We start from the raw sequence: 57,671 nt of genomic DNA, 5'->3' as shown, positions 1-57,671 counted from the left end.
GAAAAAGTGCAGCAGCAGAAACAGAATTCCCAATTATTGCTAACGGCAAATCCTCTCAGGCCCATGCTCACTTCGATATCTTAGAGATGGATCGTTATACAGAGTTCCACTCGACAGCCACAGAAGTCATCGAAACTGCCCAAGCAATTTCTCAATCCGCCACCAAATTAGACACCTTAGCCATGAAATTCGAGCGCAGTACCGACCAACTGCGCCGCATTACCGACCAACTGCGCAGTCGCGTCATGCAGTTGCGAGTCGTGAATTTCAGCCGCGCCGTCGATCACTTGCCCAGAGCGCTCCGGGATATGTGCCTCACATACGATAAAGAGGTCAACCTGCTGCTAGTGGGAAGAGATACCAAAATTGACGAAAGTTTGCTCGACGCTTTGCGCGACCCCTTAATACACTTAGTGAGAAACGCTTTCGACCACGGCATCGAAATGCCCGAAGTTCGGCAAGCAACCGGCAAGCCCGCCAGCGGTCACATTGAAATAGAAGCCCGCCACCAAGGCGGCCAAACTATTATTACTGTCGCCGATGACGGCAGAGGCATTGACCCGGAAATCATTCGCCGTAAAATTGTCACAAAGGGTTTGGCTACGGAGGAACAAGCTCAAGAATTTTCCATTGCCGAACTCTACGATTTTCTGTTTTGGCCGGGTTTCAGCACTACAGAAGGGGTCAGCGACCTTTCGGGGCGGGGAGTCGGGCTCGACGTGGTGCGAACAAATTTGCGGACTGTGCGGGGGACTGTGAAGGTAGACTCTCGCCTGGGAAAAGGTACGAGTTTTATCATCAAACTGCCGCTGCTGCTGTCGATTACTGATGCGTTGATGGTGAAGACCGATCACAATAAAATAGCAGTGCCGCTGGATGCAGTCGAGGAAATTTTGCACATTAAAGCCTCGGAAGTTCACATCGCCGGCAATCAGCCGATGCTGTGGTGGCGGGAGGAATTTATTCGTTTGGTGAGGATGCAAGATTTGCTCGAATACAGCGTCGTCGCCCCGGATGCCCCCTCTCCTGACCCTTTGACCCTAGAGGAAATTCCCGTCCTGGTTTTGGCTTCTACCGAAGGAATGCTGGCGGTGGCCGTGGAACGGCTGATCGGCCAGCAGGAAATTGTGGTTAAACCTTTGCCGCCGCCTCTATCCAAGCCTCGCGGGGTTTTGGGGACTACGATTTTGGGGGACGGGCGCGTGGTGACTATTCTGGATGTGGACGATTTGGTGGGTCAACCTTCGGCAAATAGTTCGATCGCCGCTGTGTCCGGTAAAGTGCAGGAGATGCCGCCGAGTTCGAGTCAGTCACCGCTGATTTTGATAGTGGACGATTCCTATACTATTCGGCAGTTGCTGTCTCTGACGCTGACTCGTGCTCGCTACCAGGTGGTACAGGCTAAAGACGGAGTGGATGCCCTGGAAAAGTTGCAAAATGGTCTTGATTGCAGTTTGGCGATCGTGGATATTGAAATGCCCCGGATGGATGGATTTGAATTGTTGCGATCGATCAGATCGACCGAGCAGTTTGCTAATATTCCCGTAGCCATGCTGACATCCCGCAGCGGCGAAAAACATCGGCAAATGGCAATGGAATTAGGCGCCAATCAATACTTCACCAAACCTTACAGCGAGGCCCAACTTTTACAAGCCATCCCCAAATTAATCAAACACTAAATAATCCCATCTAAAATCTAAAATCTAAAATCTAAAATCTAATAATTCCCAATCTCAAACAAATTTAGGCAAAAAGTGGTTGGACACGCGAATTATAGCGGTAAGGTGCGCCGAGCCGCGCACCGTAATAAAATCAAATAATCTTCAATCTAAAATCTAAAATCGCATGACTCACGCCAATTACAATCGTCGCTTCCGGAGCCAGAAACAAGGCACTGTTAGAATTACTCCTAAAAAATTTGTTTCCTTTGAACTAGGAAATGTTTACTATGCTATTCCTATTGAACGAGTGGAGCGAATTGTTAAAAAATTTAATCCCTACGGTCTTTTACCGGGCGGTAATAGTTTAGTGCGACATCAAGAAGAACTGATTACGCTGATTAATTTATCTAAAATATTTCCCAGTGACGGATCTAGACTCGACTCGAACTACCTAATTGTTTGCACTTTAAATAAGAATGAGCGGTTGGGGATTCCCATTCCTGATATGCCAAAAATTTTGCAAATTTCCGAAGAAAGCTTCTGCGAGATTCCCGAATTGTACCGTCAACAGCAACTGCCTCCGGTAATAGAAAAGTTAATTCGCGCACCTGACGGTTCCGAAGTCTTTTATCTGAATTTGGATCTATTTAGCGAAATGTAGGGTGTTCACTTTTGCAGGTACTATACAATATAAATCGTATTTTCGCCAAAAGTTATTTATTTATGAAAAAACTCACAATAATGTCGATCGCCCTACTAATTTTTGCAGCAACTCTCGAACTGCCGAAGGTGGGGCTGCAACTAAGTGCGATCGGGCAAATAGAAACACCTCAACCCATCCCAACACCCCAACCAATCCCAACACCCCAACCAATCCCAACACCCCAACCACAAACACCCCAACCAATCCAAACACCCCAACAAATCCAAACACCCCCAATCCAAACACCCCAACCAAAAGCAGACGACCCCAAAAAGCTCGGCTACGTCTCCCCAGAATTTGCCGAAAATTTCTCCCAGCAACAAATCGACCTAATCAACGCCAACGTCGAAACGCTGCTGCTAACTCAAAGCTGCTCCCGCTGCGACCTCCGAGCCGTAAAATTAGTTAACATTAACTTAAAAAATCCCATCCTTACAGGATCAGATTTATCAGATGCCAACCTCAGCGGTAGTCGCTTCGAGATCTCAGATTTTGTCAACACCAATCTAGCTCGCACAAACTTAAGCGGAGCCGAATTAGTAGGAGCGAGAATCAGCAATGCTAACCTCAGAAAAGCTAACTTGACAAAGACAAATCTAGACGGTGCAGACCTGCGATTTTCCGACTTGAGGGATGCCAATCTTTCCGATGCCAACCTCCGCAATGCTAATATAGATGGCGCTAGTATCGATCGAGCAAGTATGGCCGGCACCACAATGCCAGACGGCCGAAAAAATAATTAATAATAGAGGTAGTCTTATGTCGCCGATTAAACAACGCCTTCTCGAAGCGATCGAACGGACTCCTGAGCCACTTTTAGAGCAAACGCTGGCATTTCTGGAATTTTTGACCAGTCGGACACAATCCGCGATCGCCCCAGACTTCGACTCAGATTTTGACTCAGATACCGACTCCAACGAGCAAATCCTCGCCGATCTGAAAGCCTCCCTCCACCAAGCCAAAGCGGGACAAACCTTTCCCATATCGGAACTCTGGGACGGTATCAATGTCTGATATGTCAGTCCAAGTCACATTCACGGTACTCTTCAAACGTCGCCTCAAAGGACTCGCTAAAAAGTATCGCCAAATTCAAACCGATATTCAGCCAGTCCTTGATGAGCTTATCCAAGGAAACTTCATAGGAAACCAGATTACAGGGACTCAATACACCGTTTACAAAGTCCGGGCTAAAAACAGTGATGCCCAAGTTGGTAAGAGCGGCTGTTATCGCTTGATTGATCAAGTTGAATCACCGACTCAAGTTGTTTTACACCTGATTTACTCGAAATCAGAACAAGCAAATGTCTCCGCCGAGGAAATCCAAACTGCGATCGCAGAATACCAAGCGAACCCAGACGAATAAGCCATTTTTCAAATCTAAACGCTTGCCCTTCTTGCTCTTTGAGGCGCTCGCTGTCATCGTCAAAATCCGTGTCGTGCCTTCCTTCAATTCTATTCAAACAGCCAAAAACCTCTGAATCACCTCATCACTCAACTCGCTAGTGCTTCCAGAAGCCACAATCCCCCCTTTTTGCATAGCATAATACCAATCAGCCTGCCGCACAAAATGCAAATGCTGCTCCACCAACAAAACCGAAATACCCCTAGTCGCAACCACACGGCGCACCGCAGCTTCAATATCTAAAATAATCGACGGTTGAATCCCTTCCGTCGGTTCATCCAAAACCAGCAACTGCGGCTCACCCATCAAAGCCCTAGCAATAGCTAACTGCTGCTGCTGTCCCCCGCTCAAATCACCTCCCAGGCGATCTAGCATAGTTTTCAAAACCGGAAATAAATCAAAAATTTCATCAGGAACTTCAGGATTTTTGGTTTTGGTTGGTTTCGCTTCCAAACCTAACAATAAATTTTCCTTCACCGTCAAACGGGGAATAATTTCGCGTCCTTGAGGTACGTAACCAATTCCCAATCTAGCCCGCTGGTGAGTCAACTTAGAAGCAATAGATTCTCCGCCAAAAGCAATAGTGCCACTGCGCGGTTGCAGCAACCCCATAATCGTTTTTAGCATAGTAGTTTTGCCCACACCATTGCGGCCAATCAAGCAAACCATTTGCCCCGCATTTACGCTTAAATCGACATCGCGCAAAATGTGACTTTCGCCGTAATAAACATTCAAATTAGAGACTTGTAGCATAGTTTTTAATGGGTAATTAAACCGGGAAATTGGTAGCAACTAACAAATAACTTCTTCCTTCTTCCTGATATTTTACATCCGTTACATCCGTTACACAATCCGTTGCCGAACTTCCTTATCCCTAATATTTTACATCCGTTACATCCGTTACACAATCCGTTGCCGAACTTCCTTATTCCTAATATCTTACATCCGTTACATCCGTTACACAATCCGTTGCCGAACTTCCTTCTTCCTGATATCCGTTACATCCGTTACACAATCCGTTGCCGAACTTCCTTCCTCTTACTCTTCCGGTTTGCCCAAATATACCTCAATTACCCGATCGTCATTTTGCACCTCATCCATAGTCCCCTCGCACAAAACCGCACCCTGATGCAACACCGTCACCTGCCGCGCAATTTGCCGCACAAACTCCATATCGTGTTCAATTACCAACACCGAATGACTTTCGGCCAGCGAAATCAGCAAATCTCCAGTTAACACCGTTTCCTCATCCGTCAAACCCGCCACAGGTTCATCTACCAACAACAAATCAGGAGATTGAGCCACCAACATTCCAATTTCCAACCATTGCTTTTCCCCGTGAGAAAGCAAACCAGCCGAAACATCAGCTTTAGCAACTAAACCAATTGTTTCTAACAAACCGGCAACCGTGCGTTTTTCAGCAGCAGAAGCAGGCTGGAACAAAGTCGAAAAAACATTTTTATGGCGGCTGCAAGACAATTCCAAATTTTCGCGCGGCGTTAAATTTAAGTAAACTCGCGGCGTCTGAAACTTGCGACCAATTCCCAAGCGGGAAATCCTATCTTCCGACAACTTGCGTAAATTTTGTCCCTTAAATAACACCCTGCCCTCTGTCGGCTGCACCTTCCCGGTAATTGAATCGAGAAAAGTGGTTTTTCCCGCACCGTTGGGGCCAATGATAACTCGCAGTTCGCCGGCATCCATGCTGAAATTTAAACCGTTGATGGCTTTAAAACCGTCAAAACTAACAGTCAAGTTTTCTATTTCTAATACTTTGCCATTCATAATTAGTAATTAACTCACTAATGGACAACAACCGATACCTCTTGTAGGTGCGGAGCGCAAATCTTCTCATTATCAAGCCGATTTTTTACCCTGCCGTGGCACCATATTTTCTACTTTTTGCTGGCAGTTTACTCTAAAGTAAAACTGCTAGAACTGCTCGACATTGCAGTTGGGCTTGCAGCCATAATTCGCTCCGCTAACTTCGATAGTGGCAGACTTTGCAAATACACTTTTCCAGGCCCGGTTAGCTTGACTAAAAACAAGCCTTCGCCGCCAAATAGAGCATTTTTAAACCCGCCAACAAACTGAATGTCGTAGTCTACTGTGGGAGCAAAAGCTACTAAACAGCCGGTGTCTACTCGCAACACTTCGCCAGCTCCCAAATTTTTCTCAACTATTGTTCCTCCCGCATGAACAAAAGCTAGCCCGTCACCCTGCAATTTTTGCAGAATAAAACCTTCTCCGCCAAAGAAACCGACACCGAGCCGCTTGGTGAAAGCTACCTCAATTTCAATGCCGTTGGCCGCACAGAGAAATGAGTCTTTTTGACACAAAAATTTACCGCCAAGTTGACCTAAATCGAGGGGAATTACTTTACCTGGATAGGGGGCGGCAAAAGCGACGCGGGCTTTGCGATTTCCGGCGTTGACAAAGGTGGTAATGAAAAAACCCGCTCCTGTCAGCATCCGTTTGAAACCTTGAAATAAGCCGCCGCCTGTAGATGTTTGCATTTGGATGTCGCCTTCCATGTATGTCATGGTTCCAGCTTCAGCCCTGACGCCTTCTTTGGGGTCGAGTTCAATTTCGATGAGTTGCAAATCGTCGCCGTAAATTTTGTAGTCAATAATATCTGCCATATGTTTCCCCTCAAGTTAAAGAACGAAGCTGTTTGCTAAGGATATATAAGTAAGTGGACATATATATTGCGTCTCCTCAGAGAGAAACCCAGCTTTTCCCAAGTCTATTGCGATTGCTTCGTTCCTCGCTGCCTGGTGACATTTATTTATGTCCGCCTACTTATATATACACGATATTTTTGCACTCAATGTTCAAGTTCTTCTTTTTCGCGCTGCACTTGAGGGTCTTGTTCCAGGCTGGGGTAAGTAGATGCGTACTTCGGTCTTCTGAACAAGCTGCGGATTTGCTCAAAACCTTGATGTTGCAGCCATCCGACTAAGCCGTCGGGCAGCACTGTGACTACTATGAGGAATAGCGCACCTTGGAAAAACAGCCAAACTTCGGGGAATTGTTCGCTCAAGAAACTTTTGCCAAAGTTGACTAGCAGTGTTCCCAATATTGCTCCCGATAATGTGGCGCGACCTCCCACTGCGACCCAGATTACCATTTCAATTGAAAAGGCAATATCCATTGCTTTTGGCGAAATGATTCCGGTTTGTACGGTAAATAATGCGCCTGCAATCCCGGCTAAACCGGCAGAAATTGCAAAGACTAAAACTTTATATCCTGTGGGATTGTAACCTGAGAAACGCAGCCGCACTTCGTCGTCGCGAATTGCTACTAGCAGGCGACCGAAACGCCCGCTGGTCAGCCAGCGGCAGAGGGCGTAAGTTGCTGCTAGAAATAGTATGGTGAGAATGTAGAAAATATATTGAGTATCTCGGTCATTTACTGTGGCTCCGAACAGGGTTTTAAAGTCGGTGAGTCCGTTGGTTCCGTTAATGAGTTTTTGTTGACCGTTAAAGAAGTTGAAAAATACAATAGTTGCTGCTTGGGTGAGAATTGAAAAGTAAACGCCTCGAATTCGATTGCGGAATACTAAATAACCCAAAAGTGCGCCCAATATAGCGGGGATGAGAACTACTGCTAATGCTGAGAAAGGAAATGAATAAAATGGTTGCCAAAACCAGGGGAGTTCGGTAACGCCGTAGAGGTTCATAAATTCTGGCAATTGACTGCTGGCGGTTGGGGGAATTTGCAGTTTTAGGTGCATGGCGAAAGCGTAGCCGCCGATCGCAAAAAACACCCCATGCCCTAAACTAAGCAAACCGGTGTATCCCCAAATCAAGTCTATGCCCAGGGCGGCAATTGCTAGGGCTAAAAATCGCCCCAATTGATTGAGGCGAACGTCGGGGAGTATTCCTGGGATCAGGAATATGAATGTGAGGGCGATCGCGCTGACAATTGCCGCTTCTTTTAGCCAGGCTTTTTGATATTTTTTCTGCATTTTTCGCTACCCTCGCAGTTGTAATTTTTAATTTTCTACCGTCCGCCCTTTTTGCGGGAAAATCCCTCCCGGCTTCACTTGCAGAAAAGCCATAATTAAGGCGAATACCATTACTTTTGCCATGCTGGTTGTGGCGAAAAATGTGAAGAAGTCGGCTAAAGGCTTGACAGGAGCGAACATTATTGCTAACGTCCCCGAACCGATCAGGTAATTTGCAGTGCCGATCGCGATCGCAGCAACTACACTCCCCACAATCTTGCCGACACCGCCCACAACCACCACCATAAAGGTATCGACTATATAATTTTGTCCGGTATTTGACCCTACGGAACCGATCAAACTAATCGCACACCCAGCGACACCAGCCAACCCCGAACCCAAAGCAAAAGTCAGCGCGTCTACTTGTTCGGTAGGAATTCCCAAACACGCGCTCATGCTGCGATTTTGCGTTACGGATCTAATCCGCAATCCCCACACAGACTTTTGCAAAAATAGGTAAATTCCCGCCAAACAAATTCCGGTCAGGACAATAATAAAAATTCGGGCGTAGGGCAATTGGAAATTGCCCAGCGGGATGCCGCCGCGCAGCCATGCAGGCGCAGTTACATCCACGTTTTGAGCGCCAAACCAAGGTTTAGTTACTGCGAGTTGGTAAGTTTGCCCTAAAAAGGCGCTCACCGCCCAGGAAATACCCAAAGATAAAGGCAAAATTATGGCGATTATTTTGTTGCGAATGCGATCGAAATCCAGGCGCTGCTTCAATACCCGCAATCCCCCAAAAAACAGCAAACAAAACACCCCAATTCCAATTACCAGCACCCAACTCACGCTGCGGACAAACTGCTGCAAAATTAAACTTACGCCCCAAGTTGCCAGCAGAGTTTCTAGCGGCCGCCCGTAAAGATAGCGAATCACTCCGCGTTCAAGAATTAATCCTACCAAGGCCGCTACTAAAAAAGCTAGGGGAATCGCAAATAAAATATATGTTTCAAAAGCAAATCCTCCGATACCTTTGAAGACATTTTGCACGACGAAAGTTGTATAAGCCCCCAGCATCATCAACTCGCCGTGAGCCATATTAATCACGCCCATCAGCCCGAAAATAATCGCTAGTCCCAGGGCTGCAATTAGTAAAACAGCGCCGATGCTAATGCCGTTAAATAAACCATCTAATATCGCCACTTTTGTTACTCCTGCATCAAGTCGGTTAACTTTGTTCGCGGATAATAATTAGGGGCGGGTTTTACCCCATTGGTGTCAACTTAAGCGTCGAGTTTTATATTATAAAAAATGCTTAGATTCAGTATCTCGATTCCCCTAAATCCCCTTAATAAGGGGGACTTTGAAGACTCCAGTTCCCCCTTATTAAGGGGAGTAGGGGGTGACGCAAGAACGCTCTTGTCCCCCCCTTATTAAGGGGGGCTAGGGGGGATCGAAGATACGTTGCCAACGTTAACAAAATTGGTATTACCTACTTATCAAGCTTTGAATTTTCCGCCTTTTGCGGGGTCTGACCAATCGCAAGAAAAGCCTTTTGTTTCAGTGACAAACTGATTCCAAGGAACCGGCTGCACTGCTTCTGGCGTAGCAAAAGCAATGTTAAACAAACCGTCGTCTCTCACTTCGCCCAAGCGCACAAATTTAGAGATGTGGTGGTTGTTTTCCATCGTAACTTTGCCCTCAGGCGCGTCAAAGGTTTGACCTAAAGCTGCTGCCCGCACTTTTTCCAAATCGTCTGCTGTCCCTGCTTTTTCGACGGCTTGCTTCCACAGGTAAACCATGATGTAAGCTGCTTCCATCGGGTCGTTAGTTACTCTATCTTTGCCGTATTTTGCCTTGAAAGCTTCCACAAATTTTGTATTTTCCGGAGATTCCACAGTCATGAAGTAATTCCAGGCGGCGTAATGACCTTTAAGATATTCTACGCCGATCGCCTTTACTTCTTCTTCTGCAATACTGACAGACATTGACGGATATTTGTCCGGGCCCAAACCTGCACCCTGCAACTGTTTGAAGAATGCTACGTTGCTGTCGCCGTTGAGGGAATTGAAAATCACACCCCCGTCTGGCAAAGCTGCCTTAATTTTAGTAATAATTGGCGTGACTTCTGTCCCGCCCAAAGGAATGTAATCTTCCCCAACTAATTCGCCACCTTTGGCTGCTAGCTGTGCCTTGATAATGGTATTTGCCGTGCGAGGAAAAACGTAGTCCGACCCGACTAAGAAGAATTTTTTGCCTTTATTTTCTAGAAGCCAGTCAACTGCTGGTTCGATTTGCTGGTTCGGCGCTGCCCCAGTATAAAAGATGTTCTTGGAACACTCTTGACCCTCGTATTGTACGGGATACCAGAGCATATGATTTTTTTCTTCAAATACTGGCAATACTGCTTTGCGGCTGGCGGATGTCCAGCATCCGAAGACGGTGACAACTTTATCTTGGTCGATCAATTTTTTTGCTTTTTCGGCAAAAGTCGGCCAGTCTGAGTTGCCATCTTCTACTACTGCTTCGATTTGTTTTCCGAGGACGCCACCAGCTTTATTAATTTCTTCGATCGCTAATTGTTCGGCATCGACAACGCTTTTTTCACTGATTGACATCGTGCCGCTCAAGGAATGCAAAATTCCTACTTTGATCGTGTTTCCACTGCCTGCTGCTGGTGTAGTTCCTGTTGATGTGGGGGAAGTGGCGGGAGTTGCTGTTGGAGTGGGAGTTCTACAAGCTTTGAGAAATAAACTGGATGTTAGGGTAGCAGAACCGTATAAAAGAAATTTCCGCCGATCGAATCGCTTTGTCATTTTTTCTTGTTACTCTTCAATAGATGAGTCAGATGATTGAGAATAATAACACATAGCGACTTGATATTAAGACTCGGCTCATAAGACTGTTGTATGTTTAGCTACAAAACTTATTGTTTGTGACAAAATCAATGCTTTGTGGGGATTGATGGCAACTGCGACAGAAACCCGGCTGATACCATGTTAGATTTTAGATTTTAGATTCACTGATGAAATAAGGGTTTGGTGCAGGGGCTTACCGTTGCATTCTGTTCTGAAACCGGGTTGAGACACCAAAATACGTCTTTTCAGCAATTAGTGTGACATTAGAAACCGGGTTTCTTTACAGAAATTATCTTATTGATGCTAAGAGTTAAGCAGAAACTGGGTCGATCGCACAAAATAGAAACCGGGTTTCTCGCTCTCAACAGGTTATTGATGCTACGAGTTAGTCAGAAATCGGGTATATCGCCCAAAATAGGCGGGTGTCAAAGCAGGTGACGATCGCACCTCGCTTTGAGATCAAAGCGAAGTGCGATCGTCACTTGTAGAAATGCCCCTGATTTATGGAGAATAGCGGACTCGAACCGCTGGCCTCTGCGGTGCGATCGCAGCGCTCTACCAACTGAGCTAATTCCCCTGATTGAGTTTTAATTTAGCATTTTAGATGCGGGATTTCGGAATCTAAAAGCTTTACAGGTTTTGCTTGCTCTCACGTTCGCAGACCGTCACCTACGTTAGCACGTAACTGCTAAAAACGTCAAGTGTTTCGCGCAGCCGGCTCAGTGGGGGCGATCGAGCAAAGTTCCGCCACTCTGTCCAACTCTAAATCAGCAAAATAGTCCACCGTCCAATTAGCTTGGCGCTGGATCATGTGAAACGGGTAAGTGTGAGTCACACCCGCTACCTGAATCCCCGCCTTTTTCGCCGCTTCAATCCCCGCAAAAGTATCTTCTAGCGCCAAACACTCGATCGGTTGCAGGTTAAAGTCGGGATATTTCTGGTTGAGAAGTTCCACAGCCAATAGATAGCCGTCGGGTGCTGGTTTGCTCGCCCTCAAGTCGTCACCTGCGACAATTAACTCAAAGTTTGCTGCCAAACCGGCCCGATCTAACACCAATTCTATCTCCGATCGCATTGCCCCGCTAACTACGGCCATTTTCAGTCCGGCGGCCCGAATTTTGGCCATAAATTCTGCCAAACCGGGATAAATCGGCAGTTTCTCCAAAGTATCTATTTGAGCTTTGTAAGCTTCTGCCTTGCGCTGCAGCAGTAGATCGAGGTATGTTTCTGTCAGAAATCGTCCCCGGCGCTCGAGCAGTGCGGTAATGCAAGCGCGATCGCTCCTTCCCAAACAAACTTCTCGAAACTCCCCACGTTTGAGCTGGAGATTTTCATCGAGCATCAATCGATCGATTATTTTCTCGTGAATCGGCTCGTCATTAACAATTACACCATTAAAATCAAATAAAACTGCTTTTAGGGTCATTAGTTATGAGTTATTAGTTATGAGTTATGAGTTATGAGTTATGAGTTATTAGTTATTAGTTATTATTCAGTCCGCGAAGGCGGACTTTGTTTGTGTAGCCCCGACTTCGAGTCGGTGGTTATTTTAGTCGGGAGTGATTCTGTAAATCAAGCAGGAGCCGGAATGCCTGGTAAATCGCCATCAAAATCAGGAGTTCGATCGCCCAAATTCCACCCCCTCGCCACCTTTGCCTGTTCCAAATCTTCCCCAGGCAAAGGTTTCACACCCTGCGTTACCTGATTCACCCACCAGTGTTCGTGAGTTTGCACCGCCGCGAATCCAGCCGCCCCCACCCAAGCATCGAGGCTGCCAGCCGCGTAAGACTTAATATAAGGCTCTTCAAAGATATCAGCCAGCCACTCTGTCTGCCGCAAAGTTTTTTGGTTTCCGTCCAAAATTGCCACTTGTCCCCCAACATTCAGCAGTCGGAAGCTTTCTCGCAAAATTGCCCGCGATACAGCAGGTGGCGTTTCGTGAAACAGCAAGGAAGCTGCGACTAAATCGAAGCTGGCATCTGGAAAAGCAACGCTTTCAGCATTTCCGTGCAACCACTCGATTTTTAAGCCGGCTTTTTGCGCTTTCATTTCGGCAACTACCAGCATATAAGGCGACAAGTCCAGGCCGACAACTTCCGCTTCGGGAAAGGCTTGCTTGAGCATGAGCGTTGTCGAACCGGTGCCGCATCCCAAATCGATGATTCGGCGCGGTTTCACCCGCACAGCGTCTATTAAGCCTTGCCTGACTACTGTTTCGTGGGGAGGCAAAACGTATTGCGTGATTGGATCGTAGGAAACGGCGGCACTGGGGTTGAGGTAGCCGCCTTTAATGCCGTGAAAGTTTTGGCTGCTGTAATATTCGGGATAAACTAGGTCGGGTTGTCGGTAGCGATCGCCCGCTGTTTCCCAGTCGATACCTTCGTAGAGTCGTTTCAGTGCTTCTTCGTCGATCGCCAATCGAATCAGGGGGGACAAAAAGCGCTCGAAAATACTATCCTTGCCAACAGCCATAAAACTCCTTTAACAAAAACTATTCTAATTTTAGCCAAAGGCCGTCAACTTAGCATTCATTAAAACTGTTGAGTCCCTCTTCCCTCTTCCCCTCTATCCGTTACCTCCGTTACAAAATCCGTGGGCTTCCTTTCCCACTTCGTTCTTATACGTGTTTCCAATAATAATGCAACTGTAGACAAGCTCCAAACCCTTATTTCATAAGTCATTCCCAATTCTATAATTTAAAATCTAAAATCTAAAATCTAAAATCTAAAATGGTATTACTTCCCGTTACTAATAGGAATTTTTACCAAAAACTCCGTGCCACCGCCCGGAGGTTTAGAAATTTCGATGCTGCCGCCATGTCCGTCCACTACAATTTTGTAGCTAATTGCTAACCCCAAACCAGTGCCTTTGCCCACCGGTTTAGTAGTAAAAAATGGGTTATAAATTTGGTCTTTAACGCTGTCGGGAATGCCGGGCCCGTTGTCGGCGATCGCCACTTTCAGAAATTTTCCGCCATTTTCGCGAATTACTCCCGTGGAAATTGTAATAATTTTATCCAGGCGATCGATCTCGTTCAAGGCATCGATCGCATTGCTCAGCAAGTTCATAAACACCTGATTGAGCTGAGACGGATAGCACTCGACTAAAGGCACTTTTCCGTATTTCTTGACTATATAAATTCTATTTTTGAGGCGGTTGGAGAGCAGCAGCAAGGTATTTTCCATACCTTCGTGAATGTCCGCCAGCTTTTTGTCAGATTCATCTAGGCGAGAAAAGTTACGCAAAGAAAGAACTATGCTCCGAATGCGTTCGGTTCCTATTTTCATAGAATCCAATATATGCGGCAAATCTTCCTCGATAAATTCTAACTCGATTTCTTCTGTAAAATCTGCAATTTCCGGGGGAACCTCTGGGAATGTTTGTTTGTATAAACTCACCAATTCTAATAAATCTTTAGTATATTTGCTGGTATGAGGCAAATTAGCCGAAATGAAGTTAACGGGGTTGTTAATTTCGTGGGCTATCCCGGCCACCATTTGACCTAATGATGACATTTTTTCGCTCTGCACTAAATGAGTTTGAGTTGTTTTCAGTTCATTTAATGCACTATTGAGCCGTTTTATTTGGTCTTGGGTTTGACTGTAAAGGTGAGCTTGAGTAATTGCGATCGCCAATTGGTCTGCCACAGCTTTTAATAGTTGGATTTCCTCCCGGCTCCACAGCCAATGAGTAGCGTGGCTGCAAATTAAATAACCCTGCGGCTGGTTCTGAGTCTGAACAGGTACGGCTAAATAGCTATTCGCTTTAAGTTCGGGCGGTTGAGTTACACCCTCCGCCAAAGTGTCGCTCGAAAGAATAATTGGTTCGCTTTGACCACTCCGTACTAACACATTTTCTAGAAAGTAAGGCTCAAACTTTATGGCTGGTGTCCGAGAATCCGATTGGCAAGATTCCCACATAATTTTTAACATTTTGTTTTGCGGTTCGTACCAACCAAAAGCCGCCCGTTCTAGGTGCAGCAAATTTACTATTTCTTCGACTGTACTTGGCACTATTTGGTCTAATTCCAGGGAAGCGCGAATGCGTCCGGCAATCCGGTTGAGCATGGCTTCTCGCTCCGCTTGAGCGCGATTGTTTTCGGAAGAGTAAATTAGCCAAATTGCTGCTAGCATTGCCGGGCCGAGCAGTCCGGCTACTACAGATGTCAGCAAATTTAATGCTTGCAGTTGGGATTCAATATTTTCGCGGGGAATGACTAAAGCCATCGACCAGTTAACTTCCTTGAGGGGAGCATAGGCCACATACACCCATTTGTTATCTATTTTTACCAGTTCGATGTTCGTCTGGCGGTCGATCATCTGCCGCGCAATTGTGGAGAGTGCGGGGTCTTGTGACTGTAAAAAGCTTGGGGCCGGCAGATCGATATTTCCGATTAAGTTATTGTTGGGATGAACAATTGGCACTCCTTGTGAATTGATCGCAAAAGCATAACTGTCGGAACCGTACTGCAAGCTGTTAGCGACAGATGTTACTCGGTCTAATTTAATGCTGCCCGATAGGACTCCAATTACTTGATTGGGAGCGGGAGGCAAGGCCCAAATAGGAGCTGAAATGATGATCGTAGCAACTTTTGTAGTGCGGCCGATCAGCGGGTCGGAAACGTTGAGCTGCCCGGTCATTGCTTTTTTAAAGTGTTGGCGGTCTTTGCTGTTCCCGCGGTTGCCTAAAGTGTTGATAAATGAGCCGTCGGGTTGAGTTAATGACAGGATGAAATACTCTTTTAACCTGTATATTTCTCCTTGCAACCGGGGCTCGACTAATTTCCAATTGCGAGTGCCAACCGTAGGATCGTAAGCAATGGTTTCTATTTCTGATTTGCGGCTGCTGAGCCAGCGGTCGATTTCGTCGGTGCCTTTTTCTAGTTTTAATAGTGCTATTTGCTTTAAATTGTCGAGGATTAGTCCGCGCACAAAAAAATAGCTGATGCAAGCAGTTGTGCTAATGGTTAAAGCCGTGGTAGCCAGAATTAGCAGGGTCAGCAAATGGCGGCGCTGCCGTCTGTGCTGCCAAAGACTGTGCGCTTGTTGCCACCCTGATTGAGCAGAACTGCTGATGTTGTCCCAAAAGCGGCGCAGCTTTTTTGTTGGGTGCGGCGGCGCCGACATAGATCTGGCTTGATTTGCTGGGTTTTGCATCATCAAATGTTCCCTCAGAGTCAAATTCATCAAACGGCATTCTTCCTTCGTCCTTCGGCAGAATTAATATCAGGCAAGTAGTGACACCAGTTCAAGAAAAGAATGCAACTGTAGCCAAGATAAAAACGCTGGTAGTGATTAGTTATTCCCAATTCTTCAATCCTTTAATCTAAAATATAAAATGGTATGATTTGCATTCCTGACTGCAAACAGTTTTTATTCTGGTAGGACACTTGCATTCTATTGTGGCATCAATTTTATATTTCGACCTTCGGTTTACCTAATTGGGGTGAGTGCTTTACGATATCTTTAATATCTATCTCGTTTGTATAACAAAATAATTGTAAATAACACAGAGAAAATACGGAGCTTTTTAAATTAGCAATGTATTATAATGTATGAGCAAAACCCTCTTGACAATTTTACCAATTTGCGCTGTAGTTTTAAGGGGAAATTTTTTCCTCTAAAGCTTTTTTGGCGAAGCGGGTTGCATAAACGGTGAGGGCGATCGTTGCTAGCAAACCAATGCCGTAGAGAGCCCACTCAGCAGCAGTGCGCGATCGCCCTTGCGATCCGAGTGCAGCCAAACTCCCTGCCAGGGAACCGATATAAACATACATGACAGTTCCCGGAATCATGCCGATCCAAGATGCGAAAAAATAGTCTTTTAGAGATACCTGCGTGACTCCAAAAGCATAGTTAAGCAAATTAAACGGAAAAATGGGAGAAAGCCGCGTCAGCAACACAATTTTCCATCCTTCAGAGGCAACTGCTGCATCGATCGCCTTAAATTTTTGATTGCCCTCTATCTGTTTGGAAACCCAGTCGCGAGTTAAATACCTTCCTGTTAAAAAAGCGCAAGTTGCGCCTAAAACTGAGCCGATGGAAACGCAAACCGAACCGCCAACGACTCCGAACAAAACGCCCGAACCGAGAGTCAGCAAAGAACCGGGGATAAATAGAACCGTTGCTACAATGTAAATTAAAATAAAAGCTGCCGGGCCCCACGGGCCGAGACTCGCGATCGACTCCAGCGCATTTTTCAAAATTCCTTGGAAATTAAAAAACTTAGTCGCTGCAATTAAAGCCACAGCTAAACCAATCCCTAAAATCAGCTTCCAACTGTTGGATGGCGGCGGATTTTCACCGGGCGATCGCGAATCATTCATTGCTTAAAATCTCCATTCTCAATAATATGGGAATCGGGAATCGGGCCCAAAAGCATGGGGAATCGGGAATCGGGAATCGGGCCCAAGAGCATAGTTTCTTCCTTCTTCCTTCTTCCTTCTCAAATCAAAGTACCGCCACAGCTAGAACCGCTACCCGCCGTACAGCCGTAACAATAAGCTGCAGTTTGCACCTCTTGAATCACATCTAAACTGCCAGATGCGAGCAATTTAGCAGCAGTTATCTTTTCCCCGCTGCCAGTTTTCGCCGGCAGATTTTCCATCTGGTTAAAATCGCAGTCGTAGACATTGCCTAAATAGTCGATCGACAATTCGTTGCGGCACATTAAATGTTCCAGAGTACCGGGATTAAAATTCTCCTCCAAAAACCCGAGATAAGGCTTGTGGAGTTTCTTATGTTCCAAATGAAACTTAGTCCGTCCCACCGGTAAATTAGTAATCGCGAACAATTGATTAAAACAAATCCCAAAATGTTCTGCTAAATAAACCTTGTAATCTTGCTCTAACTTGCCCTGTTCCGGTGTTAGCGAAAACTTGTCTGTTGCCGGCACTTGTGGATTGTACACCAAATCCAGAGTTAAATTTGGGTTTTTCCCGTATCCCAACTGATTTAGCTTTTGCAGCGCCCGAATCGAACTTTCAAAAACACCGCTGCCGCGCATTTTGTCCACATTGTCAGCTTGGTAGCAGGGAAGCGACGCCACAATTCTGAGTTGCTGCTGCGCGCAATATTCAGGAATATCTTCAAAACCTTTTTCAAAGTAAATCGTCAAATTAGAACGAACAATTACCTCTTTGCCTGCGGCCCTGGCAGCTTCCGCTAGCGGTTTAAAACCGTACAGCATTTCGGGAGCACCGCCGGTGAGGTCAACAGTTTTAATTTGAGGAAAGCGGCGAATGATTTCAATTAATTGGTCGCAAATTTCCGGAGAAAGTTCTTCTGTTCGTTTCGGGCTAGCTTCTACGTGGCAGTGAGTGCAAGCGAGGTTGCAGCGTTTGCCGAGATTAATTTGTAAAACTGTAATCTGCTTTTTAGTTAAAGCTGAGTGAATTTTGTTTTTGAAAGGGGTGACTGCTGTCTGAATCATGTGCTAACCTTTTGGTCTGTGCTCGCAACGAATGTAGAGGCGTTCCGGCGGAACGCCTCTCATAATTTAGCACTAATTCTTTGGATGCGACAGATCCAAATTTTAACTGGTCGCTACAAACTTAATTGAAACTCACCTCTTACACCCTTATTGAAAACAGGCAAGATGCCTGTTCTACAGGAGAGGAATTTTGTTGTGGAACAGGCCCGAAAGCCTGTTCATAAAAGGCTTATTGACAATACTGCAAGAGCTGAGTTAAAACCGACAAGGCAAGAATTATAATTTTAACCCTAATCTTACTTTAGAGAGTCAACTAATGTTTCAACTCGTGCTTTAATTTCATCTCGAACGCGGTGAAAAGTTTCGATGGGTTGTCCGTCGGGATCGTCGAGTTGCCAATCTTCAAACACTTCTCGCAATACCCACGCTTCGGGTAAATTCACGCCACAGCCGCAGAGAGAAATTACGGCGTCGTAGTCTTCAGCATTGAATTCGCTTAATGGGTTAGATGTTTGATCGGTGATGTCGATGCCGATTTCTGACATGACTTGAATTGCTGTCGGATGAACTCTGCTTGATTCTAACCCGGAACTGGTGACTCCAATCTTGCCGGCTCCGATGGTTTTAGCGAATCCTTCTGCCATTTGCGATCTGCAGGAGTTCCTTTTGCAAACAAACATTACTTTTTTCATGGTTTTTGCTGGTTGTTCGTTGTTAGTTGTTAGTTGTTAGTTAGATGTTTCAAGGGCGCGATTTGCTACGTCGATCGCCTCTTTAGCGGCTTGTTCCTTGCGTTCGCTGTAGCGATCGGTCAAATAGTCCGTTTGCTCCCGCAACAGCAAGGTAAACTTGTACAGTTCCTCCATCACGTCGATCGCGCGATCGCGATAAGGCGAATCCTTCATCGTCCCATCTTCATTAAACTCCTGATAAGCTTTCGCCACCGAAGACTGATTCGGAATCGTAAACATCCGCATCCAGCGGCCCAAAATTCTCAAAGTATTGACTGCATTAAAAGACTGGGAACCGCCGCTAACTTGCATCACTGCCAAAGTTCGGCCTTGAGTCGGTCTGACAGCCCCAATACTTAAAGGAATCCAGTCAATTTGATTTTTGATAATGCCCGTAATATTGCCGTGCATTTCTGGACTCGACCAGACTTGACCCTCCGACCACAGGCTCAATTCCCGCAACTCTTGAACCTTCGGATGCGTATCGGGAACGCTGCCGTAAATCGGCAATTCAAGAGGATTGAAAAATCGAACTTCGGCACCGAAACCCTCAATAATTCTCGCCGATTCTTCCGCCAACAAGCGGCTGTAAGAGCGCTCTCTTAAAGAGCCGTATAGAAACAAAATTCTCGGTTGATGCGTAAAACTTGTCATGATAGTTTTAATTAAAATCCCGAAATCCGTTAGACAGTTCCCGATAAACTGCGACTGCTAATTGTGCTCCCCAGATAGGAGCAACCCAGTAAACCCAGTGGTATTCCCAAATTCCGCCAATTAAAGCCGGGCCGAGAGAGCGTGCCGGGTTCATGCTCGCTCCGGTAATTGGCCCCATAAATGCAGCTTCTAAGCCTACAGTTAAGCCAATTGCTATCCCGGCAAAGCCGATATGAGCGCGTCTATCTAATCCCGAACCGAGGATAACAAACATTAAGATAAAGGTCAAAACAGTTTCTAAAATTAGAGACTGCAACCAGTTACCATTGAGAGGGATAGTTGCACCGAGATTTGCTACTTTACCTAGGGTAATTAGCAGCAATTGAGAAGCTGCGCTCGCACCCGCACACTGCGCTAAAACGTAAGGCAAAACTTTGTATTTTGGGAAAAAACCGCTCGCCCAAAACCCTAAAGTTACGGCCGGATTAAAGTGTGCGCCGCTGATGTGTCCTAGAGCGTAAATCATCGCAGTTACTACTGCACCAAATACAAAACTGATGCCTAAATGAGTTACGGAACCAGCGCTAGTTTTGTTAACCATCACCGCGCCGGTGCCTGCAAAAACCAAAATAAATGTACCTAGAAATTCGGCGATCGCCTCTCGCCTGCAATCGGGGCGAGCACAAGCTAACCTATGAGCTGTTGCATCCATCGCTCTGAACTAATTGTTGCCAGTCCATCATATCAAAAAAAATTGATATGTCAATTATCAAAAAAGTCATATCAGTATTTGAGTGATTAAGAAATATTGATGGGTTAACCCGCGTCGGAACAGGGGCGCGCCGGCAAGATCTGGCTGAAGCGCCGGTATTCGGCGAGATACTGTTCGAGGGCGACAAACTGGGTCAAATTGAGGCTGTAGTAAATCCAGCGGCCTTCTTGGCGGCTGCGGACTAAAGCTGCATCCTTCAAGGCTTTGAGGTGAAAAGAGAGTTTAGACTGAGTGACGTTGAGTCGATCGCACAAATCGCACACGCACAACTCCTGTTCCCGCAGCAACTCCAAAATCTGAAGCCGCAGGGGGTCAGAAAGAGCGTGAAAGCCAGCAGCGATCGATTTATCTGCAACAGGTGGCGCGATCGGAGAATTTTTAACCATAAATTACCCTTAACATTTTATTCAAAAACTCCCGGCGCGATTTCTTGTTTTTACCGTTAGATTCGATCGGGTTATCCTTTGATGACAATCCCAAACCAACTGCGAACTCTTTCTCTTCTAGGACTAACTATTAATTCTATTACCAAAAATAATGGGTCTAAAGCCTCCCCCTGGAAGGGGGACTTTTCTTGATTCTCTACTTGTGCTATAATTATTTATGTCAGACATTGCGACGTAAAATGCTGGTATTTGAAGCAAAACTTGAGGGAGAAAAACAACAGTATGAGCGGCTCGATGAAGCCCTTCGTACTGCTCGTTTCATCCGCAATTCTTGCATCAGATATTGGATGGATAACCCGAAGATTGGACGGTATGAACTGAGCGCTTATTGTGCGGTTCTCGCCAAGGAGTTTTCTTGGGCGAGTAAGCTCAACTCTATGGCTCGACAAGCTTCTGCTGAACGAGCTTGGTCTGCGATTGCTCGGTTCTACGACAACTGTAAAAAAGCTAAACCAGGAAAGAAGGGATTCCCGCGCTTTAAAAAGCATCAAACACATGGTTCTGTAGAATACAAAACCTGTGGCTGGAAGCTGTCGTTCGATAGAAGAACCATCACTTTTACCGATGGGTTTAAATCCGGAAGTTTCAAGTTGTGGGGAACCCGTGATTTGCACTTCTACCAGTTGAATCAGATTAAACGGGTTCGGGTTGTTCGTCGCGCTGACGGGTACTACGTTCAGTTTTGTCTTGATGTTGAGCGAGTTGAGAAGCGAGAACCAACGGGTAAAACTATCGGTTTGGATGTTGGGTTGACCCACTTCTACACTGACTCGGACGGGCAAACGATTGAAAATCCCCGTCATCTTAGGAAGTCCGAGAAAGCTCTCAAGCGGCTTAATCGTCGTCTTTCTAGAACCCAGAAATGCTCTAAAAACAGAGCCAAAGCGAGAAATCGCTTGAGCAAGAAGCACCTCAAGGTAAGCAGGCAGCGTAAAGATTTTGCCGTGAAATTGGCAAGATGCGTTATCCGGTCTAACGACTTGGTTGCCTATGAGGACTTGATGGTGCGGAACATGGTCAGAAACAGAAAGCTGGCTAAATCCATTTCTGATGCCGCGTGGTCTGCTTTTCGCCAATGGTTGGAATATTTTGGCAAGGTGTTTGGAGTGGCGACGGTTGCTGTTCCACCCCACTACAGCAGTGCCAACTGCTCTAACTGTGGGGAAGAAGTTAAAAAGTCGTTGAGTACGAGAACTCATAAATGTCATCATTGTGGGTTTGTACTTGATAGAGACTGGAACGCGGCTATCAACATTCTTGAATTAGCACTCCGTACCGTGGGGCACACGGGAACGTTATACGCCTCTGGAGACATTGATCTCTGCTTGGGTGAGGAGACTCCTCCGAGTAAGTCGAGTCGCAGAAAGAGGAAGCCCAAAGAGTGATCTTTGGAATCACCGTGGCTTTAGCGGGCGTGAGGATGTCAACGATGCAACACCCAGTAAGCACAGCCGCTGATTAACGCAGCAATTGGCAAGGTCAAAATCCATGATAGTAGAATCTGATAGAAAACGCGCACATTAGCTTTTTTTGAAATCAATCCGACACCAAAGATTGAACCTACCGAAACATGGGTAGTAGAAACTGGAAGTCCATAGCGACTGGCAGCAATAACTAAAAATCCCGTCACTAAGTTTGCCACCAGCCCTTGACCGGTATTCATTGCTGTAAGCTTTTTGCTCATTGTTTCGGCCACTTTTTGAGCATTCAATAAACCGCCGATCGCCATTCCCAAAGCTACTGCTAAACTTCCCCACTGAACTGATATTGATTGACCGACTAACATCAGCGAAACAATTTTCGGAGTATCGTTCAATCCTCTAGCAAAACTGACGATTCCCGCACTCATAAAATGGCAAACATCCACTAACTGTTGGCTGGGAATTTGTAATAAATTTCCCCGGTACCTTTGCGTGCATTTATCTAGAGAATCGACCGCGACATCAGCGGTTGTGATGCACTTAAGTATGTTAGTTGCATCCGGCTGGGGAATGGGAATAATCTGTTGAGTTTGATCGGCGCAAATACACCATTCTTTCTGGATTCCTAAATAAACTCGCAGGTAGCGAGACAGCCCATAAATTAAAGCTGCTAATGGAATCGCAATCATGGGACTCAGCAACAAAGGCATTAGAAAAGTTTTCTGCAATGCTGTAAAATTAACTTCAGTAGCAATTGCTACCAAACCTGCACCGACAAGAGCACCTGTAAGACCGTGAGTTGTGGAAATAGGGAATCCAGTTAAGGTAGCAAGAATAACGGTTAAACCCGCAGCGATCGCGACTGCCAAATGAAAATCTGGGGCATTGGCTATCTCGTCTGGAACTAGCCCTTTTCCCGAAAAGCTTTTTACCAGCGTTTCTGCTATAAAAATAGAAAATACTGAACCTGCCAAAGTTGTAATCGTTGCCCAACTAATTGCTGTTTTATAGTTCGTCGTCTGACTGCCAAACAGTGTCGCCACGCCTTTAAAATTATCATTAGCACCATTGCAGTATGCTAAAAAAAACGTGGCGATAAATAGCGCAATAAGTAACATTTTATTAGTCAGAATAAGTGTGGTTTATTTGAAACTATTTTTTGCCGAAGCCCCTACAGCACCGAATTTGATTCGGTAGACACAGTTGCATCAAATAAAAGAATGAACATATTAAGATTTTTTTGAGGACGAGGCGAGCGATCGCGTCTTAATTTCGCGCCACATGGCCGCGATATTGAACGATACTATAATTAAGGCTCGGCGATCGCTTCCGGTACGCTCAACCCACCGATTCACTTAGGATTTTGTACCCTTGCCGGCACATCTGTCAGTCCCGCCTTCTGCATCAGCGAAATCACCCCTATAGATAGAATTCCCCCAATAATTGCCCCGACAACTACCAGGATAATAAAGACTTTTTGCAGAGTTTTTTTAGTTGCCGGGTGGTACTGTCTCGGCAATGCTTCACCTTGCTCGTCAACTTCTTGCTCCAAGGGGTCTAGCGGATTGGAGGGATTTGAATTAAAAGGATTGGGCGCTTGATTCATGGTTAGTTTGGGTTAAAGGAGATCGACAACTATTTTAACTTGCGATTTACCCTCGCAGCTTAAATAATACATTCTGGTTTTACTGAATACTCTATAAATTTTATTAAGATTGCTAAAATAAGGATTAACCCGGTTTATTGAATAAACCGGGTTTCTCAACATACTAAAAGTTTTATGTCACGCTTCTGCTTGTGACAAACGATCGAGAGAAATAGTTGCCGCTTCAGATACTTGAGAATTGCTATCTTTTTCTAAGTATTTTAAAGCCGAAACGCTCTTAACACTCGGCAGATTGCCCAAAGCTTCAGCCAGCCGCTGACGGATCAGCCAATCTTCCGACTGAGCAAAATCAAGGATGCGATCGATCGCCCCAAGATCTTTAATTTCCCCCAAAGCCGAAATTGCCGCCTGCTGGATCACCACTTGCTCGCTGTCGAGAGCTTTTAGCAGCACGTCGCGAGCCCGGGGATCTTTGAGATTCCCCAGAGAAACAGCAGCACTGAAGCGCACCAGCCATTGAGTATCTTCGTAAAAAGCCCGCACCAAAGCATCAAAAGCTCTGATATCTTCTAGATAGCCCAAAGCACCGGCCGCGTCAGCGCGAATGCCGTAATCTGGGTCAGTTTCTAGCAATTTGACTAGAATGGGATAGCATTCTTCAGTCGGTTTGACCCCGAGAGCAAATACAGCCATCGATCGCACTTGCAAACTTTCGTCGTTCAACACCTTTTTAATCAAAGGCACCGCCTCTGCAGCAGGCACGTTCCGCAAGTTGGCTAAAGCCACCATTCGATCGGCTGAATTTTGGCTTTCTAACTTGGCTGCAATTTGCTCTAAGCTTAAAGTTGTCATTATGGATAAATCTTGTAGTAAAACTTTACATTCGGGTTATTTTGATTATAGGGGAGTCTCAGGGGAAAAACAGGCAGTAAAAACCGCCCAAGGATTTGAGATCGGTAAGATTGCGGATTAGTGACACCATTAATCTAAAGCTGAGATTGCGTGGAAATAATAAATTAGAAAGTCTATTATTTAAATCCCAAGCACAGGCGAGGTGTTTCTGCCGTTCCCCAAGGCTTTGCCCGATAGTTAGCCGCCCTCTGACAACCTGCAATCAACTATGCCCTTTTACCACCCGCCCTTGTACTCCTCAGCCTTAGAACAAGCGATCGACCGGTACCCCCTAACTGCCGGGCCAGAAACTTCCTTAGCAGTTGCGATCGCCTTGATGAGTCAGTTGCAAAACAGTTGTCCCCTAGTCAAAACACCTGTACCCTCAGACCGGGGGGCGATGACCGAAACATCCGCGCCGGAAAAGGTACGGGCCCGCTGCGTGTTCGTTGTGGAGAACCAGCAGACTATTACCACAGGCAACTTATCCGACAACCCCAGCCGCGGACTGTTAATCGGCATATTAACTCCCGCCGACCTTGTGAGGCTGATAGCTTCTGGCAAAATAGACACTCAGCATAAAGTAGCCCTGCACAAAATACCAATTTCCGAAGTGATGTCCCCGGTGTCGGTCTCCCTCACAGAATCCGATGACCAAGACGTGTTTACTGCTTTATCCTTATTTCGCCAGCACAAGATTCGCTATTTGCCGATCGTCAATCAATGGGGCCACTTGGTAGGAGTGCTGACGCGGGAAAGAATTCGCCAAGTATTGCAGCCTTCAAATATTCTCAAATTGCGGCGGGTAGCAGAATTGATGACTACGCCAATTACAGCGCCCCACACCGCCTCGCTGAAGAGTATAACCGAACTGATTTCAGAGCATCAAGTCAGTTGTGTAGTCATTGCAAAAAACAAAGAATTAACAATGGAGAAGCCCAAAGATGACTATACCTCCATTTTTCACTATTCGTTTCACCAACCCCTGGGAATTCTTACCGAATACGACATCGTGCAGGCACAGTTTCTAGAACTAAATTTCGAGCAAACCCCAGCTCAAAAAGTCATGAGAACTCCCCTGCAATTTCTTCAACCTTCCGATTCCCTGTGGACGGCGCACAAAGAAATGCAGCAGCAACAAGTGCAGCGGTTGGTCGTGTGCGGGGCGCGCGGAGAACTGTTGGGAATTATTACTCAGACCAGCTTGCTGAGAGTCCTCGACCCCACCGAAATGTACCGAGTTGTCAAACAGTTGCAGCAGTCGGTTTATCAACTGCAAGCCGAAAAAGTGGAACTGCTGCAAAGCCGCAACGCCAAACTAGAACAGCAGGTGCGGGAACGGACTGCAAAACTCCACGAACAATTGCAGCGCGATCGGCTGTTAACTCACATTTCCTTGCGGATTCACCAATCCTTAAACCTCGAAGAAATTCTCCACGCCAGCGTCGATGAAGTCCGCCAAGTTTTGCAAGCCGATCGAGTAGCAATCCTGCATTTAGAGTCCAGCAATTACGGCATTGTAGTGGCAGAATCCGTTGCCGAAAATTGGCCTTCTATCTTGGGAGAAATCCTGCCCGATAATATTTGGCAAGAATCTGCTTCGGTGATAGAACAGGAAATTTATGCCGTCCCCGACATCGACCAAGCCCGTTTGAGCGCCGAAAAATATGCGCGGTTCCAGCAAGCGCAAATCAAAGCTTATTTGATTGTACCAATTTTGCAAGACGGCAATTTATGGGGAATGATGTGCGTCCATCAGTGTTCCGAATCCCGGCAGTGGCAGCCTTCGGAAGTGGATTTGCTGCAGCAACTGGCAACTCAAATCGCGATCGCGATTCAGCAAGCCCAACTCTATCAGCAAGTGCAAAATCTGAACACCGACCTCGAACGTCAAGTCCAAGAACGCACCGCCGAATTGCAGCAAAAAGTTCACGAACTCCAGCATTTAAACGTCCTCAAAGATGAATTTCTCAGCACAGTTTCTCACGAACTGCGGACGCCTTTAGCTAATATAAAAATGGCTATTCATATGCTGAGAATTTCTCCCACACCAGACAGGCGCCAGATTTATCTAGAAATTTTAGAAACAGAATGTACTAGAGAAACAGATTTGATTAATGCTTTGCTAGATTTGCAGCGGCTCGAAGCCGCAACTTGTCCGATCGACCTCGAACCAGTAAACTTAGAAGTCTGGCTGCCTACTATTATCGACCCGTTTTACACCCGGGCCCATGACCGCCACCAGGATTTGCGAGTAGAGTGCGATCGCCACCTTCCCACGATCAGTTCCAACCGAGCTAGTTTGGGACGAATTTTAGCAGAGCTCCTCAACAATGCCTGCAAATATACTGCCAATGACGGCGAAATTTATCTGAAAGTTGAGTGCAAAAACGAATACTGGGAACAACGAGGACAAAGAAAGAATTCCCGACAAGCAAGAGCTCTAGCTTCAGAAATCCAATTTACACTCAGCAATCAATCGTCCATTTCCATAGAGGAATTGCCTCGAATTTTTGAGAAATTTTATCGAGTTCCCAACGCCGATCCTTGGAAACAAGGAGGTACAGGTTTGGGTTTAGCTTTGGTTCACAAACTTGTCGAACAGTTGCAGGGAAAAATTGAGGTTGAAAGCAGCAATGGCTGGACTAATTTTACCGTCACATTTCCCACCAATCCGGATGAAAATTAGTCCGCCATCAGTCGATTTGAGATTTTAGTCTTCGGCGTAAAACCTTCGGCGAGTGCTCAGTCGAGTCGCGCTGAGTCGAACGATTTTATATTTGAGATTTACTCCACAGATGAATCTGGCAGCTTGAACAAGAGTCTAAAGTTTTGGGATCTCCACGACTCCTGTCGGGGGCTTGTATCCATTTTGGGGTCGGGTCATCTTTTTTTGCTCTCACTCTTTTTTGGGAGCTAGTTTGCGGATGCCAGACGGTGCTGGTGAAAAATTCAAATATTCATTTTTCTCTTCAACAACTGATGATTTAGATGCTTGATACTTCTTGCCTTTGGTGGCATGATTCGCAACTGTACCCAAGCAGGGTATGCCAAAATTTTCTAATTGACTGAAAACTTTTTGGACTACAGAAAATTTGACCTGGCGAATTGCTATAACCATCAGTATTCCATCGGTGCGCGCCGCTAAAAAATTCGCATCTTTGCTGTCAACGAGCGGCGGCGTATCGTAGATCACTAAGTCAAATGTTGCCTGAAGTTCTTCCATTAAATACTGCATCTGAGATGAGGCAAGCCGTCTGGCAGTACCGGGAATAGGGAGACCGGCAGTTAATACAAAAAGATTATCTGCTAGATGCGATCGCTGGATAATTTCATTTGGTTCATTTTTATTGTCGAGCAAGTTGCTCAATCCCTTGACATTAGGCAGTTCCAACAACAAGTGCAGGCTGGGCGAATGCAAATTCGCGTCTACTAACAGCACGCGCTGACCCGCCAGCGCTGCCACGTGAGCTAAGTTTAAAGCAACGGTAGATTTGCCTTCGCCAACTGTAGCTGAACCAACTGCCAAAGAGCTAATCGTTCGATTTGAAGAAAGAAAGCGGATATTAGTATAAAGAGAGTCAAAAGCTTCTATAAATTCCGAAGCATTTTTCTTATTACCCTCTTTTCCTTCAAGATAAGCATAGGCATTAGCAATAGAAGGCGGAAATTTTTTAGCATTTTTGTCAAGAGGAATTGCTCCCAATAAAGGTGCTTCAACCCCATCTTTAACGTCATCAACACAGTAGAAAATGTTGCGGAACTTTTCAATGAGGATAGCAGATCCCAGACCCAACACTATCCCCCCAACCACTGCCATCATAAATTTGTTTTTATTTTTTGATGCAACTGGAATCAGCTTGCCCTTAATATCTCGCGGTATCCGGGGTTCAGAAATTATTTCCCAAGGTACTTGGCTTTGAGCTGCTTGGATGCGCAGACTTTCCCGCTGACTTAAAAGTTGATCGCGGGTGCGGGCGGCGATGTCTAATTGCTGTTGCAGTTCGTTGTAGCGGCGGGCTATACTGGGAAATTCTCTGGCTTGTCGGCTCAAATCGTTTTTAGTTTGGGCGATCGCCTGACTGCGAGCTTCTAAGACTTGAATTTGGTTAGCAGTATCAACCAATTGTTTAATCAAGCCTATGCGAATCGAATTTTGAAAATTCTGAACTTTAGGATTGGCTTCCGCGCCTACTAAATTTTGCCCCAAAATTCGGTCAGTTTGCTGGTTGAGCAAAGCTACTAAATTTGTCCGCTTGCGCTCTAAAGCTTCCACTATAGGGTTAGCCGATTTAAAACGAGCTGTTTCTACAGCAATCTGACCTTCTACTTCCTTAACCTTGGTCAGCAAGTCTTTATATTGAGGTTCTTCGCTTAAAGCTGAAGCAGCAATAGCTTCATTTGGTGTAAAATCTAATTGTTTTTGCAAGTTCGCGTACAGCGTTTTCTGTTCCCGCAGCAGCCTTTGAGTGTCTAACTCTAAAGTTTCTACGGTGCGAATTTGCTGGATCAATTGCGCCCCTTGTTCTTTAGGATCGGTAATCTTTTGTTGCTGCTGTATCACCTGTAAGTCCGACTTCAGGTCATTTACGCGCTTATTGAGTCCCGGAAGCTGGTCTTCAATAAAATTAACACCTTCACCAATGCGAGTCTTGCGTTCGTCAAGACTATATTTTAAATATTTCTTTTTAATTTCTTGTAAAACGAACTCAACTAATTGATGATCGGTCCCCATGAAGCGAACTTCCAAAATTTTAGTGAGCGTCATCTCATTTTCACCCATCCGCAAAACGACTAAATTTTTTTGAAGAATTGCCTCGGTAAATTGTGGATATCGTTTTTGGACTTGTTTAACAATAGCCGACAGCATCTGAGGACTCTGGAGAATTTGAAGTTGAGTTGCGTAGTCCAAACTAAAAAATTCTCGACTAGGCACTGCCCCCCCCTCGCCGCGATTGGCTAGGGCAGCGGGGTCAGCAATTCTTGCCTCCGTTGTCACGGGTTCCACTAGCATCCGAAAATCGCCTTGATATGTTTGCTTACTTCCCTTGATCTGATAAGTAACTCCACCGCCTATTAGACCTATAATCCCAATAATGATTAGGGCTTTTCGCTGAAAAGTCCTCAACAACGGCTTTAGATTCAATCCTTTCTGAGGCTGCGCGCTTACTTCTTCTCCCTCCTCAACGGAAAATTGCTGCACCTGTCGGCTCTGGTTGCTAATGGGTACGATATGAGCGTCCTGTTCTCTTTCCATGTAGACCTCTTTAAAATTTTGTTGGTAAAATCAGCTTTGTTCTGCAAGCCTTTTGGTTGATACTTTGAGCATTGGCTTAAGGATATCACAGGAGATTCTTGCTTGGTCGAGCCCACTTCCTTCTAATAGTTCTCACTACTTTCACAGAATATACAAAAATAACTAAATCCCTATGCTTTGCCGGCTGCAAAAGTTTTTTTACAACTGCTTGAGAGTTGTATCCGACTGCATTTCGGTCGCCTGTATTGTGCATCTATTTAGGGTTTCGGGGGGGGCGAAGCAAACTTTTTATGGTGTCGCTCAGCTTCGCCGCAGGGGGCGCAATAACTTTACCAAACTTTTACAATTGACCGTAACACCTCAGCCAGAGGTTGCGCCGGTTGCCTAGTCATCTATGCCATTTTTGTGTTCGCCTACAGCGGCAGCAGCACCTGTTAACTTATTCGCTAACTCACTGGCTAAAAAATTTTCCATTTTTCATGTAGATATAATTAGCAGCATTCTGCAGATTTTTGGAACGGCAACTAATCGAATCAATTTCCGATAAAAATCTGTCTCTTCTTTTAATTATAAACTTTTTGAGGAGCTGGAGGACTGCTTAAGTCTATATAATTCCTCACCTCCCCCATAATATCACAAACTTCTATCAAAAGTCCGCGACCGACATAAAATTTAATAATGTGCGGTCTCAAACTCGATCGACATCTCGAATAACTCAAGCTTTCTGGGTCTTTCTACCGCGGCTGATGGTGTTCCGCAATTTTATGTTTTTTAGGAGAAAAACTAGGTTTCTGGGTTCCTGGGCTATTACTAAAACTATCGCTTTTCTAGCATAAGGAAGAAGGAAATTCGGCAACGGATTAGATTTCTTGGGATTTAACAGATGTAACCGATGGATGTTGAAAAAAGAAGCGAGAACGAATAAAAGCAAGAATTTCAGTAATTAAAAACTTCCTAACCGTCGGGCGCGGTTGCTAGATTCGCCATGCGAGTAAGCTATAGCAATCCTTTCGCGAAACGCGCCACGGTTTTTTTTTTGAAGGAATCGATGAAAGAGGCTGATGACAAATCCGTAAAAGAAGAGAATAGAGGAGAAGAGAAAGAGTTCGCCAGTGATGGGAGGATTGTTATAGATGCCCGGATTAGCTGTTTGTAGTTGTTAGTTTGGGATTTGACTAATTACCCATTACTGATTAAAGCTTACTGCTTGTCTGCTTTTTTTTCTCGGAGTTTCAACAAAATTTCTGCATGAACTTCGCGAGTAATCGGATAAAAATATGTGAGAATCATGCCAGCAATTAAAGCAATTGTCGGCAGCGGCCCGATCGCAACTCGAATCGCAAACAGTGCAGACTCTGGCTGTACGGGTGCTGGCTGTCCGGGAACTGTAGATAGAAATCCAGCTCTTTCTAACGCTTGGCCTACCAACCACAAACCCCCTGCCAATCCGATTTTTTGCAGCAGTACCATAAACGAATAGAAAACGCCTTCGCGTCTTTCTCCTGTTTGCAGTTCGTCGAGTTCGATCACATCCGGTATCATCGACCAAGGTATTAGATAAGCTGTGGAAACTCCTACACCTGCCATGACTGCTAGCAGGTACATCTGCAATACTTGTCCTGGTTGGAGGAAAAATAGTCCAGCTTGGGCAATAATCCACAAACTCATGCCCATAAAATATACGGCTTTTTTGCCGTATCTCTCGCTGACTTTACTCCAAACAAATAGCATGATTAATGCAGTGCCTTGAACTGCGATCGCCACCAAGCTAAAAACGTACTGTGGCTGTTGCATCCAGTTAACAACAAAGTAGGGGATAATAGTAGCAGTCAACTGCACTCCCAGCCAAGAAAAAAGATAAATTCCAATCACGTACAAAAAAGGGCGATTGCTAAATGCAATCTGCAACTGTTCTTTCAGTGGCAAGGATGTAGAATTATCTAGTTCTGCGTTTTCTAATAGTTGGGCTGCGACGTGCTTGCGAGTTCCCAAAACGCACCAGTACAAAGGCAAGACAGAGATAACTGCACAGATTGCACCTAATACTAAATATTGTTGATTCGGGTTCTTTTCAAATACAGCAAAGATAATTAGAGCTAAGATTAATGAAAAGATGCTGCCGCCAATTGAGAAAGCAAACCGAAAACTATTAAGGCTAGTGCGTTCGTTGTAGTCTTGAGTAAGTTCTGGAGTTAGGGCAGTGTAGGGAAGATTGACAGCCGTGTAGGCAGTGTTGAACAAAATGCTGATCGCAACATAGTACCAAAATAACACTGTGTGATCCGTGCTAGGTACAATCCACTGCAATAAGAAGAATATGCCGAAGGGAATGCCACCATATATTATCCAAGGATATCGGCGGCCCCAAGGGTGAGAAGTGCGATCGCTCAAAACCCCCACAATCGGGTCGTTTATGGCATCCCAAACCTTGCCAACTACCAAAATATTGCTGGCTAAGCCGGCAGGTAAACCAGCGACATTGGTAAAGAAAACTAGCAGGTAAAATGCCAACACATTCGCGGTAATTGCCGGGCCGAGGTCGCCGGCACCGTAAGCTAATTTTGTTGAGAAACTGAGTTTTTGTGTTGCGGGATTGTTGGCGGCTGGTTGAGGCGGGGAAGTGTTGCTCATAAACTTTGATTTCGGGATGTTTTTGCAGTCACAGTCTTTCCAGTAGGAGTATAACTCACGCTACGCCCTAATACTAAGTTTTTTGTAGCGATCGGGACGACCCTGAAGATTTGGTAATTGATAATTGGGTAATTGGTAATTGATAGGTTAGTGGGGGCGGGTTTACCAGATTATTTGTCTGAGGCAATTATTTTTGGTAAAACCTGCCGCTACTTAAGGAAACAGTTGCGAAATCTGAACTTCTATTTCTCGAAAAGCCAGCATTGACAACAAAACATCATCTTCATTAAATACTGTTTCTTGTCCGTAGTTTGCCTCGCCCGGTTCGCGAAAAACATAAACTTGCCGCGTGTTAACATCCAGTATCCAATAATCAGTAATTCCCGCCTTAGCATACGCCGGTGCTTTCCGCCTGCGGTCTGTTTCTAAAGTCGTGTCAGCTATTTCTATTAATAATAAAATATTGTCGGGTGCGGGATGAAAATCTTGGTACAGCCGAGGGTCGATTTGCACTACAGCAATATCGGGTTCTGGTTCTGAATTATAGCTTAGAGCGATCGGGTCTTGGATGCGAATTAAAGCAAATCCTGTCAGCAGATTTCTCAGATAGTCCGCTGCACAGAGATTAGTTGCTGCGTGGGGAGGATTTTTTGCACTCATTGAAATAATTTGCCCGTCAATTAATTCGACTCGTTCATCGGGATTGAGAATGCCAGTTTCGGTCATGCGGCGGTATTCGCCTACAGTCCACAAGCGTACATCTGTTACAGTCATGGCACAATTTCCTTTTGCGGTATTATCTATTATCGATTCACATTCTAGTTTTTCTTAAATTACTGGGTCAACAATCTAGATTTTGCTGTAATTGCTCCCACACACCACAAAATAGCATTGACAATCTCCGATCGCTGAATATCTTCTTCATCTAAAAAACTTGCAAACTCTTCCTCAATATTCAAATGGTCTGCAAAATGATAAAGTATGCGCTTGTATTCAGTTGGCATCGGTATTAAAGTAGCTTTCACTAAATCTAAAAGCGGGTTCAAACAGTTGAGGATAGTAGCTGACTCGTCAAAATCTTCGGCATCGAGCAAGTAAAGCGTTTCTGCTATGTCACAAATAGCGTCTATTTGTGTTGGTAACTTTTCCAGTTCGCTGACATCGATATCGCACAATTGGAGAGCGTTAATCGCTAATTCTGGACGGCTAAAAAATACAAGTTGACCGCCGGCTACTAAAGGCGGCTCTTGTTCTCCATAGACAATTAGAGTATATAGATTCGGTACTTCGGTGTCGGGGTCAATGCGGAAACCGAACAGCCACAGCAATTTTTCTGGATTTGGGTTCGCTGTTTGGAGTGTTGTTGCAAAATTTTTGGGTTCTGACATGAATTTTTAATCCCTATAAAATTTACGCTCTTAAAGCCGGTTTCTACGCAAAATCTGGGTTTTAGTAACAAATATACAAAGACACCGGGTCGATCAGGCAAGAGTGCGTAATCTTTCTCCTACAAATTTTGCTGGATAATGTCGCAGCATTCGGCGACGGTTGCTCTTTCTTCCATTCCTGCGACTAGGGCTTCGTAAGCTGATTGGTGGCTTTCAATGAGGTTTTTTGCTCGCAGCGAACCCCAGTTTTGTTTGAGTTGAATTTCGGAACTGGGACGGCGCAGTTGTGTTAAAATTGCGCTGATTTTTGTACGGTCTTCTGCTCCTCCTTGTGCGCTGCCGTAAACAAATTTTTCGGCGACTATGCCGGCCATCCACACGGTGCAGTATTGGTCTAAAAGTTGGGCGGAAAGAGTACCGCTTTGGAGTTGAGATGCTAATTGTTCGTCTTCAAATCGGACGCCGCCTTGGGCTGTTTGACCTTGTTTAAATGCTTCCCAAGCGCTGAGGGCGTAGCTGGTTACGGGAATTCCCAACAGGTGCGCGACTAGGAAGTGTCCGGCTTCATGGTGAAGGATACGATCGCGCTTTTGTTTGGAACTTCCCCCCAGCCAATCTAATAAAATTGTACCGCCTTGACCTTGCCACTGGAAACTGTCGAGAGTAGCTAGCCCCAACAGGCAAAAAGTGGCGATCGCAGGTACGGCTTCTGGCAAGTTGAATAGGGGCCCCAACAATATTGAAACGGTGATGGCAAAGATAGAAATAGCGATAATATTCAAAGAAGTGTCTTTCATAATTGGAAATGGGTAACTGAGAATTGGTAATGGATAATTTGTAATAGGGAATTGGTTTTAGAGGTAAACTCAGGTACGATCGCGCGATCGGTTTGGCAGCATCGGTTCGATCGCAGCGCCCGGGACTTCCGACAAAAACACCACCTTCCAGTTTGACTGAAAATTGTCGCTCCGAAGCCACCGATATTAAAAAGATATTAAAATAAATCAAAGTCCAGTAAAAGTGTTAGTGGAATCCTTCATGTCAGTTTTGGCAGCGATCGCAGTTTTAGGTATCTTGATTGTCGTTCACGAACTCGGCCACTTCCTGGCGGCGAGACTTCAACACATCCACGTCAACCGCTTCTCTATCGGTTTCGGGCCCATCCTCTGGAAGTACCAAGGCCCGGAAACTGAATACGCCCTCCGCGCCTTTCCCCTGGGAGGTTTCGTGGGTTTTCCGGACGACGATCCAGACAGTACAATTCCCCCAAATGACCCGAATTTGCTCAAAAATCGCCCCGTGCTCGATCGGGCGATCGTCATTAGTGCAGGGGTAATTGCCAACTTAGTTTTTGCTTACTTCCTGCTGGTGGTGCAATTGGGCACTGTCGGCGCGGCAGAAATGAACTACCTACCGGGAGTTAAAGTCCCGGAAGTCGCCGCGGAAGTCAGTTCTGCCGCGAAACAAGCGGGAATTCGATCGGGTGACGTTGTTCTGTCTGTTGACGGCAAGGAATTGGGCGCTTCCCGCGAAGCAATCAAATTATTGGTCGCAGCAATCCAAGATCATCCCAACCAACCCCTAGCGTTGGAAATTCAGCGCCAAGAACAAAAATTTGTGGTGACAGTAACTCCTGAAGAGTCGCCCGACGGCAAAGGTCGCATTGGCGTGCAGCTAACTTCTAACGGCACAGTCGTGCGGCAGAGGGCAGGAATTGTAGAGGCGTTTAGCAAGGCAGCCAAAGAATTTGAGCGGATTGTGGTGCTGACGGTTCAAGGTTTCGGGCAGTTACTTAGCAATTTCAGCCAGACTGCCGACAAGTTGTCCGGGCCTGTGGCGATTGTGGCGATTGGTGCAGGGATTGCGCGATCGGATGCTGCGAGTTTGTTTCAGTATGCTGTGTTAATTAGCATCAATTTGGCTGTGATTAATATCTTGCCTTTACCTGCTTTAGACGGCGGTCAGCTAGCTTTTCTGTTGATAGAAGGACTGCGGGGCAAGCCTCTGCCGAACCGCATTCAGGAAAATGTTATGCAGACTGGTTTGATGCTGTTGCTGGGTTTGGGAATTTTCTTGATTATTCGGGATACAGCTAATTTGGCTGGGTTCGATTTGATGGGCAATCTTCGGCAACAATAGTCAGTAGTCAGTAGTCAGTAGTCAGTAGTCAGTAGTCAGTAGTTGGTTGTTATTGGTTATTGATTATTGATTATTGGTTATTGATTATTTGTTGGTTGCCACTAATAACCTATAAGATTAGTCAACAGTTAAAAATTAACAGTCATCAGTCATTACAGCAATTTTGACTCATGACTAATATTCGGTCATTAAATTTGGTAAAAAAAGCAATGATTACACAACTGCAATCTCCCGAAAAATCAAAAATAGTCTACCCAGATGACAACGGAGAACCCATGTCAGATAATACCGAACAGTTTCGATTAATCGTCTGGATTAAAGAAAATTTAGAACTTTTATTTGCTAGCGTTGCTGATGTTTTTGTGGCGGGTAACTTACTGTGGTATCCAGTAGAAGGAAATAATAAACTTGCTCAAGCACCAGATGTGCTGGTAGCCTTTGGCAGACCGAAAAGATATCGAGGTTCCTACCAACAGTGGAACGAAGATAACATTCCGCCGCAAGTCGTGTTTGAAATTTTGTCGCCGGGAAACCGTCTAACTCCGATGATTCAAAAATTCAAATTTTACGAACGCTACGGCGTGGAAGAATATTACTTGTACAACCCTGAACAAGTGGATTTAACTATATGGCAGCGTCGAGACCAAGAATTAGAAGCTGTAGAATCGGCGGACGGTTGGGTAAGTCCCAGACTAGGAGTGCGGTTTCAACTGTCAGAAACCGCACTACAAATATTCGGACCTAACGGAGCGCCATTTGTAAGTTTTGTCGAACTCGCTCAACTGCGAGAGCAAGCAGAATCAAGAGCTGAACAAGAACAGCAAAGGGCCGAACAAGAACGACAAAGAGCCGAACAAGCAGAAACTTTGCTGGAACAAGAACGATCGCGATCGGAAGCTTTAGAAGCTCGACTCCGCGCAATGGGAATCGACCCCAATATTTTGTAAATCACTAATGGCTAATGACTAATGACTAATGACTAATGACTAAAAAGTTAAGTTTAAAACAACGATCGCTCGAAATTCTGATTCGCCTCAAACGCCTCTATCCAGAAGCTCCTTGTACTCTCAACTACGAAACTCCCGTGCAGTTGCTGGTGGCGACGATTCTCTCGGCTCAGTGTACGGACGATCGAGTAAATCTGGTAACGCCGGGTTTGTTTGAGCGTTTTCCCGATGCGGTTGCTTTGGGAAATGCTGATTTAGAAGAATTGGAACGTCTCGTGCGATCGACTGGTTTCTACCGCAATAAGTCTAAAAATATTAAAGGTGCTTGTCAGGCGATCGTCAATAAATTTAACAATCAAGTGCCGCAGCGGATGGAACTGCTGATAGAATTGCCCGGAGTTGCCCGCAAAACGGCTAATGTCGTTCTCGCCCACGCTTTTGGTATTAATATGGGCGTGACCGTAGATACTCACGTCAAACGTTTGACTCAGCGGTTGGGATTGACCGAACATACCGATCCTATAAGGATAGAGCGGGATTTGATGATATTGTTGCCGCAGCCGGATTGGGAAAATTGGTCGATTCGGTTGGTTTATCACGGCAGGGCAGTTTGTAATGCGAGAAATCCGGTTTGCAATATTTGCGAACTTGCAGATTTGTGCCCTTCTGCTAATATTTCGTAGGGTGCGTCAGTGCCGAGGCTAGCAACTAGCATTAAAATATAGAATCTGACGCACCTTACAATTGCTGAAATGAACAGTTTATAAATGAACTCGATCGGTCGCTGGTTTTTTGAGTTTGCTATAATTCTTGTCAACAGCTTAATACTAAGGAAGTAAGTATATGAGTATTGCGATTTCCCTCAGTCCAGAAATAGAGGCACTACTTCGTGAAAAAGCCGATCGGGAAGGACAAGATATTAGCCTTGTTGCTGCCCAATTGCTAACTCGGATATTAGAATGGGAAGCCCGAGACTCTGAAGAAGCTATTGAGGGTATTCAGGAGGGGTTAAATGATTTTGAGTTAGGACGGTTCCGTTCTTTTGATGAATTTGCTAAATCACAGCGCACCAAGTACAATTTTCCAGCGAATTGATGACATATATCATTGAAATTTCTAGCGTTGCAGAAGCACAAGCTGATAGTGCATTCCTGCTATTATCTCAGATGACATCACCAGAGAAAGCAAGGGAGTGGTATGAGGGATTGTTGAAAGCGATCGAGTCTTTATCGGCGATGCCAAAACGCTGTCCTATAGCCAGGGAGAATCAATACTTCAGTAAAGAAATTCGGCAATTACTTTACGGTAAAGGGCGCAACTCATACCGCATTCTTTTCACTATTGCCGAAAGTGAAGATGTGTCCGCAGTTCGCATCCTCCACATTCGACACGCTGCACAACAAACTCTTGGCGAGAACCAGGAGTAGTTCCTAGGGTGCGTCAGCTCGAATTAGAGCAACTGTCGATCGCACAATATGAACTGACGCACTCTACAAATCAGATCAGTTGTTGTGTATAAATAAAAATATTTAAAACTAAAGTCATCCGAAATCACCAAAATATAGTAAAATAGTAGATTGTGATTTATCTAAGGATATCAACAGATTATGGCTAAAAAGAGCATGGTCGAGCGCGAGAAAAAGCGCCAGAGACTCGTAGACAAGTACGCCGACAAGCGGGAAGACCTGAAAGACCAGTTTGACCAAGCTAACAATCAGATGGACAAAATGGCGATTCACCGCCAACTGCAACAGCTACCCCGCAGCAGTTCGCGGACTCGCTTGCGGAACCGCTGCTGGGCAACTGGACGGCCCAGAGGTTACTATCGTGACTTCGGACTGTCTCGCAACATGATGCGAGAAATGGCTCACGAAGGTCTTTTGCCCGGTGTTGTGAAGTCTAGCTGGTAGCACGAAGGAAGAAGGAAGAAGGGAGAAGGAAGAAGGAAGAAGGAAGAAAGAAGAAAAAAACTCACGATTAATCGGCAGGATTATGTTTGGGGTTGATTTTTGTTTCAGACTTATGAGTTAAATTTTCCTCCTTCTTGCTTCACTGGCCGCAGCATTTATCGATGCCGAGACTTTCGAGTAACAAGTCGCTGACGGCATTGGCGATCGCAAATTCGCCGTAGAAGCTTTTAGAAAAATCATAAGCCTGCATTTCGGTGACGATCGCAATTACGAGGCTGCCCAAGTCGTTTTCCCCTTCCATGCGCTGGCGGACATAGATTTGGGCAGCTCTTTTAGCTATTTGCTGGTTGGCTGCTTCTGGGATAAACTCGGAGTCTAGCCATGCCAGCAGCGTTTGTTGGAGCCATTGGCCTTCTTGTTCGGGGTTTTTGGCGGGCGGTAAGGTAATAGGTTCGATGGTTTCAGACATGATTATTCCTAATTGCTAATGTTGACTTTGAAAAGTTAACTGACAAATGACAACTGATAAATATATGCAATATGATATACCGACAATTATACAAGGATATGCCCAAGGCTACTTCTTGATGGCAAATGACGGGGAGGAGAGTTTGGGGTGGTATTCGAGCCGGCAGCGGGCGCTGATTCCCCTGGATGAAAGATTTACCTATCCGAAATCCCTGCGCCGCCAAATCAATCAAAATAGATTTTCGGTGGCTGTGAACCGCGATTTTGGGGCGGTGGTTGAGGGTTGTGCCGATCGCGAAACAACTTGGATTTCTAGGGAACTCAAACAGATTTACTGGGGTTTGTATGAGGCCGGTTGGGCTTACAGCTTCGAGACTTGGTGTGGCGACGAATTGGCGGGCGGTATTCTCGGATTGTCGATCGGCGGTGCGTTTATTGGGGAGTCGATGTTTTACCGAATTCCCGAGGGTTCTAAGGTGGCGATGGTGAAGTTGGTGGAGAGATTGCGCGATCGATCTTATCTACTTTTCGACGCTCAAATGAACAATCCGCACTTGGAAAGATTCGGAGCTTATACTGTTAAGGAAAAACTGTATAACACTCTTTTGCAAGCAGCTTTGAAGCGCCGCTGCTCGCTATTTTGAATATTTTGTCAGTAGGGAAACGGCAGTGCCGTGTCCTCTGCCCTATCCTCACCCCTAGCTAAACTTTTCAGCCCCGGTATAATGTTTCTAAAGTATACAAATCGAGAAAAAAGCAATGGTAGAACCAGTCAGCGCGATTTTGGGGTTGTTGGTGCAACCTATTTTGACGGAATTGGCTAAAGCAGCTTTAGACGACTACGTTAAAGATTTTTTTAAAGGTTGCATTAAAGATGTTGAAGGACTTGCTAAACAGCCTTTCGCTCAAAATGCTGTTCGCGATGCCATTAAAGGCTTTACTATATTATTGGAGCAGGAATTAGAGCGATCGGGTTTAGATAAAAAACAAATTAAACAATACCTGGAACCTTTAAAACAATTTATCAAACAATCTCCTGTGCGCCAAGTTTTGGGAAGTGCGCTTCAAGCAAATTGTCGGGTTTTAGATACTGCTATCTTAGCTCAGTCTTGGCAAACTTTGACCTTACAACATCGGGTGCGACGGATTTTCCCCACGTTGACTCGGATCGTACCTTCTAATTTACTTAAGGAGCAACCAACTGCTTCGCTCCCCGATGCGTTTAATTGGGAACGAGTGGCAGAAAAATATCTGGCAAGCGTTAAATTAATTATACAGCAAAATGCGGAACTACGAGAAATTCTGAATGCTCAAAATTTAGACGGCATCTTGGGACGTTTGACAGATAGTAGTCCAATTCCGGCTGATTTTAACTTAGAAAGTTATCAAGAAGGACTGCGAGAACAATATGAATATTTGGATTTAGGTAATTTACCTACTAGGCCGGGAGAATACGAACGACAACTGACAGTTAAAGAAGTATTTATTCCCCAAAATGCGCGATCGTGTCAGGAATATTTGCCGAAAGATTATGAATTACCCAAGGAGATTCAAAAGCTATTGCGGGAACGGGGAGACATAGCAGCCGAAGTCCGTCCCGAAGATTTGGAACGCTACCAGCAAGCTTACACTCAACAGCAAACTCGCTCTGTTTTGGAAGTAATTGATGATGTCAATTACCCTTATTTAGTCATTCTCGGCGATCCGGGTTCTGGGAAATCTACGCTCTTAAAATACCTGGCGCTTCAGTGGGCAAAACTGTCTCCCAATCAGTTGTCATCTCAACCGATTCACTTACTGATTGAATTGCGAAAGTACAACCGCAGTAGAGTTGAAAAAGAGTGCAATAATTTTCTAGAATTTATGGAGCGCGGTTCTAGTTGGATCGGGCATTTAAACAAATCTATTTTGCACGAATGGCTGCAAGCTGGCCGCGCTGTTGTCATGTTTGACGGGCTAGATGAAGTCTTTGAGGTGCAAAAACGCAATCGTATTGTTGACCAAATTCATAACTTCACTCAAACCTATTCAACGGTGAAAGTTATTGTCACTTCTCGCGTGATTGGCTACCAGCAGCAACGGCTAAAAAATGCCGAATTTCATCACTTCATGCTGCAAGATTTTGAACCGGAACAAATTCAAGATTTTATCCAGAAGTGGCACCAACTGACGTTTACAGACCGCTTGAAAAAAGCTGCAAGTTTAGAACGATTGGATAAAGCCATTGGGGAATCGAGGGCGATTCAAGAGTTAGCTGGAAATCCGCTGTTGCTGACGATGATGGCAATTATGAATCGCAATCAAAAGTTACCGCGCTTTCGAGCTAAACTCTATGAAGCAGCCTCAAAAGTGCTGCTACATAAATGGGATTTTGCGGAGAAAGAAGAGCTTAGTAATGACAAAATTGATCCTGATTCAATTGATGAAGAAGTCAAACAAAGTATCTGCGGGCGAATTGCCTACAAAATGCAGTCGAGTGAGAAAGGATTAGCCGGAAATATTATTAGTCGCGATGATTTGCGGCAAACTATAGCGGAATCTTTGAGCGGGTTGATGGGAATTGATCCAACTGTTTGTGCTAAGTTGATGGTAGAGCAACTGCGGGAGCGCAATTTTATTTTGTGCTTCTTGGGTGGATACAATGAGGATTATTTCGCTTTTGTCCATCGCACGTTTTTGGAATATTTTTGTGCTTGGGAGTTGGTGGGGCAATTTGAGAAAGAAAGAACGCTGGAATTAGATGGTTTGATTCAAATTTTTCGGGAACACTGGCGAGATGAGTCTTGGCATGAAGTGTTGCGTTTAATGGCGGGAATGCTAAAAGCTAAATGTACAGGTGACATCCTGGAATATCTGATTGGTGAAAATGGGGAAGCAGACAAGTTTAGCAATCTCTTTTTGGCGGCGCAGTGTGTTTCAGAAGTCAAGAATAGAAATGATATTGCTGTTATTGCTAGTCAATTGCGTGATCGAGTTAAAGAGTTAACTAAATACGGAAATATCACTGGTTCTACACCTCAAGAATATAACATCCTAGTTTTTCAAATTCGCAGACAAGCAGTAGCAGCAATTGCAGCCACTTGGAAAGATGACCCAGAAACTTTACCCATTCTCAAACAACTGGCTCAATCTGACGATAATTGGCATGTGCGACAAGCAGCAGTACAAGAAATAGCACGGGGGTGGAAAGATGACCCAGAAACCTTACCCATTCTCAAACAACTGGCTCACTCAGACGATGATGGGTATGTGCGACAAGCAGCAGTACAAGAATTAGCACGGGGATGGAAAGATGACCCAGAAACCTTATCCATTCTCAAACAACGGGCTCAATCAGACGATGATTTGCATGTGCGATATACAGCAGTACAAGAATTAGCACGGGGGTGGAAAGATGACCCAGAAACCTTACCTATTCTCAAACAACTGGCTCAATCAGACGATAATGGGGATGTGCCATATGTAGCAGTCAAAGAATTAGCACGTGGGTGGAAAGATGACCCTAAAACCTTACCTCTCCTCCAACAATTGGCTCAATCAGACGATAATGGGGAGGTGCGACGTGCAGCAGTACAAGAATTAGCACGGGGGTGGAAAGATGACCCAGAAACCTTACCCATTCTCAAACAACGGGCTCAATCAGACGATGATTTGCATGTGCGACAAGCAGCAGTACAAGAAATAGCACGGGGGTGGAAAGATAGCCCAGAAACCTTACCCATTCTCAAACAACTGGCTCAATCAGACGATGATGGGTATGTGCGACAAGCAGCAGTAAAAGAATTAGCACGGGGGTGGAAAGATGGCCCAGAAACCTTACCCATTCTCAAACAACTGGCTCAATCAGACGATCATTGGGCTGTGCGATATACAGCAGTACAAGAATTAGCAGGGGGGTGGAAAGATGACCCAGAAACCTTACCCATTCTCAAACAACTGGCTCAATCAGACGATCGTGGGGCTGTGCGACAAGCAGCAGTACAAGAATTAGCAGGGGGGTGGAAAGATGACCCAGAATTATTTGAGTTATTGTGCGATGTTGCTATCAATGACCCCTTCGATCGCGAGGATCAGTGGCCAAATAATCCCCGGCAAACAGCTCTTGCAGCTATTATTGAACTCGATCCACATCGCTCTCAAACTTTAGAACTTGTGCGCGATCGCGCTCAGAACGATACCGACCAAGAACTCCGCGAATTTGCCCAGAAAGAATTGACCAAATTAGAACGCCAATGAGCGATATATTCGATCGCCGATCGCCATTTTTTCTAATTTTAGGAGTCGTTGGGTGGGGGCGGGTTTATGAAATTATTGGTTTTAAAAATAGATTGTGGGTAAAACCCGCCCCACAAAATTATCAATTACCAATGATAAAGGATCACCAAAAAATATTTATTTAGGTGCTGGTTTCATCCACAATAATTGCCTGAAACCCATAATATCGTAAACCCGCCCCGACCCGATGACTATCATAAATAGTATAATTAAGCTGAGATACTTCTCGGAGACAACCACAATGCAAGTCATAACCGAAGAAATTATTTATCCATGCAGCGACGGTCAGCCGATGGCAGATAGCACAATCCAATACCAATTAATTGTCACAATCAAAGAAAGTTGCGAGTCGCTGTTGAAAGATGACCCGAACGTGTTTATAGCCGCCGATTTACTGTGGTATCCGGTTGAGGGTAGAACAGATATTTCTCAAGCGCCCGATGTAATGGTGGTATTTGGGAGGCCAAAGGGCGATCGGCTTTCCTACATACAATATCGAGAGGACAATATCACTCCTCAAGTCGCCTTTGAAATTCGTTCCCACAACGACAGCCAAACCAAAATGAATAAGAAACTTTCATTTTACCAGCGTCATGGAGTTGAGGAATATTACCTTTACGATCCCGAAAGAAATGAATTGCAAGGTTGGCAAAGAATTGAGGGAATATTAGAAGTAATTGAGCCGATGCAGGGATGGATCAGTCCGAGATTGGGTGTGCGGTTTGAGTTGGCAGAAGAAGGGTTAGAAATTTATCGACCTGATGGCGAAAAGTTTCTTTCCTATGCGGAAGTAGAAGAACAGGGGTTATTAGATCGCCAGCGCCTACAACAAGAATCTCAAAGGGCCGAACAAGAATCTCAAAGGGCTGAACGTTTAGCCGCCAAACTGCGCGAATTGAACATCGATCCAGATAGCATTTAAGCCCGAATAAATGCTAAGAAACCCGATTTATAAAATAAATCGGGTTTCTGGGAATTGCGGTTATTTATTCTTTTAGGATTTACGCATCAAGACCAAAGAAACCGGGTTTTTTACGGTTTTGCCGACTGTAACGAAATATTCTCACAAAAAACCCGGTTTCTGACCACTGGTGCGTAAGTCTGATTTTTTTAACGGCGAATGGGAGGTTTTGCCGATCGCCCCCCAGCTCAAATTACATATACTACAATATATAATACAGATATTCGAGCCAAAAGGCTTGGAGCTTAGAAAAATCCGAATCGAGGCCCCTTGAATGTGCAAAAATGTTCAAGCAAACATTAGTAAATCCTACACGGAGCAATTGTTGTGGATTCCAGATATAACCCCCAATCCATAGAAGAAAAATGGCAGCAGACATGGGCTGAGCAAAACTTAGACCAGATGCCAGAAGATACGGAAAAGCCTAAATTTTATGCCTTATCCATGTTCCCCTATCCGTCGGGAAACCTGCACATGGGCCACGTCCGCAACTACACAATCATCGATGTAATTGCCAGACTCAAGCGAATGCAAGGCTATCGGGTATTGAATCCGATGGGATGGGATGCTTTTGGTTTGCCCGCAGAAAATGCCGCCATCGAGCGAGGAATTCCGCCTGCACAATGGACTTATCAAAACATTGCCCAAATGAAAGGCTTATTTCAGCGTTTGGGCATTTCATTTGATTGGACAAAAGAAGTTACAACTTGTTCTCCCGATTATTATCGCTGGACTCAATGGATTTTCTTGCAATTTTTAGAAGCAGGATTAGCATATCAAAAAGAAGCGGCAGTTAATTGGGACCCCATAGATCAAACAGTCTTAGCAAACGAACAAGTAGATAACGAAGGTCGTTCCTGGCGTTCCGGTGCCAAAGTCGAGCGCAAATTATTGCGGCAGTGGTTCCTCAAAATTACCGATTATGCCGAACAGTTATTAAACGACTTAGACAAATTGCCCGATTGGCCAGAAAGAGTCAAATTAATGCAAGCCAACTGGATCGGCAAATCAGTCGGCGCTTACTTGGAATTTCCCATTGTCGGGATGGAGGAAAAAATCGCAGTTTTCACCACACGTCCCGATACAGTTTACGGCGTCAGTTACCTTGTTTTAGCGCCGGAACATCCACTAACTCAGCGCGTGACAACCGCAGACAGAAAAGCCGCCGTAGAAACCTTCATCAAAGAAGTTGCACTGCAAAGCGAGATCGATCGCACAGCCGAAGACAAACCAAAGCGCGGCATCCCCACAGGCGGCAAAGCAATCAATCCTTTCAGCGGCGAAGAAATTCCCATTTGGATTGCCGATTATGTGCTGTACGAATACGGCACCGGCGCAGTCATGGGAGTACCCGCCCACGACACGCGAGATTTCAAATTTGCCAATCAATATCAACTGCCAATTAAAGTAGTAATTGTGGATGATGATGAAATGCCGCTGACGGAAGCTTACACCGAACCAGGAATTATGATTAATTCCGAAAGCTTCAACGGCATGGATTCAATTAAAGGCAAAGCAGCGATTATTCACCATGCCGAAAATGCAGGTTATGGCAAAGCCCGAATCCAATACCGCTTGAGAGATTGGCTAATTTCTAGACAGCGTTATTGGGGCGCTCCGATTCCCGTAATTCACTGTCCCAACTGCGGCACAGTACCCGTCACCCAATCGGATTTGCCCGTATTGTTGCCGGAAAATGTACAATTTACTGGCAAAGGTTCGCCCTTGGCAAAGATGGAAGAATGGGTAAACGTTCCTTGTCCGAGTTGTGGCACTCCGGCGAAGCGGGAAACAGATACGATGGATACTTTTATCGATTCATCGTGGTATTTCTTGCGCTACCCCGATGCTCAAAATCAAGAGCAAGTCTTCGATAGGGCGAAGACAAATGATTGGATGCCCGTAGACCAATATGTGGGCGGCATCGAACACGCAATCTTGCACTTACTGTATTCGCGGTTCTTTACCAAGGTTTTGCGCGATCGGGGTTTGATCAATTGTGACGAACCATTTAAACGCCTGTTAACTCAAGGCATGGTGCAAGCAATGGCATACAAAAACCCCGTTACTGGCAAATACGTTCCCCCAGCAGATATAGACCCCGCAAATCCAAAAGATCCTCAAACTGGCGAAACTTTGGAAGTCTTCTACGAGAAGATGTCCAAATCAAAATACAATGGCGTTGACCCCTTGGAAGTTATGGGCAAATATGGGGTAGATACGGCGCGGATGTTTATTTTATTCAAAGCGCCACCAGAGAAGGATTTGGAGTGGGACGACGCTGATGTGGAAGGGCAATTTCGCTTTTTAAATCGCGTTTGGCGCGTGGTGACAGAGTTTGCTGCACGCCCCCCTGCCACCCCCGGTCAAGGGGGAGAGAATGCTGAATTAAGTAAACCTGAGAAGGATTTGCGGCGGGCGATTCACACTGCAATTAAGGCAGTGAGCGAAGATTTGGAGGGCGATTATCAGTTCAATACTGCTGTTTCGGAAATGATGAAACTCAGCAATGCTTTGAATGATGCTAAATGTAAAGATTCGCCCATTTATGCAGAAGGAATTAACACTTTGATTCGCTTGTTAGCGCCTTTTGCGCCGCATATTGCTGATGAATTGTGGCACAATACTGGTAACAGTGAATCGGTACACAGGCAAACTTGGCCGAGTGTGGATGCTTCTGCCTTAATTACCGATGAAATTACGCTGGTAATTCAAATAATGGGCAAAACTCGCGGCACAATTCAAGTGCCTTCTGGTGCTGATAAAGCTGCTTTGGAAAACTTTGCTCGCGAGTCGGAATTAGCCAAGCGTCACCTGGAAGGTAAGGAGATTAAAAAGGTAATTGTCGTGCCTGGAAAGTTGGTTAATTTCGTGGTGGCTTGAGTGTAAAAGTCGCTACCTGTAGGCAACGTATCGTTTATACACAAACACAACCTAATCCCCTTTAAACTCTATCGGGCAACTATTATTTACTGTAAGAGTAGACAAGTTGCCCTTTTTTTACTAGCTTTAAGGGAATTTTAGGATTGTTTAGCGGCTCGTTTTTTAGCCTTACCTTTTCTTCCCATTCTTTAAATTTAGGTTCCAGCATTTCAGGTGTAAGTTTATAAATCTCTTTGAGAGTTATGCCTTCATACAGTCCAATATACCAAGCTTCTACTCTGCGATATTTGTCAAGTATAATTTCATTCAAATGATGGTGAGTAGTGACCCCACCGCTTTTATTGAGAGCAATATTTATTGTTTTAAGTTCGTATTCTTTTCCTTCAGCATCAATAGCATCGTTTCCTTCACGTCCAGGTGATATCCGCAGCCCTAAAAGGATTAATAACTGTAAAGTCTTTCCCCCGTTATCTTGAAAAATATCCGCAATACCATATTTACTAGCCAGATTTTGCAATTCTTGGATGCTTTTCATAGCATTTTCTAACCGTTTAGCATCTGAAATGCGTTCTGCTTCCGTGGTAACAGCCTCTTCAACAGGCTCTACAACTGAGGGAGAAACTGGTTCAGCTATTAGGGTGCTAATGAGAGCTGTACTCTCGCCGCTTTGGCTAAAACTGATTAAATAAGTAGCGGGTACATCGAGCGCTTCAGCTAGAGCGAAAATAACTTCAAAGGATGGCGATCTTTCACCGCGTTCCAATAAGCTGATATAGTCAGTAGTCTTGTCTATGAGTTCTGCTAACTCGTCCTGTGTCAGCCTTTTTTCTCTGCGTAACTGACTTACCTTGGCCGCAAATTGTTGCCTGGCTTCTTTGTAATTCATACCCCTCACAATTCATAAAAACGAACTGAAAGTTCGCTTTTTGAATGGTACGAAGAATTTATACACAACACCACGTACTGAAAGTACGGATTTACTATAACTGAGAGTACGGATTCTGATATAATGACAGTAGGCTGTGTCTGTTGTACCTTAAACTAATCTAAATTAAGCATGAGTAACATTTTGCCCGCCCCAATTTACACCACCCAATACGGTCAATCTTATTTGGGAGATTCTCTTCATCTCCTGAATAGTCTTGCTAGCAATTCTGTAGATTTGGTGATTACATCCCCTCCTTTTGCATTGCAACGCAAAAAGAGTTATGGAAATGAAGATCAAGATTTATATGTTGATTGGCTGCTGGGATTTGCTCCAGAAATTAAAAGAGTTCTCAAGGATACTGGAAGTTTTGTTATAGACCTTGGAGGTGCTTATCAAAAAGGAATACCTGTACGCTCGCTGTATAATTACCGCGTACTTATTAGGTTATGTGACGAATATAAATTTAAACTTGCTCAAGAATTTTTCTGGTTTAATCCTTCAAAACTTCCATCTCCTATAGAGTGGGTGAATAAAAAGAAAATCCGGGCTAAAGATTCTGTGAATACTGTTTGGTGGCTTTCCAAAACGAATCAGCCTCAAGCGAATATTACTAAAGTCAAAGTAGAGTATTCTGAGAGAATGAAAAAACTTTTAAAAAATGCTGATGAATTTTACACCCCCAAAGAACGTCCTTCCGGTCACAATATTAGCGATCGATTTGCCAAAGATAATGGAGGTGCTATTCCATCTAATTTACTAGAGATTTCTAATTCGGAAAGTAATTCTCAATACTTGCGTTGGTGCAAAGAGTTTAATGTTAAGGCGCATCCGGCACGTTACCCTCAAAGATTACCGTCATTTTTTATAAATTTTCTTACTGAACCGGGAGACTTGGTAGTAGATATTTTTTCTGGTTCTAATACTACGGGTTATGCAGCAGAACAATTATCAAGAAACTGGATAAGCTTTGAAAAAGAAAAACAATATGTTGCTGCATCAATATTTAGATTTTTGCCTCAAGAATCTTTTTGGGAAGCGGATACAATATACAACCAATTATTAAATGAGGAAGCATCAGGATTAATTTTACCTCAAAATAGGCTCCTTTTTGAAGTTAATAATTATTGTTTTTAATCGGCTAAATAGTCTAATTATTATTGGATTTTCCACAATGCTCGAAATACAAAATAGATACAGACATTGTTTAAAGTTGCTATTTTTAATAGGAAAATTTTGGGCGATCGCCTACATTGCTTGCTGTATACTCTTGTTTTTTCTGCAAACTCGTTTGATCTTTCAGCCAACACCTACAATCGCCAAAACACCGGATGCTTTTAACATCCCTTACCAAGAAGTTTGGTTGCCAGTTAAGGGTCGATCGCGCAAAATTGAAAAACTTCACGGTTGGTGGCTGCCCGCGGCAAATCGACAATCATTAGGAACTCTATTGTACCTGCACGGCAGGGGTTTTAACATCGGTGCGAATATCAATCAATCTTACCGCTTTCGGCAATTGGGTTTTTCCGTATTGCTGATTGATTACCGGGGTTACGGCCGCAGTCAAGGCAGCTTTCCCAGCGAAGCTCGGATATATGAAGATGCGGAAACAGCTTATAATTATTTAGTGAAACAGCGGCAATTGTCGCCCAGCGAAATCTTTTTGTACGGTCATTCAATGGGAGGTGCTGTTGCTGTGGAATTAGCGATCGCACATCCGGAAGCTGCGGGATTAATTGTTCAAAGTTCGTTCACTTCAATGCTTGATATGGTAGAACGCTACAGTATAATGCGGCTGTTTCCGCTGCGGCTGCTGCTGACGCAAAAATTTGATTCTTTGGCTAAGGTTAAATTGCTGCGAATTCCGGTTTTGTTCGCCCACGGGACTGCTGACCCTTTGATTCCCAGTGGGATGAGTAAAAAGTTGTATGCTGCTTCTCCTGAACCTAAGAAAATTTTACTTGTTCCTAATGCTAAGCACAATAATGGAGATGCTTTTTTTAACAGTAGCGAATACCGCAAAACTATTGTTGATTTTGCAGATATATCTAGAATGAGATGAATGCAGATTACCCTCACTCTATGTAAATCATTTGTACTTTATCTCCAAATTCTAGCTGCAATACTGATTGAGCGCTGCCGCCATTAACGGCAATTTCTACCCAACCGTCAGAACCACTTATGGCAATTAAATCGCCCGGTTCGCTGTCGCTGTAGGTGTTACCGCTGGGGATGCGAATTGCATCAGAACTATTGCTAATTGTTACTGACCAATTGTTACCTATAATGCAATTATTGGGAATATTAGTAATTAGATTGCCGAAGCGATCGACATATTGGATGCAGCCTGCTGCACCTGTGGCTGTAACGCCACAATTTGGTATCTCTAACTCTACTAAACTTGCAGGGTCGATCGCCTCCCCCAACTCTTCCAAAGCCACCCCGTTCGCCAAGTGAGCGCCCGCTGCTGCAAAAATATCGCGACCGTGAAAAGTGCTGCTGGGTTGAGGTGTGCGCCAGTATTGGGAATTCGTGAGTTCGACAGAGGATCTGGCACTTTCCCGACTCAACACCCCGCTAAACAACCCGTTATCCGGCCCGACAAGAAAGCAATTAGCACATTTAACCGCAACCCCGCGTCTCTTGCTTCCCACACCCGGATCGACGACAGCAATATGTACGGTTTCCGGCGGAAAATAAGCAAAAGCAGTCATCAAACAAAACCTCGCCGCCGCAATATTTTGAGACGGTATTTGGTGCGTAATGTCAATGACTTTTAACTGCGGGTTAATTTGGGCGATCGCACCTTTCATCACTCCTACATAAACATCACTTAATCCAAAATCCGTAAGCAGAGTTATAATTCTATTTTTAGACATATATCCAAAGGTAAAAATATGGTATCACAATGGGAAAACTTTCTGCAAAACTTGGGAGAATGGCACGGTTCATTCACTCAGCTATCGCCGCGAGGAGAGGTACTTCAAGATACTCCTAGCATTATTTCTCTCGAAGGTTTCAATGACAACAAAACAGTGCGATTGAAACTCCGTCGCTTTTCCCCAAATCCTAGCGGTGTCGGCGAACCGGAAGTGAGCGAACTTGTGCGAGAATATCAAAGTTTAGGACGAGATATCCTGTTTTTTGAGAATGGAGCTTTTTGTCAGGGAACTATTCAACTAGCGCCTTATTGTGAGTGCGGTGCCGAGTTTGGTTTTATCTACAATTATCGCCGGTTGCGCTTCGTTCAGCTCTACAATACCGACGGCAATTTATCAAACCTTACCTTAATTCGGGAAAAGCAGCCGGATAAAAATGTCCCCGAACGTCCGCCTTTAACTGTTGACGATTTGCTGGGAGAATGGCAGGGCGAGGCGGTGACAATTTATCCAGATTATCGTCATCCTGATTCCTATTCTACCAATTTACAATTGCATTTGGAAAGTGGCGATCGCCTAGTGAACAAAATCACTTTTGGCAGTAATGCTACTGTTATCACTTCTAGCGCCAGCATTGACGGTTCAGTTCTGCACTTTAACGAAGGTGCTTCCCCCGTGCAAGTTTTGCTCCTCCCTGACGGCGGTTCTTGCACTTTACCTGTCAAGATTGAATTGAGAAAACCTATATTTTTCGAGGCCGGTTGGTTGGTAGAACCTGACTTGCGGTTTCGGATGATTCGCAGTTACAATGAGCGGGGTGAATGGGTAAGTTTGACTTTAGTTACTGAACGCAAAGTTAGTCATTAATTAGTATGGGCTGGTTGACCAACACTCTTTAATTTCCACCAATAATTTACATAAACCCGCCCCCATTTATGGCGGACGAAAGTTTATGTAGCCGCGAATTTTATTCGCCGGACTTTGTTTCCTGGGTTTGTGACTGAATCACGGCACTCCAGTCATCATTGTTAACAGCAGCTTCCAAATCCTTAGCGCGTTCGCCATCACTTTTGGCGGCTGTTTCTAACTCTTTGGTAAGAGTGGAATCTGCCATTGCTTTCCGCAATTTCAGCTTCTTTTCCTCATAAGCTTTTTGTTCTTCGGCAGACATTGCCGATCGCGCTGCTTGGCCTACCGTAGCCGCCCACATTTCGCTTTCAGCACCGTTTCCAGGTGGAATGCTGCCAATTTCTGCTATCCAAGCATCCCGCAAACTTTCCATTTCTTCCCGCTTCGGGAATTTGAAAGTTTGCACGCGCAGGAAAGCACAATTTTCTGCGCCATTTTGGGCGATGTGACCGTTGATGGAAAGCAGGATATTTCGCGAATAACCGATAAACTGAGTGTTGCGGGAAATATCCATTACAGCGTAAACGCCGGCGACTTTCGCGTTAGTTGCCAAATCGCGCCATGTATCGATCGACATTACTTGCGTGCCGTCATTTTCTAATTCAGAAATAGTGGCTGCTGCGCTGTGTTCTGAGTCGGAACTGTATAAAAAGTTGTGCAGTCCTTCATGGGCGACAGGTACGTTTTGATGTTCAATTGCTACGTCTCGATCGGCATTCACTTGATTAGCTTCCATAAAACCCAATTCCTCAAAAAATGTCAACTTTACTCATTAAATCCCGCTTTCAGGGGCGCGCAAGATGCCCACCCCACAATAAAGTTCTCTTTGTGGAACAGGCCGGAAAGCCTGTTCTATTGTTTTTTTTGCCCTTATATACTTAACTTACGGCAATTTGTTGCAATTCCTCGTCAGTCAATTTAACTTCGAGCGCCCGCACAGAGTCCTCAATACTCGATACTTTGGTCGCACCGGGAATCGGAACGATGCAAGGCGATTGGGCCATCAACCAAGCTAATACTATACAGTAAACTGAAACGTTTTTTTCTTCGGCTAATTTTGCGATCGCGGGCATATCTTGCAAGCTGGTGACGCGGCGGCTTCCTCCTAAAGGACTCCAGGGAAAAAATGTCAGTTTTTCGGTTTCGCAATATTCCAGCACGCCGTCTGATTCCGGCTGTCTGTGCCACGGATTGTACTGATTCTGCACGGAGACAACTTCTACTGTATCGCGAGCACGTTTGATCTGCTCTACAGAAAAGTTGGAAACTCCAATAAATCGAATCATTCCAGCTTCTACTGCTTCTTTTGCGGGTGCTAGGGCTGCTTCGATGGTATAAGCAGGATCTGGCGAGTGATATTGCCAAAGGTCGATCGGTTCCTTGCCGCCCAATGCTTCAAAACTTTCCCGAATTGTCTTGCGTAAATGGTGGGGGTTGCCATTGCGCGTCCACGCACCTTGAGGCCGCATTAAGCCGCCTTTAGTGGCGACAGTAACGGACCTAACATCTCCGCTGTACTGTTGCAAAGCTTTGGCAATCAGGTGTTCGTTGTGGTGTTTGTCGGATTGATCTTGGCAGTAGGAATCTGCGGTGTCAATTAGGGTGACACCCAAATCGAGGGCGCGGTGAATTACCGCAATTGATTGCGATTCTGGCGGTCGGCCGCTTAAGGACATTGGCATACCTCCAAGACCGATTGCGCTGATAGTAAAGTTAGTGTTACCCAGTTTTTTTCTTTTCATTGGTTTGCCTTCGTTTGCGTGGTTTATTTCCAGTTTACATTTCAAGGATAGGTGGAAATTTTACATTTATTTAACTATCTAAGTAAATAGAAAAAAATATTTTTTAGATAATCTCTTTTGCCTTTAAAATGTATATTTCAATTCCCTATTCCCCACGTGTCAAATCCTCTCCCTCTTAAACATAATAGACAATCTAGATGTGCAGCAGCTTACCTACCTACTTAACTAGCTGGAAGCGCTGGTGTAAAAGCGGAGTGCAAATTGCCAGAAGTAGCGGGAGAAAAATAACAGCCCGATCGCCAATATTCCCGCCCCTGCGATCCAAACGATTTCACCTCTCCCCAGCATGGCTTCTGCAGGCACAGTCGTCAAGAAGGCAACGGGAACTACGAAAGTGAAGAAAAATCGATAAGCTGCGGGATAAGCTGCCATTGGAAATCTACCCGCTTCTAACAATCCTTCGAGAACTTCGGTAACATTGTAAATTTTGACAAACCAAATGCTGGTTGCCCCTAACATAAACCATATACTGTAAAGAGTAATAGTTCCGAATAACAGCGGTATTGCTGTTAAAAAATAGTTGCCGATTGCTACTTCCAATTTGTTAGCAGCATACAGCAGCAATACGGTTCCCAAGATTAAATCTGGGATTCCCCAAGGCGAAACTGTGTTTGCAGATAGCCAGAATTGGGAACTGATGGGTTTGAGGAGTACGAAATCGAGAGTACCTTGCTGGACTCGATCGACAATACGGCTGAGATTAGGTGCTAGAAACGTTGACGAAAACCCCTGCAAAATCGTGAAAATACCGAGTACAACTAAGGCTTCTTCCCATTTCCACCCAGAAAACGTGTAACCGGTACGGTAGAACAAAAACAGCCCAAACAAGCTGCCCGCAAGATTTCCGAGGCTGCTGAGGGCCGCCAGGACAAAGTTGATTCGGTATTCTAGTTCCGCTGCGATCGCCGCACCCCAGAACAATTTCAGTACGTGCAAATATCGTCCCATGTTTATCGCCATTTTTTGCCGTGTAAATACTTAAATTTCCATATTGTAAAGGTTGTGTGAAATTAATTGCTGTACGGCTGCTCATTTCACTATAACAATAAATTATTTAGATCGCTTACTTAAGTAGTTTTACTGACACTTAGTATTAAGTTATTTAACCAAATTTAAACAAAAATTACAAAAATTATTAATTTAAGTCAATCTTAAGCCAATATATTGGCCATTATTAAGATTGATTCATGTTTTCACAAAAAATATGGCTTAATCAATCGGGAATACTAATATGTTACAAGTTTTAATATTATAAATATTTGAGAAACATCTAGGCATACCCAAACGGAACACTTAGGATGGTGCATACGTACTCAAAAGGAATGCGTCTTCATAAGTACGTAATAATACGTACAAAAGAGGGATCGAGAAATTGACGTAGCTAACAACACGTAAGGAAAAAAAGACATGGATGCTTTAACATTGTCCAGGCTGGGAGTCAAGCACACCAAGAGTGCAGTAGCCGAATCGCTGCGGATCAATACAGGATACGACGTGACAAGCCCAGTCACTTTTTACGGGATTGTCAACGAGCGCTGCAATGTTAAATGCCGCCAGTGCGAGTATTGGCGACTCAAAGAATATAAAGACGAAATGACGATCGAAGAATGGCAAAATGCCCTCTTGAGCGTCAAAGAATTTGTGGGTGAATTTTCAATCAACTTTAGCGGCGGCGAACCTTATATTAAAAAAGGTTTTCTAGACTTGCTGGCCTTTGCGAATAAAAATGGCATTCACGCCGGCGTCACCACCAACGGCTATTGTATGACCAGGGAAAACGCAGCCAAAACAGTCGCTGCTCGTCCTTTTAATGTGAATATGTCAGTTGACGGGCCGAATGCAGAACTGCACGATTATTTGCGGGGTCAACCGGGATTGTTCGATCGGCTTTCTAAAGGAATCGGTTATCTGCGCGAAGAACAAGAAAAACAGAACGTCCTGTTTCCGATCAACGTCAAACCGACAATGAACCGACTCAATTTCCGCCACCTCCCGGAAATAGTCACCTGGGCTCAGGGAATTGGGGCGACGACGGTGAACTTCCAACCTGTCAACCGCTGGACGCCAGAAACATACGAGGAATTGTGGATTGAAAAAGAAGACATGGAAGAATTTGCACAAGTAATCGAGCGCCTAATTGAAATGAAGAACAACGGTGCTCCGATTATGAACAGCGATGAAGTGTTGCGATTGATGATTCCTCACTTCGCGGAAGAAAAAGCTCCTGATTCAACTCGTCCTTGTCGCGTTGGACTGCGCAATTACTGGATTGATACGCGCGGCGATGTGAAATTGTGCGATGAGTTTCCGGTGATTGGGAATGTCAAAGAGCAAAGCGCCCGCGCTATTTGGTACGGCGAAAAAGCTCAGGAAGTCCGCCGGGATACTTTGAATTGCGGTAAGCTTTGTCTGATTACTTGTGTTTCGCAAAAGACGATTTTGGACAAGGTAAAAATGGGCATGAAGTTATTAAAAAACTGAACTTTGAGCAGTGTTAATATTGCTTGTGTTCATGGTAGCCGGGTTCGATCGCAAACCCGGTTTTTTTGTTTAATGAATTGTATTCCGGTTCGGTTTTGCTAAAGGAAACGGCAATGCCGTTTCCCTACCAATACAATGTTTTGTATCAGTCGTAGGGTGCGTGAGGGTGAAAAATCATTGCACCGCAGCCCTTTACTATTGACTGTCACGCACCGCTTTACCTCGGCAATATTTTTCTTACCAGCGGCAGGATTCTGGGGGAGATTTTTCTCGCCAGCGGCAGGATACCCAGTATCAGCAGGCCGAATATTAAAGCGAAAAGTAAACTCCCGATCGTCGTCGCGGTGAAGGGATGAAGCGGGACGGAAAAATTGGGTTGCCATTTAATGGGTTTAGCTTTGATTAGGGAATCGCTGGCTGAAAAGATTTGTCCGCCGCCGCTCGCAGTTCCGACAAAAAAGATGATATTCTCAAGTTAGCCGCGCTTTTTCTCTTTGTCTTCGTTCTTCGAGTCGATTTCCATTTGTTCCCGATCGCCCTGACGTTCCCTCTCTTCCTGTTCCCGGTTCAATTCCACCTGTTAGATTTCCACCATCTCGCAAATTGTGGATATTGTTGGCTGCAACAAATCTTGATTAGCAATCAGGTAGTTTAAGTATTTTTCAATTGGACTTTGATATTTGCGATCGCACAAACTCCGGAACTTCTGCAAAAACACCAGATTGTCGCCTTTAATGGACAAACGTTTAATTTTAGCATAACTTTCGACATAAATTTCCGCATTAATATCAACAGTATTGCGATCTGCCTCCCCACAGCAAACAAGCTTCCTATCCTTTAAGGAGATGGTGGAGGAAGCGAATCAATATTGGCTAGGGCAAAATTGAGAAAGTATTCTGTCCGCGATATCAGTTGTTCGGCATCGGTTTCTGTTATATTTGGATCGACATTATAATCCGCTCTGAGACGAGTTCTTTCAGCATCAATTAGGTAGCGGTGCAGTTCTACCGGAACTCGATTAGTGCGAGCGAAGCGTTCCCCAAAAGCAGCGATAACGGCTGAGTGTCGCGAATTGGATAAGCTGTCAAACATCTAAACTGCATTAACTAAGTTACCTTTACTTTTTATTTTTCGGTTCCATTTCATAATTAGTCCTCCTTCATTTAACAGTTTATGTAACAGTGCTTCTAATTTTTCAATGGATTCAAATAATCTATTAGCAACATATTCCTTGGCAGAATGCCAGACTAATTCAACTAAGTTATAGTCCGGGCTATACTTGGGCAAAAAC

54 protein-coding genes and 1 tRNA gene (1 of these 55 running past the window's edge) are annotated in these 57,671 nt (G+C 44.8%); 21 read left to right on the top strand and 34 right to left on the bottom strand.

Going from position 1 to position 57,671, the window contains the following annotated elements; all coding sequences use genetic code 11:
- The 5 genes from QUA78_RS00275 to QUA78_RS00255 all read left to right on the top strand — a co-directional run.
- On the top strand, window positions 1-1,679 hold the 3' portion of the coding sequence (locus QUA78_RS00275) for a hybrid sensor histidine kinase/response regulator (protein WP_333299640.1). The gene continues 1,195 nt to the left of window position 1, outside the view; the window shows 1,679 of its 2,874 coding nt (coding positions 1,196-2,874); its start codon lies off the left edge, out of view; the stop codon is at window positions 1,677-1,679.
- A 166-nt stretch (window positions 1,680-1,845) separates the two neighbouring features.
- The gene (locus QUA78_RS00270; protein ID WP_333299639.1) at window positions 1,846-2,322 is read left to right on the top strand and encodes a chemotaxis protein CheW; all 477 of its coding nucleotides are present in this window, start codon (window positions 1,846-1,848) and stop codon (window positions 2,320-2,322) included.
- 62 nt (window positions 2,323-2,384) lie between these two features.
- Complete coding sequence (locus tag QUA78_RS00265; protein ID WP_333299638.1) at window positions 2,385-3,107, top strand: pentapeptide repeat-containing protein; 723 nt, start codon at window positions 2,385-2,387, stop codon at window positions 3,105-3,107.
- 16 nt (window positions 3,108-3,123) lie between these two features.
- Complete coding sequence (locus QUA78_RS00260; protein WP_333036453.1) at window positions 3,124-3,378, top strand: hypothetical protein; 255 nt, start codon at window positions 3,124-3,126, stop codon at window positions 3,376-3,378.
- The gene (locus tag QUA78_RS00255; protein ID WP_333398490.1) at window positions 3,371-3,727 is read left to right on the top strand and encodes a type II toxin-antitoxin system RelE/ParE family toxin; all 357 of its coding nucleotides are present in this window, start codon (window positions 3,371-3,373) and stop codon (window positions 3,725-3,727) included. Before QUA78_RS00260 ends, QUA78_RS00255 begins: the two co-directional genes overlap by 8 nt.
- 93 nt (window positions 3,728-3,820) lie before the next feature.
- On the opposite strand, the gene urtE is transcribed toward QUA78_RS00255, so the two are convergent.
- The 16 genes from urtE to QUA78_RS00175 all read right to left on the bottom strand — a co-directional run bounded on the left by urtE (window position 3,821) and on the right by QUA78_RS00175 (window position 20,547).
- Window positions 3,821-4,519, bottom strand: a complete 699-nt coding sequence (urtE, locus tag QUA78_RS00250; protein WP_333299636.1) for an urea ABC transporter ATP-binding subunit UrtE — start codon at window positions 4,517-4,519, stop codon at window positions 3,821-3,823.
- Window positions 4,520-4,804: 285 nt separating this feature from the next.
- Window positions 4,805-5,551: an urea ABC transporter ATP-binding protein UrtD gene (gene urtD, locus QUA78_RS00245; protein WP_333299635.1), complete on the bottom strand. Its 747-nt coding sequence runs from the start codon at window positions 5,549-5,551 to the stop codon at window positions 4,805-4,807.
- Between the two features lie 128 nt (window positions 5,552-5,679).
- Window positions 5,680-6,408, bottom strand: a complete 729-nt coding sequence (locus tag QUA78_RS00240; RefSeq protein WP_333299634.1) for a TIGR00266 family protein — start codon at window positions 6,406-6,408, stop codon at window positions 5,680-5,682.
- 185 nt (window positions 6,409-6,593) lie between these two features.
- Window positions 6,594-7,736: an urea ABC transporter permease subunit UrtC gene (urtC, locus tag QUA78_RS00235; protein WP_333299633.1), complete on the bottom strand. Its 1,143-nt coding sequence runs from the start codon at window positions 7,734-7,736 to the stop codon at window positions 6,594-6,596.
- Window positions 7,737-7,763: 27 nt separating this feature from the next.
- A complete protein-coding gene (locus tag QUA78_RS00230) occupies window positions 7,764-8,918 on the bottom strand; it encodes an ABC transporter permease subunit (protein WP_333299632.1) in 1,155 nt (384 codons plus the stop codon).
- 296 nt (window positions 8,919-9,214) lie between these two features.
- The gene (urtA, locus tag QUA78_RS00225; RefSeq protein ID WP_333299631.1) at window positions 9,215-10,531 is read right to left on the bottom strand and encodes an urea ABC transporter substrate-binding protein; all 1,317 of its coding nucleotides are present in this window, start codon (window positions 10,529-10,531) and stop codon (window positions 9,215-9,217) included.
- A gap of 546 nt (window positions 10,532-11,077) precedes the next feature.
- Window positions 11,078-11,150: transfer RNA gene (locus tag QUA78_RS00220), tRNA-Ala, on the bottom strand.
- Between the two features lie 120 nt (window positions 11,151-11,270).
- Entirely contained in the window at window positions 11,271-11,999 is a 729-nt protein-coding gene (locus QUA78_RS00215) for an HAD family phosphatase (RefSeq protein WP_333299630.1), read from the bottom strand.
- Between the two features lie 146 nt (window positions 12,000-12,145).
- Window positions 12,146-13,045, bottom strand: a complete 900-nt coding sequence (locus tag QUA78_RS00210; RefSeq protein WP_333299629.1) for a class I SAM-dependent methyltransferase — start codon at window positions 13,043-13,045, stop codon at window positions 12,146-12,148.
- Between the two features lie 263 nt (window positions 13,046-13,308).
- Complete coding sequence (locus QUA78_RS00205) at window positions 13,309-15,759, bottom strand: ATP-binding protein (protein ID WP_333398489.1); 2,451 nt, start codon at window positions 15,757-15,759, stop codon at window positions 13,309-13,311.
- A 413-nt stretch (window positions 15,760-16,172) separates the two neighbouring features.
- Window positions 16,173-16,898 (bottom strand): TVP38/TMEM64 family protein, encoded by a 726-nt coding sequence (locus QUA78_RS00200; protein WP_333299627.1) that lies wholly within the window; start codon window positions 16,896-16,898, stop codon window positions 16,173-16,175.
- A 119-nt stretch (window positions 16,899-17,017) separates the two neighbouring features.
- Window positions 17,018-18,004: an arsenosugar biosynthesis radical SAM (seleno)protein ArsS gene (gene arsS, locus QUA78_RS00195; RefSeq protein WP_333299626.1), complete on the bottom strand. Its 987-nt coding sequence runs from the start codon at window positions 18,002-18,004 to the stop codon at window positions 17,018-17,020.
- A gap of 296 nt (window positions 18,005-18,300) precedes the next feature.
- A complete protein-coding gene (gene arsC / locus QUA78_RS00190) occupies window positions 18,301-18,696 on the bottom strand; it encodes an arsenate reductase, glutathione/glutaredoxin type (protein WP_006633827.1) in 396 nt (131 codons plus the stop codon).
- Window positions 18,697-18,732: 36 nt separating this feature from the next.
- Window positions 18,733-19,389 carry an arsenical resistance protein ArsH gene (gene arsH, locus QUA78_RS00185; RefSeq protein WP_333299625.1) on the bottom strand — a complete coding sequence of 219 codons (657 nt, stop codon included), beginning with the start codon at window positions 19,387-19,389 and terminating at the stop codon, window positions 18,733-18,735.
- Between the two features lie 7 nt (window positions 19,390-19,396).
- A complete protein-coding gene (locus tag QUA78_RS00180; RefSeq protein WP_333299624.1) occupies window positions 19,397-20,101 on the bottom strand; it encodes an MIP/aquaporin family protein in 705 nt (234 codons plus the stop codon).
- A gap of 104 nt (window positions 20,102-20,205) precedes the next feature.
- Window positions 20,206-20,547 carry a metalloregulator ArsR/SmtB family transcription factor gene (locus QUA78_RS00175; protein WP_333299623.1) on the bottom strand — a complete coding sequence of 114 codons (342 nt, stop codon included), beginning with the start codon at window positions 20,545-20,547 and terminating at the stop codon, window positions 20,206-20,208.
- Window positions 20,548-20,786: 239 nt separating this feature from the next.
- Here QUA78_RS00175 and QUA78_RS00170 point away from each other — a divergent pair, with 239 nt between their 5' ends.
- Complete coding sequence (locus tag QUA78_RS00170) at window positions 20,787-21,992, top strand: transposase (protein WP_333299622.1); 1,206 nt, start codon at window positions 20,787-20,789, stop codon at window positions 21,990-21,992.
- A gap of 38 nt (window positions 21,993-22,030) precedes the next feature.
- Here QUA78_RS00170 and QUA78_RS00165 read toward each other — a convergent pair whose 3' ends face one another.
- From QUA78_RS00165 to QUA78_RS00155, 3 genes are all read right to left on the bottom strand, one after another.
- Window positions 22,031-23,146, bottom strand: coding sequence for an inorganic phosphate transporter (locus QUA78_RS00165; protein ID WP_333299621.1), 1,116 nt, complete (start codon window positions 23,144-23,146; stop codon window positions 22,031-22,033).
- Between the two features lie 233 nt (window positions 23,147-23,379).
- Entirely contained in the window at window positions 23,380-23,634 is a 255-nt protein-coding gene (locus QUA78_RS00160) for a hypothetical protein (protein WP_172188171.1), read from the bottom strand.
- 177 nt (window positions 23,635-23,811) lie between these two features.
- Window positions 23,812-24,486, bottom strand: coding sequence for a HEAT repeat domain-containing protein (locus tag QUA78_RS00155; RefSeq protein ID WP_333299620.1), 675 nt, complete (start codon window positions 24,484-24,486; stop codon window positions 23,812-23,814).
- A 268-nt stretch (window positions 24,487-24,754) separates the two neighbouring features.
- Between QUA78_RS00155 and QUA78_RS00150 the strand changes: the two genes are divergently transcribed.
- The gene (locus QUA78_RS00150) at window positions 24,755-27,214 is read left to right on the top strand and encodes a CBS domain-containing protein (RefSeq protein WP_333299619.1); all 2,460 of its coding nucleotides are present in this window, start codon (window positions 24,755-24,757) and stop codon (window positions 27,212-27,214) included.
- Between the two features lie 210 nt (window positions 27,215-27,424).
- On the opposite strand, the gene QUA78_RS00145 is transcribed toward QUA78_RS00150, so the two are convergent.
- From QUA78_RS00145 to QUA78_RS00125, 5 genes are all read right to left on the bottom strand, one after another.
- On the bottom strand, window positions 27,425-29,782 hold the full coding sequence (locus QUA78_RS00145; protein ID WP_333299618.1) for a polysaccharide biosynthesis tyrosine autokinase: 2,358 nt from the start codon (window positions 29,780-29,782) through the stop codon (window positions 27,425-27,427).
- Between the two features lie 1,200 nt (window positions 29,783-30,982).
- Window positions 30,983-32,413 carry an MFS transporter gene (locus tag QUA78_RS00140; protein ID WP_333299617.1) on the bottom strand — a complete coding sequence of 477 codons (1,431 nt, stop codon included), beginning with the start codon at window positions 32,411-32,413 and terminating at the stop codon, window positions 30,983-30,985.
- A gap of 213 nt (window positions 32,414-32,626) precedes the next feature.
- The gene (locus tag QUA78_RS00135; RefSeq protein ID WP_333299616.1) at window positions 32,627-33,187 is read right to left on the bottom strand and encodes a Uma2 family endonuclease; all 561 of its coding nucleotides are present in this window, start codon (window positions 33,185-33,187) and stop codon (window positions 32,627-32,629) included.
- Window positions 33,188-33,246: 59 nt separating this feature from the next.
- Window positions 33,247-33,801, bottom strand: a complete 555-nt coding sequence (locus tag QUA78_RS00130) for a hypothetical protein (protein ID WP_333299615.1) — start codon at window positions 33,799-33,801, stop codon at window positions 33,247-33,249.
- A 119-nt stretch (window positions 33,802-33,920) separates the two neighbouring features.
- On the bottom strand, window positions 33,921-34,598 hold the full coding sequence (locus QUA78_RS00125; protein WP_333299614.1) for an ATP-dependent Zn protease: 678 nt from the start codon (window positions 34,596-34,598) through the stop codon (window positions 33,921-33,923).
- A gap of 241 nt (window positions 34,599-34,839) precedes the next feature.
- On the opposite strand from QUA78_RS00125, the gene rseP reads away from it, so the two are divergent.
- From rseP to rpsN, 6 genes are all read left to right on the top strand, one after another.
- Window positions 34,840-35,940: an RIP metalloprotease RseP gene (gene rseP / locus QUA78_RS00120; protein WP_333299613.1), complete on the top strand. Its 1,101-nt coding sequence runs from the start codon at window positions 34,840-34,842 to the stop codon at window positions 35,938-35,940.
- A 209-nt stretch (window positions 35,941-36,149) separates the two neighbouring features.
- Entirely contained in the window at window positions 36,150-36,887 is a 738-nt protein-coding gene (locus QUA78_RS00115; RefSeq protein WP_333299701.1) for a Uma2 family endonuclease, read from the top strand.
- A gap of 35 nt (window positions 36,888-36,922) precedes the next feature.
- On the top strand, window positions 36,923-37,570 hold the full coding sequence (gene nth, locus QUA78_RS00110; RefSeq protein WP_333299612.1) for an endonuclease III: 648 nt from the start codon (window positions 36,923-36,925) through the stop codon (window positions 37,568-37,570).
- A gap of 160 nt (window positions 37,571-37,730) precedes the next feature.
- On the top strand, window positions 37,731-37,982 hold the full coding sequence (locus tag QUA78_RS00105) for a hypothetical protein (RefSeq protein WP_172188151.1): 252 nt from the start codon (window positions 37,731-37,733) through the stop codon (window positions 37,980-37,982).
- Window positions 37,982-38,314, top strand: a complete 333-nt coding sequence (locus QUA78_RS00100) for a type II toxin-antitoxin system RelE/ParE family toxin (protein ID WP_333299611.1) — start codon at window positions 37,982-37,984, stop codon at window positions 38,312-38,314. Before QUA78_RS00105 ends, QUA78_RS00100 begins: the two co-directional genes overlap by 1 nt.
- Before the next feature lie 180 nt (window positions 38,315-38,494).
- On the top strand, window positions 38,495-38,797 hold the full coding sequence (gene rpsN / locus QUA78_RS00095) for a 30S ribosomal protein S14 (protein ID WP_006633844.1): 303 nt from the start codon (window positions 38,495-38,497) through the stop codon (window positions 38,795-38,797).
- A 139-nt stretch (window positions 38,798-38,936) separates the two neighbouring features.
- On the opposite strand, the gene QUA78_RS00090 is transcribed toward rpsN, so the two are convergent.
- Complete coding sequence (locus QUA78_RS00090) at window positions 38,937-39,266, bottom strand: hypothetical protein (protein ID WP_006633845.1); 330 nt, start codon at window positions 39,264-39,266, stop codon at window positions 38,937-38,939.
- 46 nt (window positions 39,267-39,312) lie between these two features.
- On the opposite strand from QUA78_RS00090, the gene aat reads away from it, so the two are divergent.
- The 4 genes from aat to leuS all read left to right on the top strand — a co-directional run bounded on the left by aat (window position 39,313) and on the right by leuS (window position 47,384).
- Window positions 39,313-39,909 (top strand): leucyl/phenylalanyl-tRNA--protein transferase, encoded by a 597-nt coding sequence (gene aat / locus QUA78_RS00085; RefSeq protein ID WP_445301573.1) that lies wholly within the window; start codon window positions 39,313-39,315, stop codon window positions 39,907-39,909.
- 115 nt (window positions 39,910-40,024) lie between these two features.
- Window positions 40,025-43,501 (top strand): HEAT repeat domain-containing protein, encoded by a 3,477-nt coding sequence (locus tag QUA78_RS00080; protein ID WP_333398488.1) that lies wholly within the window; start codon window positions 40,025-40,027, stop codon window positions 43,499-43,501.
- 280 nt (window positions 43,502-43,781) lie between these two features.
- Window positions 43,782-44,462, top strand: coding sequence for a Uma2 family endonuclease (locus QUA78_RS00075; protein WP_333299608.1), 681 nt, complete (start codon window positions 43,782-43,784; stop codon window positions 44,460-44,462).
- A 366-nt stretch (window positions 44,463-44,828) separates the two neighbouring features.
- The gene (gene leuS / locus QUA78_RS00070; protein ID WP_333299607.1) at window positions 44,829-47,384 is read left to right on the top strand and encodes a leucine--tRNA ligase; all 2,556 of its coding nucleotides are present in this window, start codon (window positions 44,829-44,831) and stop codon (window positions 47,382-47,384) included.
- 82 nt (window positions 47,385-47,466) lie between these two features.
- On the opposite strand, the gene QUA78_RS00065 is transcribed toward leuS, so the two are convergent.
- Window positions 47,467-48,270 carry a helix-turn-helix domain-containing protein gene (locus tag QUA78_RS00065; protein ID WP_333398487.1) on the bottom strand — a complete coding sequence of 268 codons (804 nt, stop codon included), beginning with the start codon at window positions 48,268-48,270 and terminating at the stop codon, window positions 47,467-47,469.
- 171 nt (window positions 48,271-48,441) lie between these two features.
- On the opposite strand from QUA78_RS00065, the gene QUA78_RS00060 reads away from it, so the two are divergent.
- Entirely contained in the window at window positions 48,442-49,446 is a 1,005-nt protein-coding gene (locus tag QUA78_RS00060; protein ID WP_333398486.1) for a site-specific DNA-methyltransferase, read from the top strand.
- 37 nt (window positions 49,447-49,483) lie between these two features.
- Window positions 49,484-50,371, top strand: coding sequence for an alpha/beta hydrolase (locus QUA78_RS00055; RefSeq protein WP_333306098.1), 888 nt, complete (start codon window positions 49,484-49,486; stop codon window positions 50,369-50,371).
- A 13-nt stretch (window positions 50,372-50,384) separates the two neighbouring features.
- On the opposite strand, the gene QUA78_RS00050 is transcribed toward QUA78_RS00055, so the two are convergent.
- Entirely contained in the window at window positions 50,385-51,188 is an 804-nt protein-coding gene (locus QUA78_RS00050) for an SAM-dependent chlorinase/fluorinase (RefSeq protein ID WP_333306100.1), read from the bottom strand.
- 18 nt (window positions 51,189-51,206) lie between these two features.
- Between QUA78_RS00050 and QUA78_RS00045 the strand changes: the two genes are divergently transcribed.
- Window positions 51,207-52,055, top strand: coding sequence for a DUF3598 family protein (locus QUA78_RS00045; RefSeq protein WP_333306101.1), 849 nt, complete (start codon window positions 51,207-51,209; stop codon window positions 52,053-52,055).
- Between the two features lie 100 nt (window positions 52,056-52,155).
- Here the strand turns inward: QUA78_RS00045 and QUA78_RS00040 are convergent, their stop codons facing one another.
- From QUA78_RS00040 to QUA78_RS00030, 3 genes are all read right to left on the bottom strand, one after another.
- Window positions 52,156-52,833, bottom strand: coding sequence for a GIY-YIG nuclease family protein (locus QUA78_RS00040; RefSeq protein ID WP_333306103.1), 678 nt, complete (start codon window positions 52,831-52,833; stop codon window positions 52,156-52,158).
- 142 nt (window positions 52,834-52,975) lie between these two features.
- A complete protein-coding gene (locus QUA78_RS00035; RefSeq protein ID WP_333306104.1) occupies window positions 52,976-53,839 on the bottom strand; it encodes an aldo/keto reductase in 864 nt (287 codons plus the stop codon).
- Between the two features lie 225 nt (window positions 53,840-54,064).
- The gene (locus QUA78_RS00030; protein ID WP_333306115.1) at window positions 54,065-54,847 is read right to left on the bottom strand and encodes an ABC transporter permease; all 783 of its coding nucleotides are present in this window, start codon (window positions 54,845-54,847) and stop codon (window positions 54,065-54,067) included.
- Between the two features lie 459 nt (window positions 54,848-55,306).
- Between QUA78_RS00030 and QUA78_RS00025 the strand changes: the two genes are divergently transcribed.
- Window positions 55,307-56,380, top strand: coding sequence for a radical SAM protein (locus tag QUA78_RS00025; protein ID WP_333306107.1), 1,074 nt, complete (start codon window positions 55,307-55,309; stop codon window positions 56,378-56,380).
- A gap of 98 nt (window positions 56,381-56,478) precedes the next feature.
- Here the strand turns inward: QUA78_RS00025 and QUA78_RS00020 are convergent, their stop codons facing one another.
- From QUA78_RS00020 to QUA78_RS00005, 4 genes are all read right to left on the bottom strand, one after another.
- Window positions 56,479-56,763 (bottom strand): hypothetical protein, encoded by a 285-nt coding sequence (locus tag QUA78_RS00020; RefSeq protein WP_333306109.1) that lies wholly within the window; start codon window positions 56,761-56,763, stop codon window positions 56,479-56,481.
- A gap of 197 nt (window positions 56,764-56,960) precedes the next feature.
- The gene (locus QUA78_RS00015; protein ID WP_333306111.1) at window positions 56,961-57,122 is read right to left on the bottom strand and encodes a hypothetical protein; all 162 of its coding nucleotides are present in this window, start codon (window positions 57,120-57,122) and stop codon (window positions 56,961-56,963) included.
- Between the two features lie 95 nt (window positions 57,123-57,217).
- Entirely contained in the window at window positions 57,218-57,472 is a 255-nt protein-coding gene (locus QUA78_RS00010; protein WP_333306113.1) for a HEPN domain-containing protein, read from the bottom strand.
- A partial coding sequence (locus QUA78_RS00005) for a transposase (protein WP_333304998.1) occupies window positions 57,473-57,671 on the bottom strand: 199 nt, incomplete at its 5' end.

This window comes from Microcoleus sp. K4-B3, from assembly GCF_036704615.1.
Classification (GTDB): Bacteria; Cyanobacteriota; Cyanobacteriia; order Cyanobacteriales; family Microcoleaceae; genus Microcoleus.
Note: the sequence above shows the minus strand (reverse complement) of the source record. Positions and strands in the feature narration are given on the sequence as shown.

Excerpts from the sequence above, each read along its gene's own strand:
- QUA78_RS00270 (WP_333299639.1), top strand. The coding sequence starts at position 1,846 with ATGACTCACGCCAATTACAATCGTCGCTTCCGGAGCCAGAAACAAGGC.
- QUA78_RS00265 (WP_333299638.1), top strand. The coding sequence starts at position 2,385 with ATGAAAAAACTCACAATAATGTCGATCGCCCTACTAATTTTTGCAGCA.
- QUA78_RS00260 (WP_333036453.1), top strand. The coding sequence starts at position 3,124 with ATGTCGCCGATTAAACAACGCCTTCTCGAAGCGATCGAACGGACTCCT.
- QUA78_RS00255 (WP_333398490.1), top strand. The coding sequence starts at position 3,371 with ATGTCTGATATGTCAGTCCAAGTCACATTCACGGTACTCTTCAAACGT.
- urtE (WP_333299636.1), bottom strand. The coding sequence starts at position 4,519 with ATGCTACAAGTCTCTAATTTGAATGTTTATTACGGCGAAAGTCACATT.
- urtD (WP_333299635.1), bottom strand. The coding sequence starts at position 5,551 with ATGAATGGCAAAGTATTAGAAATAGAAAACTTGACTGTTAGTTTTGAC.
- QUA78_RS00240 (WP_333299634.1), bottom strand. The coding sequence starts at position 6,408 with ATGGCAGATATTATTGACTACAAAATTTACGGCGACGATTTGCAACTC.
- urtC (WP_333299633.1), bottom strand. The coding sequence starts at position 7,736 with ATGCAGAAAAAATATCAAAAAGCCTGGCTAAAAGAAGCGGCAATTGTC.
- urtA (WP_333299631.1), bottom strand. The coding sequence starts at position 10,531 with ATGACAAAGCGATTCGATCGGCGGAAATTTCTTTTATACGGTTCTGCT.
- QUA78_RS00215 (WP_333299630.1), bottom strand. The coding sequence starts at position 11,999 with ATGACCCTAAAAGCAGTTTTATTTGATTTTAATGGTGTAATTGTTAAT.
- QUA78_RS00210 (WP_333299629.1), bottom strand. The coding sequence starts at position 13,045 with ATGGCTGTTGGCAAGGATAGTATTTTCGAGCGCTTTTTGTCCCCCCTG.
- QUA78_RS00205 (WP_333398489.1), bottom strand. The coding sequence starts at position 15,759 with ATGAATTTGACTCTGAGGGAACATTTGATGATGCAAAACCCAGCAAAT.
- QUA78_RS00200 (WP_333299627.1), bottom strand. The coding sequence starts at position 16,898 with ATGAATGATTCGCGATCGCCCGGTGAAAATCCGCCGCCATCCAACAGT.
- arsS (WP_333299626.1), bottom strand. The coding sequence starts at position 18,004 with ATGATTCAGACAGCAGTCACCCCTTTCAAAAACAAAATTCACTCAGCT.
- arsC (WP_006633827.1), bottom strand. The coding sequence starts at position 18,696 with ATGAAAAAAGTAATGTTTGTTTGCAAAAGGAACTCCTGCAGATCGCAA.
- arsH (WP_333299625.1), bottom strand. The coding sequence starts at position 19,389 with ATGACAAGTTTTACGCATCAACCGAGAATTTTGTTTCTATACGGCTCT.
- QUA78_RS00180 (WP_333299624.1), bottom strand. The coding sequence starts at position 20,101 with ATGGATGCAACAGCTCATAGGTTAGCTTGTGCTCGCCCCGATTGCAGG.
- QUA78_RS00175 (WP_333299623.1), bottom strand. The coding sequence starts at position 20,547 with ATGGTTAAAAATTCTCCGATCGCGCCACCTGTTGCAGATAAATCGATC.
- QUA78_RS00170 (WP_333299622.1), top strand. The coding sequence starts at position 20,787 with ATGCTGGTATTTGAAGCAAAACTTGAGGGAGAAAAACAACAGTATGAG.
- QUA78_RS00165 (WP_333299621.1), bottom strand. The coding sequence starts at position 23,146 with ATGTTACTTATTGCGCTATTTATCGCCACGTTTTTTTTAGCATACTGC.
- QUA78_RS00160 (WP_172188171.1), bottom strand. The coding sequence starts at position 23,634 with ATGAATCAAGCGCCCAATCCTTTTAATTCAAATCCCTCCAATCCGCTA.
- QUA78_RS00155 (WP_333299620.1), bottom strand. The coding sequence starts at position 24,486 with ATGACAACTTTAAGCTTAGAGCAAATTGCAGCCAAGTTAGAAAGCCAA.
- QUA78_RS00150 (WP_333299619.1), top strand. The coding sequence starts at position 24,755 with ATGCCCTTTTACCACCCGCCCTTGTACTCCTCAGCCTTAGAACAAGCG.
- QUA78_RS00145 (WP_333299618.1), bottom strand. The coding sequence starts at position 29,782 with ATGGAAAGAGAACAGGACGCTCATATCGTACCCATTAGCAACCAGAGC.
- QUA78_RS00140 (WP_333299617.1), bottom strand. The coding sequence starts at position 32,413 with ATGAGCAACACTTCCCCGCCTCAACCAGCCGCCAACAATCCCGCAACA.
- QUA78_RS00135 (WP_333299616.1), bottom strand. The coding sequence starts at position 33,187 with ATGACTGTAACAGATGTACGCTTGTGGACTGTAGGCGAATACCGCCGC.
- QUA78_RS00130 (WP_333299615.1), bottom strand. The coding sequence starts at position 33,801 with ATGTCAGAACCCAAAAATTTTGCAACAACACTCCAAACAGCGAACCCA.
- QUA78_RS00125 (WP_333299614.1), bottom strand. The coding sequence starts at position 34,598 with ATGAAAGACACTTCTTTGAATATTATCGCTATTTCTATCTTTGCCATC.
- rseP (WP_333299613.1), top strand. The coding sequence starts at position 34,840 with ATGTCAGTTTTGGCAGCGATCGCAGTTTTAGGTATCTTGATTGTCGTT.
- QUA78_RS00115 (WP_333299701.1), top strand. The coding sequence starts at position 36,150 with ATGATTACACAACTGCAATCTCCCGAAAAATCAAAAATAGTCTACCCA.
- nth (WP_333299612.1), top strand. The coding sequence starts at position 36,923 with ATGACTAAAAAGTTAAGTTTAAAACAACGATCGCTCGAAATTCTGATT.
- QUA78_RS00105 (WP_172188151.1), top strand. The coding sequence starts at position 37,731 with ATGAGTATTGCGATTTCCCTCAGTCCAGAAATAGAGGCACTACTTCGT.
- QUA78_RS00100 (WP_333299611.1), top strand. The coding sequence starts at position 37,982 with ATGACATATATCATTGAAATTTCTAGCGTTGCAGAAGCACAAGCTGAT.
- rpsN (WP_006633844.1), top strand. The coding sequence starts at position 38,495 with ATGGCTAAAAAGAGCATGGTCGAGCGCGAGAAAAAGCGCCAGAGACTC.
- QUA78_RS00090 (WP_006633845.1), bottom strand. The coding sequence starts at position 39,266 with ATGTCTGAAACCATCGAACCTATTACCTTACCGCCCGCCAAAAACCCC.
- aat (WP_445301573.1), top strand. The coding sequence starts at position 39,313 with ATGACAACTGATAAATATATGCAATATGATATACCGACAATTATACAA.
- QUA78_RS00080 (WP_333398488.1), top strand. The coding sequence starts at position 40,025 with ATGGTAGAACCAGTCAGCGCGATTTTGGGGTTGTTGGTGCAACCTATT.
- QUA78_RS00075 (WP_333299608.1), top strand. The coding sequence starts at position 43,782 with ATGCAAGTCATAACCGAAGAAATTATTTATCCATGCAGCGACGGTCAG.
- QUA78_RS00065 (WP_333398487.1), bottom strand. The coding sequence starts at position 48,270 with ATGAATTACAAAGAAGCCAGGCAACAATTTGCGGCCAAGGTAAGTCAG.
- QUA78_RS00060 (WP_333398486.1), top strand. The coding sequence starts at position 48,442 with ATGAGTAACATTTTGCCCGCCCCAATTTACACCACCCAATACGGTCAA.
- QUA78_RS00055 (WP_333306098.1), top strand. The coding sequence starts at position 49,484 with ATGCTCGAAATACAAAATAGATACAGACATTGTTTAAAGTTGCTATTT.
- QUA78_RS00050 (WP_333306100.1), bottom strand. The coding sequence starts at position 51,188 with ATGTCTAAAAATAGAATTATAACTCTGCTTACGGATTTTGGATTAAGT.
- QUA78_RS00045 (WP_333306101.1), top strand. The coding sequence starts at position 51,207 with ATGGTATCACAATGGGAAAACTTTCTGCAAAACTTGGGAGAATGGCAC.
- QUA78_RS00040 (WP_333306103.1), bottom strand. The coding sequence starts at position 52,833 with ATGGAAGCTAATCAAGTGAATGCCGATCGAGACGTAGCAATTGAACAT.
- QUA78_RS00035 (WP_333306104.1), bottom strand. The coding sequence starts at position 53,839 with ATGAAAAGAAAAAAACTGGGTAACACTAACTTTACTATCAGCGCAATC.
- QUA78_RS00030 (WP_333306115.1), bottom strand. The coding sequence starts at position 54,847 with ATGGGACGATATTTGCACGTACTGAAATTGTTCTGGGGTGCGGCGATC.
- QUA78_RS00025 (WP_333306107.1), top strand. The coding sequence starts at position 55,307 with ATGGATGCTTTAACATTGTCCAGGCTGGGAGTCAAGCACACCAAGAGT.
- QUA78_RS00020 (WP_333306109.1), bottom strand. The coding sequence starts at position 56,763 with ATGGCAACCCAATTTTTCCGTCCCGCTTCATCCCTTCACCGCGACGAC.
- QUA78_RS00010 (WP_333306113.1), bottom strand. The coding sequence starts at position 57,472 with ATGTTTGACAGCTTATCCAATTCGCGACACTCAGCCGTTATCGCTGCT.